This is a genomic window from Aerococcus viridans, assembly GCF_002871935.1.
In the GTDB taxonomy this organism is placed as follows: domain Bacteria; phylum Bacillota; class Bacilli; order Lactobacillales; family Aerococcaceae; genus Aerococcus; species Aerococcus viridans_B.
On the sequence record NZ_PNHQ01000011.1, the window covers coordinates 1 to 57,671 of the forward strand.

General features: G+C 35.2%; 53 protein-coding genes, 2 pseudogenes and 1 riboswitch (1 of these 56 running past the window's edge). Of the genes and pseudogenes, 23 read left to right on the forward strand and 32 right to left on the reverse strand.

Annotated features, from left to right (window positions below; translation table 11 throughout):
- Positions 1 to 315 precede the first annotated feature (315 nt).
- The 5 genes and pseudogenes from CJ191_RS05390 to CJ191_RS05410 form a co-directional block, all read right to left on the reverse strand.
- Positions 316 to 1,638, reverse strand: coding sequence for a nucleotide-binding domain-containing protein (locus tag CJ191_RS05390; RefSeq protein WP_102199211.1), 1,323 nt, complete (start codon positions 1,636 to 1,638; stop codon positions 316 to 318).
- A 16-nt stretch (positions 1,639 to 1,654) separates the two neighbouring features.
- Positions 1,655 to 2,719 (reverse strand): SAVED domain-containing protein, encoded by a 1,065-nt coding sequence (locus CJ191_RS05395; RefSeq protein ID WP_102199212.1) that lies wholly within the window; start codon positions 2,717 to 2,719, stop codon positions 1,655 to 1,657.
- Between the two features lie 140 nt (positions 2,720 to 2,859).
- Positions 2,860 to 3,453: pseudogene (locus CJ191_RS05400) on the reverse strand (type I restriction-modification system subunit M N-terminal domain-containing protein); the annotation flags it as partial.
- Positions 3,454 to 3,927: 474 nt separating this feature from the next.
- Positions 3,928 to 4,851, reverse strand: coding sequence for a cation diffusion facilitator family transporter (locus CJ191_RS05405; RefSeq protein ID WP_070468044.1), 924 nt, complete (start codon positions 4,849 to 4,851; stop codon positions 3,928 to 3,930).
- 23 nt (positions 4,852 to 4,874) lie between these two features.
- Entirely contained in the window at positions 4,875 to 5,189 is a 315-nt protein-coding gene (locus CJ191_RS05410) for an ArsR/SmtB family transcription factor (RefSeq protein ID WP_003143660.1), read from the reverse strand.
- A 405-nt stretch (positions 5,190 to 5,594) separates the two neighbouring features.
- Here CJ191_RS05410 and CJ191_RS05415 point away from each other — a divergent pair, with 405 nt between their 5' ends.
- The 4 genes from CJ191_RS05415 to CJ191_RS05430 all read left to right on the forward strand — a co-directional run bounded on the left by CJ191_RS05415 (position 5,595) and on the right by CJ191_RS05430 (position 10,011).
- Positions 5,595 to 6,410: a ZIP family metal transporter gene (locus tag CJ191_RS05415; RefSeq protein WP_070468041.1), complete on the forward strand. Its 816-nt coding sequence runs from the start codon at positions 5,595 to 5,597 to the stop codon at positions 6,408 to 6,410.
- 65 nt (positions 6,411 to 6,475) lie between these two features.
- Positions 6,476 to 8,401, forward strand: a complete 1,926-nt coding sequence (locus CJ191_RS05420; RefSeq protein ID WP_180960941.1) for a heavy metal translocating P-type ATPase — start codon at positions 6,476 to 6,478, stop codon at positions 8,399 to 8,401.
- Positions 8,402 to 8,657: 256 nt separating this feature from the next.
- Positions 8,658 to 9,221 (forward strand): recombinase family protein, encoded by a 564-nt coding sequence (locus tag CJ191_RS05425; RefSeq protein WP_102199214.1) that lies wholly within the window; start codon positions 8,658 to 8,660, stop codon positions 9,219 to 9,221.
- Between the two features lie 100 nt (positions 9,222 to 9,321).
- Positions 9,322 to 10,011 (forward strand): hypothetical protein, encoded by a 690-nt coding sequence (locus CJ191_RS05430; protein ID WP_102199215.1) that lies wholly within the window; start codon positions 9,322 to 9,324, stop codon positions 10,009 to 10,011.
- Between the two features lie 302 nt (positions 10,012 to 10,313).
- On the opposite strand, the gene CJ191_RS09125 is transcribed toward CJ191_RS05430, so the two are convergent.
- The 9 genes and pseudogenes from CJ191_RS09125 to CJ191_RS09280 all read right to left on the reverse strand — a co-directional run bounded on the left by CJ191_RS09125 (position 10,314) and on the right by CJ191_RS09280 (position 18,339).
- Positions 10,314 to 10,484, reverse strand: a complete 171-nt coding sequence (locus CJ191_RS09125) for a hypothetical protein (RefSeq protein ID WP_180960942.1) — start codon at positions 10,482 to 10,484, stop codon at positions 10,314 to 10,316.
- A 512-nt stretch (positions 10,485 to 10,996) separates the two neighbouring features.
- A pseudogene (locus CJ191_RS05435) lies at positions 10,997 to 12,000 on the reverse strand (IS30 family transposase).
- 247 nt (positions 12,001 to 12,247) lie between these two features.
- Complete coding sequence (locus CJ191_RS05440; RefSeq protein ID WP_102199216.1) at positions 12,248 to 12,970, reverse strand: energy-coupling factor transporter transmembrane component T family protein; 723 nt, start codon at positions 12,968 to 12,970, stop codon at positions 12,248 to 12,250.
- Entirely contained in the window at positions 12,963 to 14,459 is a 1,497-nt protein-coding gene (locus CJ191_RS05445; RefSeq protein WP_180960943.1) for an ABC transporter ATP-binding protein, read from the reverse strand. Before CJ191_RS05445 ends, CJ191_RS05440 begins: the two co-directional genes overlap by 8 nt.
- Positions 14,443 to 15,030 carry an ECF transporter S component gene (locus tag CJ191_RS05450; protein ID WP_003143653.1) on the reverse strand — a complete coding sequence of 196 codons (588 nt, stop codon included), beginning with the start codon at positions 15,028 to 15,030 and terminating at the stop codon, positions 14,443 to 14,445. The genes CJ191_RS05445 and CJ191_RS05450 overlap by 17 nt, the downstream gene beginning before the upstream one ends.
- Positions 15,027 to 15,659 carry a YkoF family thiamine/hydroxymethylpyrimidine-binding protein gene (locus CJ191_RS05455; RefSeq protein ID WP_102199218.1) on the reverse strand — a complete coding sequence of 211 codons (633 nt, stop codon included), beginning with the start codon at positions 15,657 to 15,659 and terminating at the stop codon, positions 15,027 to 15,029. The genes CJ191_RS05450 and CJ191_RS05455 overlap by 4 nt, the downstream gene beginning before the upstream one ends.
- 42 nt (positions 15,660 to 15,701) lie before the next feature.
- Positions 15,702 to 15,805: riboswitch (TPP riboswitch) on the reverse strand.
- A gap of 209 nt (positions 15,806 to 16,014) precedes the next feature.
- On the reverse strand, positions 16,015 to 16,326 hold the full coding sequence (locus CJ191_RS05460; RefSeq protein WP_102199219.1) for a DUF6448 family protein: 312 nt from the start codon (positions 16,324 to 16,326) through the stop codon (positions 16,015 to 16,017).
- Between the two features lie 109 nt (positions 16,327 to 16,435).
- Complete coding sequence (locus CJ191_RS09360) at positions 16,436 to 16,987, reverse strand: CPBP family intramembrane glutamic endopeptidase (RefSeq protein ID WP_102199220.1); 552 nt, start codon at positions 16,985 to 16,987, stop codon at positions 16,436 to 16,438.
- A 1,028-nt stretch (positions 16,988 to 18,015) separates the two neighbouring features.
- A complete protein-coding gene (locus CJ191_RS09280; protein ID WP_246819036.1) occupies positions 18,016 to 18,339 on the reverse strand; it encodes a hypothetical protein in 324 nt (107 codons plus the stop codon).
- A gap of 1,961 nt (positions 18,340 to 20,300) precedes the next feature.
- Between CJ191_RS09280 and CJ191_RS09130 the strand changes: the two genes are divergently transcribed.
- Both CJ191_RS09130 and CJ191_RS05475 read left to right on the forward strand, forming a co-directional pair.
- Entirely contained in the window at positions 20,301 to 20,438 is a 138-nt protein-coding gene (locus CJ191_RS09130) for a hypothetical protein (RefSeq protein ID WP_168125779.1), read from the forward strand.
- Between the two features lie 94 nt (positions 20,439 to 20,532).
- The gene (locus tag CJ191_RS05475) at positions 20,533 to 20,877 is read left to right on the forward strand and encodes a helix-turn-helix domain-containing protein (protein ID WP_070467766.1); all 345 of its coding nucleotides are present in this window, start codon (positions 20,533 to 20,535) and stop codon (positions 20,875 to 20,877) included.
- A 993-nt stretch (positions 20,878 to 21,870) separates the two neighbouring features.
- On the opposite strand, the gene CJ191_RS05480 is transcribed toward CJ191_RS05475, so the two are convergent.
- The 8 genes from CJ191_RS05480 to CJ191_RS09135 all read right to left on the reverse strand — a co-directional run bounded on the left by CJ191_RS05480 (position 21,871) and on the right by CJ191_RS09135 (position 24,740).
- Positions 21,871 to 22,146, reverse strand: coding sequence for a type II toxin-antitoxin system YafQ family toxin (locus tag CJ191_RS05480; protein ID WP_003143327.1), 276 nt, complete (start codon positions 22,144 to 22,146; stop codon positions 21,871 to 21,873).
- A complete protein-coding gene (locus tag CJ191_RS05485) occupies positions 22,136 to 22,453 on the reverse strand; it encodes a type II toxin-antitoxin system RelB/DinJ family antitoxin (RefSeq protein ID WP_050774130.1) in 318 nt (105 codons plus the stop codon). Before CJ191_RS05485 ends, CJ191_RS05480 begins: the two co-directional genes overlap by 11 nt.
- Before the next feature lie 237 nt (positions 22,454 to 22,690).
- Positions 22,691 to 22,969 carry a helix-turn-helix domain-containing protein gene (locus tag CJ191_RS05490; protein WP_070467765.1) on the reverse strand — a complete coding sequence of 93 codons (279 nt, stop codon included), beginning with the start codon at positions 22,967 to 22,969 and terminating at the stop codon, positions 22,691 to 22,693.
- On the reverse strand, positions 22,962 to 23,222 hold the full coding sequence (locus CJ191_RS05495; RefSeq protein WP_371440299.1) for a type II toxin-antitoxin system RelE/ParE family toxin: 261 nt from the start codon (positions 23,220 to 23,222) through the stop codon (positions 22,962 to 22,964). Before CJ191_RS05495 ends, CJ191_RS05490 begins: the two co-directional genes overlap by 8 nt.
- A gap of 159 nt (positions 23,223 to 23,381) precedes the next feature.
- On the reverse strand, positions 23,382 to 23,624 hold the full coding sequence (locus CJ191_RS05500) for a hypothetical protein (protein WP_070467763.1): 243 nt from the start codon (positions 23,622 to 23,624) through the stop codon (positions 23,382 to 23,384).
- Positions 23,625 to 23,880: 256 nt separating this feature from the next.
- A complete protein-coding gene (locus tag CJ191_RS05505) occupies positions 23,881 to 24,312 on the reverse strand; it encodes a DUF6782 family putative metallopeptidase (protein WP_070467762.1) in 432 nt (143 codons plus the stop codon).
- 72 nt (positions 24,313 to 24,384) lie between these two features.
- The gene (locus tag CJ191_RS05510; protein ID WP_070467761.1) at positions 24,385 to 24,570 is read right to left on the reverse strand and encodes a hypothetical protein; all 186 of its coding nucleotides are present in this window, start codon (positions 24,568 to 24,570) and stop codon (positions 24,385 to 24,387) included.
- An 11-nt stretch (positions 24,571 to 24,581) separates the two neighbouring features.
- Entirely contained in the window at positions 24,582 to 24,740 is a 159-nt protein-coding gene (locus CJ191_RS09135; RefSeq protein WP_168125777.1) for a hypothetical protein, read from the reverse strand.
- A 3,840-nt stretch (positions 24,741 to 28,580) separates the two neighbouring features.
- Here CJ191_RS09135 and CJ191_RS09140 point away from each other — a divergent pair.
- The 4 genes from CJ191_RS09140 (at position 28,581) to CJ191_RS05525 (ending at position 31,852) form a co-directional block, all read left to right on the forward strand.
- Positions 28,581 to 28,745: a hypothetical protein gene (locus tag CJ191_RS09140; protein ID WP_180960944.1), complete on the forward strand. Its 165-nt coding sequence runs from the start codon at positions 28,581 to 28,583 to the stop codon at positions 28,743 to 28,745.
- A gap of 406 nt (positions 28,746 to 29,151) precedes the next feature.
- Positions 29,152 to 30,186 (forward strand): branched-chain amino acid aminotransferase, encoded by a 1,035-nt coding sequence (locus CJ191_RS05515; RefSeq protein ID WP_102199221.1) that lies wholly within the window; start codon positions 29,152 to 29,154, stop codon positions 30,184 to 30,186.
- 69 nt (positions 30,187 to 30,255) lie between these two features.
- Positions 30,256 to 31,323 (forward strand): iron-containing alcohol dehydrogenase family protein, encoded by a 1,068-nt coding sequence (locus tag CJ191_RS05520; RefSeq protein ID WP_102199222.1) that lies wholly within the window; start codon positions 30,256 to 30,258, stop codon positions 31,321 to 31,323.
- Positions 31,324 to 31,483: 160 nt separating this feature from the next.
- Positions 31,484 to 31,852 (forward strand): VOC family protein, encoded by a 369-nt coding sequence (locus CJ191_RS05525; RefSeq protein WP_102199223.1) that lies wholly within the window; start codon positions 31,484 to 31,486, stop codon positions 31,850 to 31,852.
- Between the two features lie 47 nt (positions 31,853 to 31,899).
- Here the strand turns inward: CJ191_RS05525 and rpsR are convergent, their stop codons facing one another.
- The 9 genes from rpsR to dnaA form a co-directional block, all read right to left on the reverse strand.
- Positions 31,900 to 32,136 carry a 30S ribosomal protein S18 gene (rpsR, locus tag CJ191_RS05530; RefSeq protein ID WP_003142905.1) on the reverse strand — a complete coding sequence of 79 codons (237 nt, stop codon included), beginning with the start codon at positions 32,134 to 32,136 and terminating at the stop codon, positions 31,900 to 31,902.
- Positions 32,137 to 32,162: 26 nt separating this feature from the next.
- Positions 32,163 to 32,708, reverse strand: coding sequence for a single-stranded DNA-binding protein (gene ssb / locus CJ191_RS05535; RefSeq protein WP_102199224.1), 546 nt, complete (start codon positions 32,706 to 32,708; stop codon positions 32,163 to 32,165).
- A 36-nt stretch (positions 32,709 to 32,744) separates the two neighbouring features.
- Positions 32,745 to 33,047: a 30S ribosomal protein S6 gene (gene rpsF / locus CJ191_RS05540; protein WP_070467755.1), complete on the reverse strand. Its 303-nt coding sequence runs from the start codon at positions 33,045 to 33,047 to the stop codon at positions 32,745 to 32,747.
- Between the two features lie 215 nt (positions 33,048 to 33,262).
- Positions 33,263 to 35,842, reverse strand: coding sequence for a DNA gyrase subunit A (gyrA, locus tag CJ191_RS05545; RefSeq protein ID WP_102199225.1), 2,580 nt, complete (start codon positions 35,840 to 35,842; stop codon positions 33,263 to 33,265).
- A 19-nt stretch (positions 35,843 to 35,861) separates the two neighbouring features.
- Positions 35,862 to 37,841, reverse strand: coding sequence for a DNA topoisomerase (ATP-hydrolyzing) subunit B (gene gyrB, locus CJ191_RS05550; RefSeq protein WP_102199246.1), 1,980 nt, complete (start codon positions 37,839 to 37,841; stop codon positions 35,862 to 35,864).
- 100 nt (positions 37,842 to 37,941) lie between these two features.
- Positions 37,942 to 39,057 carry a DNA replication/repair protein RecF gene (gene recF, locus CJ191_RS05555; protein WP_102199226.1) on the reverse strand — a complete coding sequence of 372 codons (1,116 nt, stop codon included), beginning with the start codon at positions 39,055 to 39,057 and terminating at the stop codon, positions 37,942 to 37,944.
- Entirely contained in the window at positions 39,044 to 39,292 is a 249-nt protein-coding gene (gene yaaA, locus CJ191_RS05560; RefSeq protein WP_070467752.1) for a S4 domain-containing protein YaaA, read from the reverse strand. The genes recF and yaaA overlap by 14 nt, the downstream gene beginning before the upstream one ends.
- Before the next feature lie 315 nt (positions 39,293 to 39,607).
- Positions 39,608 to 40,759 (reverse strand): DNA polymerase III subunit beta, encoded by a 1,152-nt coding sequence (gene dnaN / locus CJ191_RS05565; RefSeq protein WP_102199227.1) that lies wholly within the window; start codon positions 40,757 to 40,759, stop codon positions 39,608 to 39,610.
- Positions 40,760 to 40,990: 231 nt separating this feature from the next.
- Positions 40,991 to 42,325, reverse strand: coding sequence for a chromosomal replication initiator protein DnaA (dnaA, locus tag CJ191_RS05570; protein ID WP_070467750.1), 1,335 nt, complete (start codon positions 42,323 to 42,325; stop codon positions 40,991 to 40,993).
- 723 nt (positions 42,326 to 43,048) lie between these two features.
- Here dnaA and rpmH point away from each other — a divergent pair.
- From rpmH to jag, 4 genes are read left to right on the forward strand one after another with little or no spacing between them, the layout of a single operon-like run.
- Positions 43,049 to 43,183 (forward strand): 50S ribosomal protein L34, encoded by a 135-nt coding sequence (rpmH, locus tag CJ191_RS05575; RefSeq protein ID WP_003142921.1) that lies wholly within the window; start codon positions 43,049 to 43,051, stop codon positions 43,181 to 43,183.
- A 46-nt stretch (positions 43,184 to 43,229) separates the two neighbouring features.
- On the forward strand, positions 43,230 to 43,586 hold the full coding sequence (gene rnpA, locus CJ191_RS05580; protein WP_070467749.1) for a ribonuclease P protein component: 357 nt from the start codon (positions 43,230 to 43,232) through the stop codon (positions 43,584 to 43,586).
- Positions 43,587 to 43,638: 52 nt separating this feature from the next.
- On the forward strand, positions 43,639 to 44,466 hold the full coding sequence (gene yidC / locus CJ191_RS05585; protein WP_374754468.1) for a membrane protein insertase YidC: 828 nt from the start codon (positions 43,639 to 43,641) through the stop codon (positions 44,464 to 44,466).
- A 15-nt stretch (positions 44,467 to 44,481) separates the two neighbouring features.
- Positions 44,482 to 45,465, forward strand: coding sequence for an RNA-binding cell elongation regulator Jag/EloR (jag, locus tag CJ191_RS05590; RefSeq protein ID WP_102199228.1), 984 nt, complete (start codon positions 44,482 to 44,484; stop codon positions 45,463 to 45,465).
- Between the two features lie 56 nt (positions 45,466 to 45,521).
- Here the strand turns inward: jag and ade are convergent, their stop codons facing one another.
- Positions 45,522 to 47,216 carry an adenine deaminase gene (ade, locus tag CJ191_RS05595; RefSeq protein WP_102199229.1) on the reverse strand — a complete coding sequence of 565 codons (1,695 nt, stop codon included), beginning with the start codon at positions 47,214 to 47,216 and terminating at the stop codon, positions 45,522 to 45,524.
- 742 nt (positions 47,217 to 47,958) lie between these two features.
- Between ade and CJ191_RS05600 the strand changes: the two genes are divergently transcribed.
- From CJ191_RS05600 to CJ191_RS05640, 9 genes are all read left to right on the forward strand, one after another.
- Entirely contained in the window at positions 47,959 to 49,188 is a 1,230-nt protein-coding gene (locus CJ191_RS05600) for a mechanosensitive ion channel (RefSeq protein ID WP_180960945.1), read from the forward strand.
- Positions 49,189 to 49,352: 164 nt separating this feature from the next.
- A complete protein-coding gene (locus tag CJ191_RS05605) occupies positions 49,353 to 50,552 on the forward strand; it encodes a GerMN domain-containing protein (RefSeq protein ID WP_102199231.1) in 1,200 nt (399 codons plus the stop codon).
- 298 nt (positions 50,553 to 50,850) lie between these two features.
- Positions 50,851 to 52,242, forward strand: coding sequence for a tRNA uridine-5-carboxymethylaminomethyl(34) synthesis GTPase MnmE (gene mnmE / locus CJ191_RS05610; RefSeq protein ID WP_102199232.1), 1,392 nt, complete (start codon positions 50,851 to 50,853; stop codon positions 52,240 to 52,242).
- A gap of 24 nt (positions 52,243 to 52,266) precedes the next feature.
- Positions 52,267 to 54,165 carry a tRNA uridine-5-carboxymethylaminomethyl(34) synthesis enzyme MnmG gene (gene mnmG, locus CJ191_RS05615; protein ID WP_102199233.1) on the forward strand — a complete coding sequence of 633 codons (1,899 nt, stop codon included), beginning with the start codon at positions 52,267 to 52,269 and terminating at the stop codon, positions 54,163 to 54,165.
- A gap of 330 nt (positions 54,166 to 54,495) precedes the next feature.
- Positions 54,496 to 54,828: a DsrE family protein gene (locus tag CJ191_RS05620; protein ID WP_180960946.1), complete on the forward strand. Its 333-nt coding sequence runs from the start codon at positions 54,496 to 54,498 to the stop codon at positions 54,826 to 54,828.
- 58 nt (positions 54,829 to 54,886) lie between these two features.
- Positions 54,887 to 55,603, forward strand: coding sequence for a 16S rRNA (guanine(527)-N(7))-methyltransferase RsmG (rsmG, locus tag CJ191_RS05625; RefSeq protein ID WP_102199235.1), 717 nt, complete (start codon positions 54,887 to 54,889; stop codon positions 55,601 to 55,603).
- 208 nt (positions 55,604 to 55,811) lie between these two features.
- A complete protein-coding gene (locus tag CJ191_RS05630) occupies positions 55,812 to 56,588 on the forward strand; it encodes a ParA family protein (protein ID WP_070467737.1) in 777 nt (258 codons plus the stop codon).
- Complete coding sequence (locus tag CJ191_RS05635) at positions 56,569 to 57,546, forward strand: ParB/RepB/Spo0J family partition protein (RefSeq protein ID WP_102199236.1); 978 nt, start codon at positions 56,569 to 56,571, stop codon at positions 57,544 to 57,546. Before CJ191_RS05630 ends, CJ191_RS05635 begins: the two co-directional genes overlap by 20 nt.
- A 32-nt stretch (positions 57,547 to 57,578) precedes the next feature.
- A protein-coding gene (locus CJ191_RS05640) for a DUF951 domain-containing protein (protein ID WP_102199248.1) crosses the window boundary here: on the forward strand, positions 57,579 to 57,671 show its 5' portion. 87 nt of this gene lie beyond the right edge of the window; the window shows 93 of its 180 coding nt (coding positions 1-93); its start codon is at positions 57,579 to 57,581; its stop codon lies beyond the right edge, outside the window.

Consider the following 57,671-nt stretch of genomic DNA (forward strand, 5'->3'; position numbering starts at 1 on the left):
ATTTCATCTATAAGAACTAAGCCAAAATCACTGGATAAACGACCACCTGTATGAGAGACATGTAAATCATTATTGAATTTTGCAGCAGTTTCTTGTAAAGTAACCATTGAGAGAACTCCTTTCTATTGGTTGTTTGTCGTGAATTAACCATATCAGAAAGGGGTTCTTTTTTCGTCACCTAATGGGTGATGGACAAGACGGAGTTAAAGTTTGTTAAATCAACATTAGTTAGCGTTAAAAGAAAAACTATGAATTATTCAGGTATATATATAATATTTAATAGTATTTTATAATTTTCTTTAATTGAAAAATGTATCAAATAGGAACATAAATTCGATCTCTAGCTATGCAAACCCCATCTTTTACAATATAACATTCCACAAAATGTTTCCCTCTAAAATCAGAAGTCTCCGTTTGAGTATTGTTATTTGTTTTAAAAATCTGTCCCCTTATTTGATTTCGCTCATATGCTTTTGGGCCAACATTTCTAACTTTCCAGTAAATATCATATGGTTTTGGCACCGCAATTGACTGAATAAAAAATTTAATTTCCTTATTTTTAGGTATAAAGTGTCTCTTTTTTAAAATATTTGACAAAGTACTAGGTCGGAATCCTGATATTTCAATACTTGCATCAATTTCTAGGGGATACTTTAAGAGAACTGGAAATAATTCTTCGATGTACTGTTCTCTATAATTCTCCACTTTTGAGCTATCGTTCACTTTCTGTTCTTCTTCTGAGTATAATTTATCCCAAAAAGTATGATTAAAAAGAGTTTGCCAGGCTTCAATTGCATCCAATCTAGTACAATTAGGATTATTAAGTATCTCTAGCTTTTCTTTATGTGATTTTAATCTTTTTTTTAACGATTCCACTTTTTGTTTATCTTTTTCATTATACAGAATTGATTGGTATGGATATACCGGACTTGTAATATTTCCATCAATATCTAATCTATTGATGATATTTTCAATTGTATAATACAGGATTTTATCCAATGTATTATGTTCAGTGGCTAATGATTCTTCAACTAATATAGTCGTGATTAGTCCTCCTGGCATTTTCCAATGACCTCTTGATCTATTGAAAATTTTAATTAGTTTGATAATTACTGGCAAACTGTTACCTTTATATAATTTTTGTGTATCAAACCAACTTTGGATTGCTTCAGGGCTTCTTTCTCTCCACACACTTCCTGCGTGTTCCACTACATCTATGTCTCTATAAACAGCAAAATCAATTTGATACCCATCATAATATGTAAACCTAATACAGTTGGTATGTTTTTCAGGAGGAGTTTTAAAGTTTAAATTTTGTTGATTAAAAGCACTCAATATAACATTTTTTATTTTATCGCTGCCAATAGAATCTAAGCCATTTCCGTCAACTAAAATTCCAACATCAATATCATAATCTTTCTCTTCATTTTGGGTCACTGTTCCCATCCCCACACTACCTTGAACGTACGACTCTTTAACGACATAAGAAGTATTATTTTTTTCATTATATTTTTCTAATCCTTTTTCCAGTCTAGAGATATTTATGTCTTTTTTTTCAAATAATTCATCTATTCTATCTTGCGGTAGCTTGACATGCTCATTATAAAAATTAATTAGTTCTTCAGATAGATCGTACATAACTAATCCCTCTCTCTTAACCCTTCTTTATTAATTCTTCTTTATTATTTCCATTAACAACTATTCCATACTTATATCTTGAATTATATTGAGCAATATAGTGGTAGAAAATTATCTGCTGTAATTGATTTTCTCTATTTTTAATGCATCTTCCAAGCTCAAGTGATAACATCCCTGGAATAGCAGCTGCAACATGGATACTCGAAAATCTTTTAGAAATATTTATCAGCTCATTTACTATCTCATTTGCGATAGTAACAATTTCTTGCTGACTAGATAGATTGTTTTCAATGATATTATCAAAAGATATCTTTACTTGATTTGTTACATCAAACTTTGATAAATCAGTTTCATGAATATGAAAAGTACCTGAAATAGAAACCAATACCTCGTTTGAACTATTTGTTCTAGATTCGCAAAAGTCTTTTTCCACATTTATATTTAAGCGTTTTCTTTTCTTAATCTCATTAGGTAATAACTCAAATTCAGATTCAAGCCTATTATAATTTATATACTTAATATTACTTCTATTACTTAAGTAGGTGCCAAAAAGTACAGTATAAGGGATCGCAGCCATTGAAGTCAGATAAATGTTATCTTTAACCGGATAATTGTTAATGGTTTCAGTTTCTCTACGAATAATCTTATTAATAAGTTCATTAGTTTTTTCATTCATTTTCTGTGATTCTAATAACAACATAAAATCTATGCTACGTTCGCGTACAATTCCTGTTTTAATATTTTTTACTTTAAAATCATTTTTTATTAATTCTATTTTGTTATTTTCACCTAATAAATTAAAAACATGATATTGCTTCTTTTCACGATAGCTTATAAAGCTTCCTATAACAATTAATGTTAAACCAAAAACGTACTGGATAATATCTGTATATCGGAATCCCTTACTATCTGAATTGACTAAATTTAAAAGAAAATCAATATCAGTGGAAAAAATACTCAATCCACCTGTTATTAATAATGTAGGAATATCCTTCTCTTCTTCTTTCTTAAACATAGTTCTGAAAAAGTAGATTATAATTAGTAACCAAACTATGCCCTGTACCATATTTTCTATATTCATGGCAACCCCCTTTGTTTTTTATTTGATTTAAAAAAACACTCAGCTAATTAGTGAGTGAAACATCATACAGTTTAGTATTTAACAAATTTATTGTTCAGTTTTTCTTTCTAATTTATGAACATTATCTATTTTTATGATATGTAGAACTCCCCGGCTTTCTTACCTGAGTCCTCCGCAAACTGTCCGATAAGGTATTCATAGGCATCACCCAAAGCGTCCCCATCATAATTAGCCAAGTTTAAATTATCTAAAGCTTTCATAACTTGAGAAATCGTATCGTTTTGTTTTTGTGGTGTAGCACCTAATTTTTTAGAGTTTAAATCAATATCTTCGAATAAATCTTCAAACACGTTTGACGATTGTTCAATATCACGTAAACCTTGTTGTAAGTGTTCACGTTGGAATGTATGGTTATTGATTTCTTCCATCAAAGCAGAGAATGTTAATTCTGGTTTAATTCGATAGGACATTTCATAAACCAATGCAGATTGAAACTCTTCGCTAAATTCATCATCCGCATAAGCTTCACGGTACATATCTAAAGCTTCATCTAAGTTTTCTGTCTTTTCTTCCAACATTTCCGATGAATGCACTAGCATCGTATCTGATAAATATTTGTAGAAAATCAATCCAAGTAAATAGTTCTTATACTCACTAGCGTCCATTTTAGAACGTAATACATCTGCCGAATTCCATAATGATTGATATAGTTCTGTTGCTGTTCCCTTAGTCATGTAAAATCCTCCAAATATAATTTAATGTAATCACTTTTATTGTTTAAAATACATAATTAAATACTATGCATCTATTATAACAAATGAGTGAATGTTTATAGCGCCGATTTGTAAATGTTTCCCAGCCTCTTGGCATTTTTATTGACTTCTCTTATTTCAACTTATTTGTGATAATTAATTCGACCAAGAAACTACACAATCTCTGAATTGTTACTCTATTAACTAACTAGAATCTATATTAGATTGTTAAATCAGAAAAAAACTCTATTTTTTCTCTGTGATTTCAGTATCAAAAACAATAAGTTATGAAACCGATAAATTAAGTAAAAAAAGCCAATTAAGTGTAAATTGTAATTTTATTTTGCATTAAATTTAAGGGGTGCTTTGCACTAATAAATCGAGTAGGAGACTAGCCATTAATTGGCTAGTCTCCTACTCGATTTAAAATAGTCCTTTTTTCAATATATAAATACTTTAACTGCCATAAGCATACCCTTTTTCCAGTTCGTCTTTACTTGTAGTTATTTCTATTGTGATATGATCCTTTACACCCGATGTGTGGGCAAGCTCTGCAATTTCTTCTTTGATTTCCCTAGTCTTGTTTATATCGGAAGAGTCTATAAGAACCGTAACGATAAGGGCATTTTCTTCTCCGTCCAGTGACCAAATGTGAAAATGAGAGAGATCCTTTACAGCAGGAATATTGTTAATGGAGTTCGCCAGGTTCTCTACGTTTACATTTTCAGGCGAACCGTTCAATAAAATTTTCATTGTACTGAAAAATTCAGGTACAGTTTTATAGAGGATATAGAGTGCTATCAAAATCGATAAGATTGGATCCAATCGATAAGCCTCGGTAAAGTTCATTACGATACTCACAACCAAGACCCCAATCCACCCTAATACGTCTTCCAGCATATGCAGGTTCAACATGCCTTCGTTTTTAGATGACCCTTTGCTTAGAATCCAAGCCGCATATCCATTCAATCCAATAGCCACGAGTGAAAGCCAAAACATGCCACTGTAATTAACCGGTTGCGGATCAATCAAACGTGGGATACTTCGGTAAATCATAAAAAATGAGCCGCCGATCAGTACTACTCCAGTTATCAACGCCCCTAATAATGAAAAGCGGTTATAACCAAAAGTGAACTGTTCATCTTGCTGCTTTTCTGAGTACCCCTGGAAAAACCAAGCGAATCCAATAGAAATGGAATCTCCTAAATCATGAACGGTGTCGGACATAATTGACACACTATTGAAAAGAGCCCCAAAGAAAAATTCAATCATGGAAAAAATAAAGTTGGTGAAAAAAGCAATTTTAATATTCTTATTCGGTTGATTTTGGTGCGAGTGATTTTCTTGTTTCTCTGACTTTGAAATTTTAAAAACCTCCATTTAGTTTTATACCTTATTAGCTTTTATTGTTCTTGTTCATTGATATGAGTTAAGACTTGTTCGAGAATACTGAAAACATGAAGATCATCAAGACTGTAAACCATGCTTTTCCCTTCTCTTCTTGCCTTCACTAAACGTGAATCTTTCAATATTTTTAGTTGGTGTGAAATCGCGGACTGTTCCTTATCCAATGCAAGCACAATGTTTCCAACACTGAGCTCTTCTTTCTGTAAAAGAAAGAGAATTGACAAGCGTGTAGGGTCACTAATCACTTTGAATACTTTGCTTATTGATTGGATCTTCTCTTTATTGATTGGCGAAGTTGTTGATGTATCCATATGCTCTTATTCCTCTCACATGATTTTTCATTCATATATATAATACCACATGAGTAAAACGATGCAAGTTTTTAGTTTATAGACTAAATTAAGACTTTTGTATTCATAATAGTAGTCCATTTGAACAAGAAGCATCTTGTCTTGACAAAGCTCATACAGTGAGTTATTATGATTTCGTAAACATATGAACGAAACTTCATATGTAAATCATAATCATTCCGATTTACATATGAAAGGAGATGGATACTGGATAAGCCCAAAATATATGAATCCTTGCCTTACTTCGGCAAGCATGCGAGTTCAGAAGTTGCAAAACACAAAAAAGTCGGTGTATAGTTATACTATTTCTATTAGTCTAACTCAAGTTGAAAAATATTTTACGGCAGTTAAAGGATGTGTATTTTAATGGTTGATTGGTTTTTGAGTTTAAACCCAATCTGGCAAGCAACATTAGCGGGTGTATTTACTTGGCTAATGACCGCCCTAGGTTCGAGTTTAGTATTTTTATTTCATGAAGTGAATGATAAACTTCTTGTCATTATGAATGGTTTTGCTGCCGGGGTTATGTTTGCAGCAAGTTACTGGTCTTTGTTAGCGCCATCCATTGATTTTGCAGAGCAAAATGGTTATGGTATTTGGTCATTTGTGCCTGCTTTGGTTGGTTTTTTAGTAGGAGGCCTCTTTTTAAGAGTTGTGGATGGCGTGGTCCCTCATTTGCATAATAGAACAAGCGGTGTTGAGGAAACTGAGGGTGTTGCTTCATCTTTATCGTCTACAACCCTTTTGTTTCTAGCGGTAACCATTCATAATATACCAGAAGGGTTGGCAATTGGTGTGGCTTTTGGAGCTGCTGGACAAGGAGTTTCTGCTATTACAAGTGCATTGGTGCTTGCACTGGGTATTGGGCTGCAAAACTTTCCCGAAGGTGCTGCGCTTTCAATGCCTATTCGAGCAGAAGGCAGTACAAAGGGACATGCATTTAATATGGGGCAATCCAGTGCACTTTTTGAAATTATATCAGCAACTATTGGCGCTTGGCTGGTCACACAGATAACTGTTATCTTACCTTATGCATTAGCTTTTGCAGCAGGAGCCATGGTATTTGTCTGTGTTGAAGAATTGATTCCTAATTCTCAAACGAATGGACATAGCGAAGTAGCGACAATGGCATTTATGATTGGTTTTGCTATCATGATGACATTGGACGTTGCTCTTGGTTAAACAATAAACAAAGGACACAAAAAAGTCTACAAAAATCAAATAAATTATATAGAAAGGTGATAAAAATGGAAAATATCCAAGAACAACAATCTCAAGAAAAACATAATCACAACCACGACCATGACCATGAACACGGAAAAATGCCAATCGTTTTATACTTTATTGGTTTAGCCTTAGCGGTGATCGCTTTATTTTTGAATGAAGATTATCAGTTAATGCGAAATATTTTATTCTCAATCGCTACAATCAGTGCAGGATATCATGTCATTGTTCTGGAAGGTCTTGGAGAGACAATTGAGAATACAAAAGCAAATAATAAGTTTACGCCTAATTCTCATATTTTAATGGGATTAGCGGCTATAGGAGCTTCAGCGATAGGGAATTTTTGGGAAGGAACGTTGTTGATTCTCATTTTTTCAGGCGCACATTTCCTGGAAGATTACGCTGAAGGAAGAAGTAAACGAGAAATCACGAAATTACTCGAAATGAATCCAACGACTGCCCGGTTAATCCAGCCTGATGGCAGTACAAAAAATGTTGACATCAGTGAATTAAAAGTGGGAGATCAACTTCAAGTATTGAATGGCGATCAAGTCCCCATTGATGGCGTCATTTTGTCAGGCTCTACGTCCATTGATGAGTCGTCTATTAATGGAGAAAGTATCCCAAAAGAGAAGTCCAAAGGAGACGACGTTTTCGGAAGTACAATCAATGGAACAGGTACTTTCACAATGGAAGTCACTAAAGAAAATAAAGATACAGTATTTTCAAAAATTTTACAGTTAGTAAACCAGAACCAAGACAACCAAACAAAAGCTGCGAGTATAATCCAAAAATTTGAACCGAAATACGTTACAGTTGTTTTAATTGCCATTCCGTTATTCATGTTATTGGCTCCTTTTCTCCTAGACTGGACATGGTCACAAAGTATCTATAGAGGATTGGTCCTTTTAGTGGCAGCTTCACCCTGTGCTTTAGCAGCAGCTACCGTATCGGTAACTTTATCAACGACCTCTAACCTGGCCAAAAAAGGCGTCCTTTCAAAAGGTAGTTCTTACCTGTCTCAATTAGCCGATACTCAAGCAATTGCGTTTGATAAGACCGGAACTTTGACCAAAGGAAAACCTGAAGTAACCAATTATTATTTTGCTGATTCCGTGAACGAAGAAAATATGATTGATATCGTGGTAGCTCTTGAAAAAGAATCCAATCACCCCTTAGCAGATGCCATTCTAAGAAAGTTTGAACAAAAAAATCAACTGACTATTGAAGTAGAAAATCAGATTGGTAAAGGGTTGACAGGAGATTACAACGGCAAAAATTATCGGATCGGAAAACCAACTTCATTTGACGAGGTTGCAAATGAATATATTCGTTTAAATAATGAGTGGGCATCAGAAGGTAAGACAGTCGTATATGTAGCAGAAGATGAGAATGTCATTGGACTTATAGCTCTCATGGACGTTCCAAGTGAACATGCAAAAGAAACTATTAAATACTTTAAAGAACAAGGCATACACACCACTCTAATCACTGGCGACTCAGAAATGACAGGAAAAGCAGTTGCTGAACAATTAGGAATAGATGAAGTAATCGCGAATGTCATGCCAGAAGATAAATCTCGAATTATAGACGAGCAAAAAGAGAAATACGGCGTAACAGCAATGGTGGGTGATGGTGTAAATGATGCCCCAGCCCTTGTGAATGCAAATGTAGGGATTGCCATGGGAGACGGAACCGATGTAGCAGTAGAGGTGTCTGATTTAGTTTTAATGCAGGATGACTTATCTAAATTGGTTAAAGCTCATGGAATTTCTTCTAAAATGAATCGTGTCATATGGCAAAACATCCTTTTTTCAATGGCAGTCGTAGCCTTTTTAGTTGTAGTGAGTTTATTAGGTCTAACAGATATAGCAATCAGTGTCATTATTCATGAAGGAAGTACGTTGGTCGTTATTCTGAATGGACTTCGTTTATTAAAATCTAATTAATTCTATCAAAACCCATAAATCTAGGGTATAGTAATAACTGTCTGAAGTTAATATGCCTTTAACGTTCTAAAAACGTTAGAGGCATATTTTTTATAAATTACTTTGTCTCAAAAACAATCGATTATGAGACTGTTTTGAGAAGCAACTCTTTTTTCTCTAAAAGCGCTCTTTTTTAGTCTCAAAAGTTGTATCAAAATCTATGTATCTTTAATCACCCTTTGTGATACAATGAGAGTTAAAAGGGGGGGTTAGAACTGTGAGTGGATATATCTACGGATACGCGCGCGTCAGCACGCAACACCAGGATCTGAACCGGCAGCTAGACTTGCTAGCGGAACAAAATTGCAACGAAATCTTGACGGAGAAAATGACAGGGACTAAGAGCAATCGTCCTGAGTTGAACCGTCTAAAGGATAAATTGCGACCTGGGGACACGGTGGTGGTGGAGAGCTTCTCCCGCTTGGGACGAAGCACCAAGGATCTGATTGACCTGGTCACCTACTTCGAGGAGCAGGACGTGAAGCTGGTCAGCCTGAAGGAGAACTTCGATACAACCACCCCGCAGGGGAGGCTCATGATGACCGTCTTCCAGGCCTTCAGCCAGTTCGAGCGTGATTTGATTGTGGAGCGGACGAAAGAGGGGCTCCAGAGTGCCCGTGCCCGAGGTCGGATAGGCGGAAGACCACGTGTAAACCCGCGTGATATTGAACGAGCCGTGAAACTATATGAGAGCAAAGCGTATAGTGGCAAAGAAATTACTGAAATGACCGGGATTAGTAAAGCTACTCTCTATCGATATTTAAAGAGTAAGCAAAAATAACGATTGCAACATGTACCGAACGTTGCTGCAATCGAAATGCATTCAGCCTAAAATAAATTATGATTTCAAGAATTAAACTTACTAAGGAAGGACTGCTGATATGGTCAAAATAACAAAGGAAGTCTATGAACAAATAAAGATTGATCTTCCAAAAATAGAGGAGAGTCTATCTTCACGGAATGGATCTGAGAAGTTATGGAGAAACTTAAGAAGTAAATATTCTATTCTATTACCTGGACTAACAAAACATGTTAGGGAATCAGGAAAAATGACTTCCGCTGGAACGGAATTTGATTACCGGCCAGAACTTGAACAATTAAAAGAAGCTATATTAGCATATATGATTGTTAATCCAGTGGAGCAACAATCTAACGAGGAAATTGAGAATGAAGGGAATGAACAATTAAATCAAACTACACCTCGGTCGATAGATGAAATAATTAATGAAAAAATAGAAGAATCGAAGATATATATAAGATCTAAGGAATCTAAACAGAAGCAAATTGCATTAGAGAAAATTTGGGATACTTTCGAAAGATTAAAGACTATTTATGGTGAAAATAAAAAGAAGTCTGTAACAAGACTAATTGATATAGTTAGTAAAGAATCACCAGTAACAAAAGAGTTGATAAGCAGAGAATTTCAGGAATTAACACAGATAGGCAATACTTACCATATTAGACATTTCGAAAACGGAAAAGAGCCTATTTATTCGGATGATTTTAGAGAGTATTTGTATTTTAGAATTTTAAGCTTAATAAGCTACTGTATAAATGAAATGAATCAGTAATCAAGAGAAAATAACGCATTTTAAGCCAGTTTCAGATTTGAAAGTGGATCACTATCCACGAAACCGGACTAAAATGCGTTTTTTAAATCCATATCTTTCGTTAAGATTGATTTTACACCTTATGATTATAAGAAATGAGTATAACCAAACCTTATTAGGTAACACTTGTTAATTCATGTTCATTAGTCTTAAGTTATGAAACGGCCTAAAATAGAGTGAATAAGATAAATTCCATCTTATTCACTCTATTTTAGTCAATCCAAGTTATTATGGCTGTATTGTACTTTACTTATCCTCAAATTTTAATTATCAGAATCCCAATGCTCATCTCCGATAGATTGATCAGCAAATTCTCGGATAGCATCGTCTACTTCATCACGATCATAGATATCTAACTCATTATAAATCATATCAAATTCTTCCTCGTTTAATTCATCTAAATGGGCTATCAAATAATCTTTATCTTTTTTCATGATATAACCTCCTAATTATTTTACTTATTATTTTCTTTACTGTTATAACCGGAAAAACGTATTTTCACTTAGACATTGAAAAGTCCGCTGTAACTCTCTCCATTCTGTCATGCTTTTCCCAGATAATTACTTTTCAAACTCTAATCAACACTTATAAGCTATATAAAAAGATTGTATCCTCTTTTTATATCTAATCCATAGTTCTTAACTCATTTAAATCATCAAAGAACAGCCACCCATTAGTAGACTGGCCTGATATTAATTCAGTAACTCGAGAAGGACTATCGAAAGACATATTGATTACTGTTCTTAAAACCTCGTTTTCTTCAATTACTTTTCCATCCTCGATATAATTATCAATCATATTGTTGTACCGAGTAAAAAAGTTGCCAGTTTTCCAGTTCTTACTGGAATCTACAGGTCTACGTAACTCGCTATTTTTTGCTAAAACAAATTGCCCGTCTTTTACGAAAATGCACGATCGATAATTTTTATTTTCAGGGCTTAAATTGTCAAATTAAGTGCAACACAGTTTTATAAAAGATTTCATAAGGTGTTTTCCAATTCAAACATTTTTGGGATGTGTATTTAATTTCGTTGCCCAACCTTGTATCTCTTCATCAGTTGCATCTGTCAAATCAACACCTTTCGGTGAGTACTCCCTAAGGAGTCCATTTGTATTCTCATTAAATCCTCTTTGCCAAGATGCATGAGGATCTGGAAAATAAATTTGCGTATTATTTAATTCCTCAGTCAATCGGGCGTGTTGACTGAATTCTTTACCACGGTCAGGTGTAATGGTTTTACAAAAATTAGAATCAATACCTTGTAGTAATTTAATCATTTGGTCAACTACCGGCTTAGAAGCTTTCTTCTCAGATTTACCAATTAGTAATAACCTAGATTTTCTATCAACTAGCGTTACTAAGCACGCTTTACCAGTTTGACCTGCAACTGTATCTGCTTCCCAATGACCAATCTCAGTTCGTTCATTAGCGCTATCTAGTCGTTCATGAATCGTATTGGAGATAGGAATCTTTCCTCCTCTTCTCTCTACGTGATTTTTAGAATGGCGTGTTTTACCTCTGTGTCTTAATTTACGGATAGCGCCTCGATTACCAGTTGATAAACCAGGCTCATCGAAGTCACCACGATAAATTGCACGATAGATAGTATTATAACTGATCTTATTTTTGGAATTTTCAAGGTTCAAACGACCAGAAATTTTTTCTGTAGACCATTGTTCGTTGAGAAATAGTCGTTTGACCAACTGGAAAAGAGAGTCTTTATCTAGCGTGCGATGTCTGCCACATAGTTGTTTTCTACGTTTATACTCTCCATGAGCAGTTGACGGTGAATAACTGCCATCCTTGTTCGAATTACGATGTAATTCTCTTGAGACAGTCGATTTAGAACGGTCCAGGGTCTCGGATATATGCCCGATAGTTTCGCCTTGTTCATATATTAGGAATATTGTTTTTCGCTCATTCATGGTAAGATGTGTGTATGGATTCATAGCTTTCTCCTTCTAATAGTTGGTTGGTACATCTATTTTATAGGAAAACTATGGATCTTTTTTATTTTATTATTGTTGTTGCACTTAAATTGCAATTCGTCGATAAAAAAATAGTAGTGTAAATCCACCGTCGTGTATATTACACTACTAATCTTAGTATGTTTGACATAGAACCATTTTTATTCCCTAACGTCAAATATTGTACAACCGAAATACGTTTCTAATGTAAAAATATTTTTTAATTAAATTAGAGGAGTCTGAGATATACCAATCCGATTAACGTCATGAGGGGAAGCGTAATGAGAAAAACAACATCATACCACTTCACTTTAGTTTGAATGTAATGGGTCCGTTCTTCAGAAAAACCTTTTGCATGCATTGCCATTGCCAATGCATCAGCCCAACGTATAGACCGAATGAGGAGTCCGATCATGGGTCTATAATCAAATTTCCCCAATTTAATTTGTCTAACTTGATAAGCTAGTTTTGCTTGTGAATAATTTTTCCTCATTGAAGGGATTAGATAAACAGATGCCAAAACACCATAAGATAGACTATTCGATAACTTTCCTTGCTGAACCATACTAGCAATTAACTCATTTGGATAGATAGTCAATGCTGTTAATAAACCGAGTACTGCGAAAGAAAAGATACGTGTCCCTAATTGTAGCCCATTTAAAAATGTAGCATCTTTCATAACAAAACGTGTTGATTGCGCAGATAGACTAATGTCAGTACCGCCAGTATGACTAAACTGCCATCCAGTAATGAAGAAAGCACATGATAAGATAAGAGCTGGAAGAATGATTTTTAATGCTTTCCTCAATTTAACTCTTTTACTAGTAAATAGAAGTAAGAGAACAATCACAATTATAAAAGTATTGAGGCGCCAGTCTGGTGAGAACATTAAGAGTAAACTGGTGACTAAAACAGTTACTAGTTTTATAAATGGGTTAATGCGATCAATCATAGGACACCTCAATTAACTCTTGGTTTTCTAGTAAATAACCACGATCAGCATAGTGCTTTACTAATTCCTGATCGTGACTGGTGAAGATGATGGACGTTCCATTTTGCCTGAGTTCATTTAAATTATTCATAATTTCGAGTGCATTTTGTTTATCTTGACCGTAGGTTGGTTCATCAACTAGTAGCAGTCTCTGTCCTTTAATTAACATACAAAGTACTGCTAATCGGCGTTGTTGACCCTGACTTAAAAGCCATGGTGAAGTAGAAGCTTGATCTTCTAAGTTATGTCGCTTCAAGAGATTAGTGATTAATTTTGTAGTTTCTTCTTCATTCTTTTCAGGATAAACAGCTTGCACTCCAATATTCAATTCTTCAAAACATGAAGTTGTTAAAAATTGAAGAGAAGGATCTTGAAAAACAACTCCAATTTGAGAAAGCCAATCTTTCCTATTCTTAGAATCAAACTTTAAATCTTTCATATGCATAGTCCCGTCAAAAGGATATTCCCCCAGAATCGTCTGAAAAATAGTTGATTTACCGGATCCACTTTTTCCTTGTAATGCAATTAATTCTCCTGGGTAAATCTTCATGTTGCAGTTTTTTAATAAAATGCGGTAAGGATGCCACATTTTTTTCAGCCACTTTGTTTTATATTCTCCTAGTTTAATCGTAATATTTTCGATTTGAAAAATAGGCTCCAAGTTATTTGATACTTCTGCTCGTTGCAGAGGTTTTTCTAGTTCTAATAATAACCCTTCTTGTTCAAGTAGGGATTGATCGTTAGTAGAAAGTGGATCAAGTGAGATATTTGTGTCTAGAAGTTGCCCCACTCGACTTAATACCATCATTCGGTCAACGAATTGCCACCTATCAAGACGGTGATCGATGACTAGAATGATTTTATTTTGTTTTTTTAGTTCTAAAATTGTTTCTTGAAGTTCGTTTGCTTTTTGATCATCCAAGTTAGAAAATGGTTCATCTAATATATAGACGAGTGGATCAATGATTTCCAAACATGAAAAGTTTGCTCGCTGTAATTCTCCGCCAGACATGGCATCAAAAGAACGTTCAAGCAATTCGGTAACTCCTGTTTTATTTGCGTGTTCTTTAACCATTTCATCCATTAATGAAGGATCAAAACCTTTGTTCTCTAAGCAAAAAATTAATTCTTGATAGAGATTTTCCATAGCAAATGCTAGTCGGGCATTCTGAAATGATGCAGATATATACTCCATAGATTCCTGATTGTCCATAGATAAGATGTCTTGTCCCGAAACAGAAATTGTGCCGGAATTTAATGTCCCGCCATTTTCAGGATAGTATCCTGTTAGAACACCTGCTAGTGTGCTTTTTCCTGATCCACTTGCACCCGCTAGGAGCACAATTTCTCCAGGATTGATTGAAAAACTCATATTTGAAAATTGTACGCTATTTTCTAGATAGAATTCTAATTGTTCAACAACAAGTCCGTGATTATTTATCTTTTTCATGACTGACACCATAAGATTTCAATAGTCCAGTGTTGTCTAAAGCAATACAAAGTTTATGTGCAATAAATCCAGTAAAAATAAGTGAACTTATTAAACGAATAACAAAGATAGCTATAACAATAGAAATTTCAAGTGAAGCATAATCGTTTCTGAATGCAGTCCAGATAAAACTGAAAATTGTAGCCAAAACGGCACCTACCATTGAATTTCTCATGTTATAGCGACGATACTTCGTAAACATATAAGGCAATTCAACACCTAAACCTTGGATAAAGGCACTTACTATAACAATTGGACCAAAAACATTTCCTAAAACAACTTCTATGACAGCGGCAAATATTTCAGTAATAATACCAACGCTTGGCCGTCTAAGAACATAAAGAGCAACAACAGGTGCCATAAACCAAATACCATAAAAAGGTTCATATCCTAAAATACCAATACCTACTGGAGTAAGGGCAGTTGTTAAAGCAGCTCCTAAATATAATGCAATTAAATAAACAATTCCAAATGCGACAGAGATTAATCCGATAAAAATAAAGTCTCTTAATTTCAGTGGTTCTTTATTCATAATGATTCACCTTCCGGTAAGTTACAGAATAAAGAAGCTTCTATGATATAATGACTAACATCTTTGCCAGCCCTTTCTGCAACATATTCTAAATAATCAAAGACATCATGTACATCACCTTGTAAGTAAGTCGTGTAATGTCCACTTCCAGCAAAAACACCTCGGTCAATCCCATTGTTAACAACCTCTTCAATAAGTGACATATAGTTATCAGAGCCCATTGGATACAGCGAAAACTTACCAACAACGGGGAATGATATTTCGCGGCTGTTGCGGTTATTTATACGCTTATCATCATAATCAAGTGTGTAGTCTGCATCGTGATCTCCTGGGCAACCTTTCGAGATAGTCATATGAATACTCATATGTACATCATCATGATATGCTTGAGAAAATACTGCTCGAACGCTGTCAAATACAGCCGATTCTCTACCACGATAAACCGTTGAAGTGGGATCAGTTTCACTCCACACCATTGAAGTGTCTACATTTTCAAGTGAAGATAGGATAATATCCACAAAGTCATCAGACATTGGTGCTAAGTTGAATCTAATTCCGGCAATTCCTTCTTTTGAACCAGGAACGCCTACTGCACAACTACCATACGAGACATATTCTTTTTTTGACAAAATAAAAACTCCTTTTCCAGTTAATAATCCAGAAAAAGAGTATAGTAAAAATTACAATCTTCCTACGCAACAATAAAGTTGATCAGGTTCACGAATCTGCTTCTAGCACTCTCAGCCTCCTTTAAAAGGCTCTCCGGATTAAATAACTATTTAATTTTGTTAATTCAGTATACTTGAAAAGAAAATCGATAGCAAACTAAACATTTTTTATTATTTTAGAATTGAAAAACGAGGGGGAGTGTCAATAATTCTGTGTAACTGGACTTCCTGACTGCAGAACATTCTTTAGCCAATAGCCATGGCATGCAACATTTCTTCCAGCTTGCCTTCGGCCAGTTGGAACCCTCGGTGGCTGCTAGATAAAAATTTCTGAATGGATACGGACCAGATTCTCGAAGAGATACTGATCGGCTAATTTCTGAGCCTCAGGGCTATCATCTCTCACTTCCATCACCTGAGCAAAGATACCCTCAATGTCTTCTTCCCGTTCAGGCAATACCCATTTCGCGATGTAGCTAGAGTTTTCCTCCGCGAGCGCTTTTTGCGCATCGCCAATCACTGGTCCGTCCATCGTATCGCAGTGGGCGCTGGCCGTCAGGGGATTTAGGAACAGTGCCCCTGTGGCTGCCAAGACGGCTCCTGTTGTCATCATTATGTTCTTTCTCATATTCAATTCCTCTTTCTTTTTTTAATCATCAATTGATGGTTCTATCATAAGAAAAGAAGGAGGAAAAAAAATTGAAGAATATCAAGTTATTGCTTTTATAGTAGTTTTTCTAATCCGAAAGGCTATACTTTCGGCCATTCGCCGAGATGGTGGCCGGTTTGTAGATAAGGAGCAGGAGGGCGGCGATTACGATGCTCGCAGTAGCAGTGGACCAGCCCGCGAAACCTCCCAAAGTATTAGACAAGGCATGGTAAAGAACCAAGAGAAAGACGCTCCCCTTTGTGGAATTGTAGAGCCAAACATAAATAACTGAGTCCATCATCGCGTCGACAAACCAAGGCAGCAGCGGATACGTGGACATGACATTGTCCAAATTAAACAGGAGCGGAGCATGCCAGACTGCCCAGAGGACACCGATGATCATGCTCGCGACAAAGGCGCTATAGCGCTTCTGCAGGTGCGGGAGCGCGAACCCCCGCCTGGCTACTTCCTCCACCGGGATAGCCGCAACGACGTAGGTGGCAAAGGAAAGCAGCCAGCTCCTCCTATTGGTCGAGAGCTCAATGCTTGGGCTAGGCCCCCGTCTTGACGGATAGAGGGAAATGCCAGCAAAAGCACAAGAAAGAGGCTGGCAACATACCACTTGAGTGGAAGCTGCCACTTCAAGAGCGGCTGGAAGATCTGACTATAGGCCTCGTCTGTTCCATGCAATGTCAGCAAAAAAACATTCACTCGCTCCCCCCCTAACCCTTCCCCTTGTTTTACTTTCTATCTCCCCTTACTCAAGACCAACCTATTCAAAAATTATCCAACACCCTACCACCTATTTTTAAAATCTAACCCATTCTAAGACGCAAGGGCTGACTGCCTAACCTTCCTTTTTCTGCTCAATCATATTGCCACCCCTTTCAAACTTCTCCTTTAATTTGCGCCCATGACCTTTGAAGCATCCCCTATATAAAGGTGCCTTTTTATCCGTTTGACCTTGCTAGGCTTTACTAGGTAAGCTAGGCATACTTTGTGAATGGTTAAAAGTACTGGAAGAGCATAAGGGAAAATGGTGCATTTTTATCATTTTCTTGTTACAAGTTGATGCGCTAATGCACCACTTTTTGCAGTTACTTGATGCACTTTTAACCTTGATATAATAGGCTTTTGAAGCTTGTTGCATCAAGAAAAAGTTTGTGAAAAACGCCTTTTTTTCTTTAGGGCTTACACTTTAGTTAAGTAGATTTTTGAAAAAGCCTACCCATGCCTTTGGAAATTTTTTGAAGAAATTTACCTGAAGCCTAGCCTACCCTCTTTGGAGTGAATGCAAGATTTTTTCTCAAAACCTTGCCTAAGCTATTGGTATGAATATAAGATTTTTTTACAATTCCTTGGCTAAGCTTCTAATATAAATAGAAGTTTTTTTGATAAAGCTTCGCCTATCATTTTGGCTTGAACAGGAGATTTTTGGATGAAGCCTTGCCTATTCTTTTGGTTTGAATAGGAGATTTTTGGATGGAGCCTTGCCTACACTTATATAATGAACAGTAATATTTTTGATGAAGCACTCGAAATATTTTTGACCTAACCCAAGCGAATGAACTAGACGAAGTGGAAGATAGTTTAGCTAAGACGGAGAATAAATGAAGTAAGGATATCATGCTGACACCCACTAGTAGTTCTGACCTTCCCACCGTATACTTAAATTGAAAAGCAAAAAATACCAGAAAGGCATTGGCCATCTGGTATCAAAAACATTATATAAAATTGTTTTACTACTGAATTGCTTGACGTTGTTCTGGATTCTGGATTGTTTGCGACTGGTTCTTCGTTCTCCGCTTCAACTTCTGAAGAAAAATCTAACGTATTCAATAGACCTTTTTCTAATGCCATAGATAAAACTAACTCACGTAGTTCGTTATCAGACATCGCAGCATCAATTGCATCCTTACGTTTAAAATTAACGTAGTGATCAAACTCTTTATCTAGTTGATCAGGAGTTCCTAGCCCCTCTTTAACTGACATCGTTAACTATGTTAGGAGATTTTGTCGGAATCGCTTGTCTGAATATCAATATAAACGAACTCTTCACCATACAAAGCAATTTGATAATTCAAATCGATGATTGTACCACGTAATCTTTTTTAGCAACTACAGTTGAAGCATTCTAAGTGATACTTAGTGACTCTTCATTTGCTTCAGTAATCAATATTTTTTTCTTTTTTTTATCTATTATCGTTTCAATTATTTCTTATAAAGTTAACATGAATAATTCTACGGGATTCATATAGAATTTCAACAATTCATCATTATACACCCTCTTAAGGTCATCCCTCTAATTGTTGATTTCTATAATTCATTAAGGCATACAGACATAATTTAAATAAATTGTTTATATAAATTATTATATGGATTTAAAAATTAATGTTGTTATATCAAGGTTAAAGGGAGGATGAACACCTAAATTGTCGGCTAGCAACGGCAAAAGTTGGCATTTATAACGATATAATGATTGGAAATTTTTAAAGCAAAAGATTTTAAAAAACTTGTTTCAAATTGCCATTTTATTGGTTTCAAATCCTGTTTGAAACCTATTTTTTTAAATTACTGGTTTCAAACTGCCATTCTATTTGTCATGCAAATGGCAACCCCCCTGTTATATCAAGCTTTATTTTTACGCAAAGTACTTAAATCTTTAAATTAAACGTTATTTAACGAATAGAAATAAGGTTAAGTTACTAATTCACCGTTAAACAAATCGAACGTAAATTGGTAATTCAAACCTTTAATAGTTTATTGATCACCTTTAAATAAACCACAATAGGTAAAAAAAGTGGTTATAAATAAATAATTTCAAAACAGCTATAACAAAAGTGATAAAATGTGGTTTTTACTACGTAAAATGTTGTAATAAACACAAAACCACTTATTTAAGTTATTGTGGTGATTGATTACGTAAAATGTGGTTTTTTAACGTGCAAAAACCTTGATACATACGGCTTTTGAATTGCGTAAAGTCTTTAAATATAAATATATATATCGTTCATTGACCTGATCAGAGTGAAACAAATACTTTCAACAAGCAGTAGCTATAAATCTTGCTTTATGTCACCAAATATTTTCGTCATTTAACCCAATAAGGACGAAAATATATGTAAAAATTTGTTAACACCACCATTATTTTTCGTCATTCCCTTTATTAAGACGAAAAATATAAATATATTCGTTTTGAATGCCAATTTCTTTCGTCATTAGAATGTAAATGACGAAAGAAAATAAAAGAATCGTCATTAACGCCCACTTTTGTCGTTATATGCAGCAATAAATAAGAAATCTCCTTTTAAATAACGACAACTTTAGACTTTTGTCGTTATCAACACCAACTTTTGTCGTCAATAATGATAAACTACAACGACAAATTTCAGATTTGTCGTCAAGGAAGACACTTTGTATATTGAGAAATCACGAGAAATTTACGTATCATATATTAAATTTTTTAGTGAAATAATGAACCTTTTATATATCGTAAATACTTTATCTTTTATACCTTTTGGATAAAAATAAACCCAATGATATCAAGGGATACAGCGATTAAATGACGAGAAAATACTATGTTTATATGTGGATAAGACGAGAAAAAACTGTGTATTAAACGAATTGCATTAATTTTTTTCGTCCTTTGATGTATACCAAAAAATAGAGAAATCTTCCCTCCGTCCGAATACCCATTTTAGTATAAGGGTCCCTATCTCAAAAAAAATTGATGCTCATCAAGAAAATCATTTCTTAATAGACGCTAGGCTTCTCTATTAAATTCAACTGAAATAATTAAAGGAATGAAGTCATTCCCTCCAAACAAAAATTTCATTAAAGTAGGGCCTAAAAAAAGAATAGCAACTATACTTTGTCAAAAGACCTAATTGCTATTTTTTTGCTTGTTATTCTTCAATTACCAAACGTCTTGCCTTGCAGGATATTTAGGAGATATGATTCAAAAAACGGGTGGCGCAATAAAGTTAAGATTTAATCCAGAGTCTTCAAAAAAAGGCAAAAGCGGTTCTTATCGAATCATTTATTTCATTGCGATGGAAGCTATTTATGCCTTTTTAGATGTATACCCTTAAAGTAAAAAAGAGTCTTTGACAGATAAAGACAAAAAAGAAAACAAACAATTTATCACTGATTTTAAAAAATAGTTAAAAATAGGAGCTAATTAATATGCGTGATACACTAAAAGACAGTATGAGTGAATTAATAAAGTTCGCTCATAACAAACCAAATAAAGTTATGGTTAGAAAGTACACATTAAATAATCTACCGGAATACAATCCATCGGCTGTCAAAACAGTCCGTAACAAAACACAAATGACACAAAAAGTTTTTTCCAATCTTTTAGGAGTATCGGTTAGAACGGTTGAAGCTTGGGAAACTGGAAAATCACATCCAAACGGTAGTGCTAGAAGATTACTACAATTAATCGAACAAAATCCTGAATGGTTGAAGAAATCGAATATGCTTCCGCAAAAGGATAATTATTTTGGCAGCGATATATATACAGATTAGAATATCTTTTTTGTTTAGCGAGCTCTACTTTGTTCGACACAAACGACGAAAAAACTGATTGATCTTGCCTAAAAATGAGACCGAAACGGCCACATTTCAGGTCTCTTTTTTTGCTCAAAACAGCTACGTTTTGAACGGGTTTATCAAGGGTATTAGTGGGGCAGAGTGTTCCCCAACAAGGTCGTTTGCGGCACGAAGTGGCTAGTAAACATAGAATTTGCCAAACCTACAAGCCTCTTGTCCTATTAGGACAAGTTAGAAAAATTGGTGTGCTATATTGAATTTAAATACACCTAGGGGCTGATAAAATGACCACAGCAAATGCACATATTGGGGAAGGTATGAGCTACGGAGGTTTGTCTAAAAGCCATTACGAATTAGACTCTCAAGCTTCAGCAATCAGAGACCAAAAACAAATATAGCTTTCAAATTCATGAACATGTAATTTTGAACAAAACTGCGTACACAGAATTACAAGCTAAGCAGAATCAGATGATCGAGAAGAGAAACCAAAAATATATAGAACGTGGCGAACATAAGAAAGTAGACGGCAATATTGATAATTTTTTACCAAAAAGAACAAGAACACCAGAATCAATCACTTTCAATCAAATAATTTTCCGTTAGTAATTACTGCATCAAATTATGACGATTACGAAAATTTCGCTCAAGCACTAAGGGATAGTGGTGTAACTGAAAACGACTTGAGACATGCATACGTAAAGACTTTGAAGAAGTCTGTTGAAGATATCAACGGGTTAAGTATTGTTGGTTTGGAAATTGATGAGTATTACATACATGCAAACCAAAAAGGCGTACCACATTGATAATGTATATAAAAAACACAATGGAGCGATTTTGAACAAGTGCATATGCCTCCGAATAAAATAAAAAATAATCATTTACAATCACAGCAACATTTATAATAGCTGTGCTTGCACAAGCAATAATCAGCGTAAAAAAAAGAACCCCACCATATTGGTAGGGCCGTTTTTAGAATAAATCATCATGCGTGCCAGTTCTAATTAAAGTCAGGATCAATTGATCGTTATCTACTTTATAGACCAGCAACCAGTCTTTCTCAATATGTAATTCACGAAAACCAGCATATTGACCTTTTAACATATGGTCATGGTATTGTGTACGCAAAGTTTCTTTTTCACCATTGATAATGAGTTTGATAACTTGAGCAAGCTTATCCATATCATAGTGTTTTTTCTTAAACTTTTTGTAATCCCGTTTGAAATTTGAAGTCCTACTAATCTTCATTTAAATCTTCCCAAAATTCATCAAAATTTTCAAAGGTTTCTAAATGACCTTCTTTAACTTCTCGTAGGGCATTTTCAGTTTCAATATTTCTTTTAATTTCAAATGGGACTTTATTTTCACGGACACTTTGTCTTAAAAATGTATTAATAGCTGTAGACGTGTTCATACCTAAATCTTCAAATAATTCGGCAGCTTCTTCTTTAAGGTCTTTATCCACTCTTATGGTAATTGTAGAAGATTCAGATTTGTTGCTTTTTCCTTTAGTCACTCTTTTAGGTGAAGTACGTGTTTTACGAGCTTTTTCCATATCATATACCACCTTTCTTATATAAAACATTGTAACACATTAGTGTTACAATGTTAATACAATAACCTACAATCGAAACGCCCAAGTATTCAAACTAAAGGTTGCCTAGATTTGAATTGACTTTTTTTTAAATGAGATTAACTCTACGAAAGTATGGAAACGCAAAAAAAACACAGGATATCAAAGGACTCTTGTGCTTTTTTCAAAATCTAAAAAAATTTAGAATGAATGATGTAACTACACTAACTCAACTATTAGTTTTTTATTCGTTGCATTTGCAATAGATACAATAGTATCCAAAGAAGCATTCACTTCACGAGATTCAATTCTACCTATAGTGGACTGCGGTTTACCAACCAATTCAGCAAATTCACGTTGGCTTAAACCTAGATTTTTGCGAATATTGTAGATTTGATCTGCAATCCGATTCTGTACTTTTTCATTTTCCCATTCTTCAGCGAATCCTGGCTCTTTTAATTCTCTTTCTGCAGCATATTCTTCTAATACTCTATTCATCTGATTTCCTCCTAACAAAGTATAATTTACGCCGATTTTTCCCACGTTCAATTTCACGTTTTGGCGTTTTCTGATCTTTCTTAGTGAAGAAGTGCGTAATAATATATCGTGAATCCTTTACATGGAAGTAAATCCCACGTTGTATATTATTACTAGATTTCGACCTAATTTCGAATAAGTTATCATCCAATTTCTTAACCCATTGGTTTTCGATGGATGATTGAATGCCTCTAATTTCAATATTATCAATCATAGACATCACTTTAATTGCATCTTTTGAGGGCAATTTATCTAAGAATTTTTTAAACTCTTCTTCATCAAAAAATTCAAATTCATTTTTTTGTTAACCATATTTATATGATAGCACAGATGCTATCAATTGTCACTCCATTCATTATTAAGAGATAGCACATTAATCAACCACTTCCAAATCACTGTCTGAAGCTTTTGCTACTGCTTGTTTGATAATTTTTGAATCATCTTTAATTTCACGAAGCGATATTCGTCTGTTGCCTACTTTGAATTCTGAATCATAAGTTTGTTCTAGTTCATTCCAGTAGGCAAAATCAATATTATCAGCTGAAATTTCATCTGTATCTACAACTGTTGTGACTGAAAAAGAAGAGAAATTTGAACGTGTAGAGAAAAAGTCCAACGAAAAATGGCCAACAATAAACGCTAAAATTGAAGCTGCTAACTTACATTTTCGGAAAGTAAAAAAGCGTTAGAAGATGAAAAAATGCTAAAAAATAAGCTGAAATGGCATTGAGAAAAGAACGTCATAAATTAAGAACAGAGCGACTAGACAGTCAGCTTGATTTGTTAGATAGTGTTGAAGAATCATTGAGTATTTATGATCCAACTGGTAATTAGTATTTAAGTTATGCGGAACATCATGATTTAACTAAAGATTATCTTGTCCATTGTGCCGTGTAGTGCAAGGAATGAGCTTTCGTATCTAAGCTAAACGCATGTGCCACCACATAGGCCGTCATTTCAACTTGGTATTCTAATACTGGTGTCTCCTGCAGCGCTGTTTCTTTTTGCGCCATTTTTTTCGGATAGTGCATTGCTACATGCGCCAGCTCATGTATAAGCGTATGAATGGATTCGCTTTCATTATTACGATCACTTAATACAATCGTATGCATATCAGGCCGGTAGTATCCTTTAGCAGGACTGTTACTGATTTTCGCTGCTTGAACCCCTATCTGTTCTTCCTTGGCATAACACAATAACATTTTCTTCAAAATCACCATCTGTTTCCCCGCATACTGAAAGTCTTTTTTTCGATTTGGAAACAAATCGGGATGATCTTCTGGCTGCGCATTTGTTTGCGTCACATCAAAGACCGTCCCCAACTTAAAGCTGACCCGTTTTCGTGTCTCAACTGTTGTTTTATGGGCTGGAAAATCCTATTTTTCTTCTTTTGTGGCAACACTCAGGTTTTTCCAGGTTCCCTGTTTCGTCTTGAATTGCTTGATTTCAACCGGTACAAAAATCTTGATGCCTTTTTCCCCTTTTAAGACAGATAATCCCCAATCTTTAAACGTCTTAAAAGACGCAACGCCAAACGCACCTTTAAATTGAGAATGAATCAATAACTGATTCTTCAACGAATAATCATAAACTGACTCATAAAAACGAGAAAAGCTTCTAACTCTTTCGGATCTGTCGCATAGTTGCGTAAGTTGACATCCATCTCATCGGTTAGGCCATCAATTTCTAATTTCCGTTCTTCTGCTGTTTTCTTTTTATAGTTGTAGGCCATGACGTTTCCCCTTTCGGATTACTCAGACAACCTGCTTCAATACCGTATCAAGCGTGACAAAATAGCTTTCTTCTTCTCCAAGAGCCGCTTCAAATTCCGCTATTAAATCATCTATTACAGTCACCTGTATGTCTTTTCTTTTCTTCCAAGAGATAAAACGTCACTGTATTTTCTTCTTCAATATTTACAAGCATCACTAAGGCCTTCGGCATCCCGATACCCCCCTCTCACATGTTTATTCCTGTGTTATTTTCTTGATTATTATATCTATATTTAACTTAAAATAACGGTATAAAGTAAGAAAAGCTATTGACTTAAGATCTCACTTAACCTAGCAGAGGAGAGGGAAAGGAGCAAGTGAGCATAGTTGTACCCTAGCCATGCAGAATTAAAAAAATAAGTCTGCAAACTAGGGTACAACATGTTTTATATTTGTTTGAATCTCTAGCGTCGGATCGGTCAGTCGCTGCTTCACATCTGTATGCATCGGTGTTGTTTGTCAACACACCTAAAACCCTCTTAAAATCCTCCCTAAGAGCATTGTTTTAGGTTACCGGGCTTTCGGCCCAGGATTACCACCCCCACCGTTCAATCGGCCGTAGTCGCCATTCAGGGAAAGAGTGCATACAGTGACCTCTTTTGATCCCCTATCGCTAGTTATTGAAGTGGCTAGCGCCTAACCTGTCCCCTTAGTCCCAGTTTTTCATGGCTGCAGCTTGTCCCCTACAGTTTTAAAAAAGAGGATGCGACAAGTTACTGTTGGATTAATATATGCTAAACTAAGCGAAGGAATCCTCACTTTCGATTTTTGGTTTGCGCTTAAATTGACAATTGAAGATTCAATTTTCCAAGAGTAATTTTACGCTAACCATTATTAATGCACGAACAAACATACGTTCTATTTATAATGTTTCACGTGAAACATTATAAATACTTTTAAATATCCTAATTAATATCAAGGAGTATTTATTAATATACTTATATCTATTTATTAAAAAAAACAATCTTTCTTTCTACTATTATTTCCTATACCAGATAAATAATCTGCTTAAATATTTCAGCATTAGAATTAATATTACGCTGACTTAAATAATTTAAGTTATACACCTCAAGAATTTTTTATAATACGCATCTCTTATATAGGTATAGTGGAAGTACAAAATACTTAGACTAACATAATACTTTAAGGAAGAAGTATAACTTTCTTTTGATACTAGCTGTCCATTTTGTGTATACTCTTCTCAAAAATGAAATCAGTAAATAATGTTTCACGTGAAACATTAGTATTATGAATGATTATTTTCATGTTTTAAAAAAAGTCATCCATAATAGTCTGTAATTTGATTTTACATATGTAGTGAAAATTTTTAAAGATATACTTCAGATAACGTTAACAGGAAATAGTGAGGTAAGGTGGGTCTCACGTTGCACTTAATTTTACAATTGAAGATACAAAAAAATTAACGTTTCCCCTCTTCTATCTAAACCTCATTCAATATATAACAATATGATTATTAATTTATTTCTGATAAGAATTATGTTCATTTTTATAGATAGCTTTTAGATACTTTTCACATCTGAATCGCAGCACTATATACATTAAAATTAAATCTACCATTATTACATTATTTAGCAATTCAATTAGTCGTCAATATTAATTAGTTTTATACAATTGTTTACTTTAATCATTAAATTCCTAAACTCTAGTATAAATCATCTGAGTATAGACAAGTGAAGTTTTAGCGAATATATTATTTGGACCATAAAATATTAATAATAATGTAGACACGTGTAACAACACCACCATACCTAGTATCTATACTATACATTCAGATGACGAAATCAATATTATAGCGAATAATGATAATGCAGCTTGTTCATTGTCCTACTTTATATTACTAGTGGATACATTGTCTAGTTACAAATTTTTTAACTAAATAAATTAGATAATGAATGATTGAAGATCTATCTAATAATAGAAGTAAAATATAGTGAGTTCTCATCTTATATATATATAATAATAATGTTTCACGTGAAACATTATAGATGATATGAATTGATCTTATTATACTTACTACTTGCACGCACAGACCGACTTGGTAACTAGCATGAGTGTAGAGTATTTGATAGTAATTAAGCTACGAGAATAGGCTATAAATTAAAATTGTGTCGTATATTAGTGTTTAATCTAATTAGAGATAAGGATAGTGGATAGTAGCTGAGCTGGTGTGTATTTGTTTTATTTTATAGTTAAGGATAAAACTAGTGTCTAGTTAGGCTTGAACTTGCTATAAGTAAAGGGAACCATGAAATCCTTATTCATCCTTCTAGTAGAGAAAATCCCCACACCTTTATTTACTTTATACCAATTCAACAATAATACCTTCCACTATAAATGATTTTCTATGATAATAAAGTTAGATGAGTCAAAATTTGTTAGACTATTAGAAAATTACTATTTTTAAGTCTTAATCAGAACTAAAAAGGGAGATAATCATGATTCTAGGGCAATATATAGTTTTTAATAAAAAGAGTAATGTTTCACGTGAAACATTACTCTTTTTTACTTCTATACAAATCTTAAAGATAGAAATAGTAGGTTATCTCTATCCAGTAAATAGGCATGTATTTCTGCTCATTTGAAGACAAATCTCAATAGATCCCCAAAAATGAAATATTACGCTGTGATTTGAGGAAGAATAGAAACTAGTTATATATGCAACAATATTAAAAATATAGTGACTAATATATTATATATTACCTAGATAAAAGGAGGAAGTGCAGATAATTAATGTCTTGATAGTCGATTAAATACTACTTATACTCACATGAAATGCTATAGTTTAACAAATTACTTTCCCATTACTAGTTTATACAGAGATAAACTACTATAAAGTACGGAATAGCAATAATTCTGGAAAGTCATTTAAAATTTCTATATGACTTATTTTATCGATTAGCATCTCAAAATATTTTTATATATTACTGAACAGTAGATATATATTTGATAAACAAAGCGCCATATGACCTCATATCCCATGTTTCCATATATTTCTTTCTTCTTTTCTTTATCATCAAAATCCCTTTTATTATTAATATCCTTCTTTATAATAGAATACTTCTTTATCTTTTTTTCCAAATTTGTTTGTGAAATTTCACATCCAGTTTATTGAGTAGGGTACTATTTATTAATTATCTTCTTCTATATTTTGATTTCTTCACTTATTTACCTTTAGCTTCCCAATTATTCATCTATTTACTTTCATCCAAATTTTTATATTTTAGTTTCCATATCAAAATCATCTTTCAATTCATTTTATTCTTCTCAAAAATTACATTTTTTTCAGCTTATATTTACGCTCTGTACTACAACAATTAATAAATATTTATGTTAGAAATCCTTACATCAATAATCATTATATTTCATTTTCCTTTGTATATAGAATTATTCAATAGCAGTAGCTGCTCCTTTTATACTCTCTACAAATTACCTTATATGTTTCATGTGAAATATCATTTTAAATAATCTAGGTATTATAGCTAGTCATTTCCACATGTGAATAACTTTTTAATTTATAAAATTCTTTCAAAAACATTTTTATCCACAGCTGTTTTCCTTATTCATTATCCTTTACCGAACGTAGTTTCGCCTTAATAACAAGTTTATCCACAGATGTTTGTTTCCTTTCTGCCTTTATTTCTATCTATTACTGGATGAATGATAAGGTCTCGTATAAAATAATTATTGAAATTTTTTAAGGAGCTAAAACTACCTGTTCTATTCAATCCTTACTAAATAGGAATCTTTTTACATACAGTTTTTTAAAGATGAGCATTTTAATGCTAATGACGATAGTAGAAACACCAATTATTCCGATACTGTTCCGTCAAGAAGTTATGCCAGTAAATAACCGTATAAAATACTACGACTATGCACATAATCCAGCAGATAACTTTGGATGGTATACAGTTGAAGTAACGGCTGACACACCTGTTTCAGAATAAGTAAGCAGTTAAATATTATTCAACTTTCAGTAGTTAAAAATTAGGGCGTATATGGACAATGTTCATATACGCTCATTTTATGAGTATTTTTTAATTTAAAATGTCTTTTATTAGATTTTTTTCATTTTACCTCTTGCAATCCATTTTATTTTACGTTATATTAAATTCACATTAGAAAACGAAAGAGGTAGTCTCATGAAAAAGACAGCACAAGTGGTCATTATTATTAATAAACAGGACTTTACGAATTAGTGGTTTTCACTAATAAAAAATCGTAAGTCCTATTCGTGCTTGTTAAATGCTGAATGGGACTTAGGCCTCCCATCAGCGTGTGGGAGGCCTTTTCTTTTGCTAATAAATTGCTGACATTATTACTTTAGATTTAAACTTAAAGGAGTTGCTCATTATGACTGACAAATTAAACTGGGATGAATTAGATTTTTCTTATACAGAAGTACCATATCGTTGGCGTGCATATTGGAAGAACGGCGAATGGTATAAAGCAGGATTAGAAACTGATCCACAATTACCAATTCATGAAGCTTCGCCTATTGTAAACTACGGTCAAGGGGTATTTGAAGGTAACAAAGCTTATGGTACAAAAGACGGTAAAATCGTTTTATTCCGTCCAGATGAATTTGGTGAACGTTTAAACCGTGGTGCTCGTCGTATGGCGATGCCAGAAGTACCAGTTGAAGAATTTGTCCGTGCTTGTAAGGAAGTTGTTAAAGCAAATCGTGATTATGTGCCACCGTATGGTCATAATGGTGCGGCTATGTTTATTCGTCCTATGTTATTAGGTATTGGTGACCACGTACAAGTATCAGCAGCTGAAGAATATTTATTTACGATTTATGTAACTCCAGTTGGTCCTTTATACAAAGGTGGTCTAGCACCTCATCATTACATTATCGATCACGAGCATGACCGTGTAGCAGCTGATGGTACGGGTAATATCAAAGCAACAGCTAACTATGCTTCAACATTAGCTACTGCAAAACGTATTCAAGAAGCAGGTTACGATGATGTATTATACTTAGATCCAGCAACACATACTAAAGTAGATGAATTCTCATCAGCAAACTTCTTTGCAATCGAAAAAGATACAAATAAATTTGTAACACCTAAATCAGATACAGTATTACCTTCAATTACTAAAAAATCATTACTTTGGTTAGCTGAACATCGTTTAGGCTTAGAAGTTGAAGAGGGTGATATTAAAGTAGATGATTTTGATAGATATGCTGAAGCTGGTGCTATGGGGAATGCGGCAGTTATCTCTCCAGCTGGTTCTGTAACATACAAAGAAAACCGTCATGTATTCTACTCTGAAACAGAAGTTGGTCCAGTATCACAAAAATTATACAAAGAATTAACGGGTATCCAATTTGGTGAATTAGAAGCACCTGAAGGATGGATTGTAGACGTTGATGAAGATTAATCATTTCACCAAATGCCTTTCAATCTAATGATTTGAAAGGATGACTATAAAGAAAGAAGGAAAACAAGTATGTCTCTATCAGTAAATCTACCGAATTTAACAATTGGTGTTGATGCTTTTGATGCAATCGATGAATATTGTAGTCAATATGGTAAAACTGTTGCGATTTTAGGTGGTGAAAAAGCCTTAGCAGCTAGCAAAGAACGTTTAGGAGCTGCCTTAGAAAAATCATCATTAGAAGTAGTCATTGAACAAGTTTACGGTAAAGAAGCGTCTTATACCAACGTTGAGAAAATGAAAGCCATCAAAGAAGTACAAGATGCAGATATGATTTTTGCAGTTGGTGGGGGACGTGCAATCGATGCAATTAAGGTAGTAGCACGTGACTTAGACAAACCTTTATTCACTATTCCAACCATAGCCTCTGTATCTGCACCAACATCAGCTGTTTGTGTCATGTATCATGATAATCATGAAATGGCCGGTTTAGCTTATCGTAAAGCACCAGCTAATCATACCTTCATCGATACACAAATTATTGCTGAAGCACCTGTAGAGTACTTATGGGCAGGTATTGGTGACTGTATGTCTAAAGAAGTAGAGACAAGTTTTTCTTCTCGTGGTCGAGACCTAAGCTTTGAGAACCGTTTAGGGGTTAATATTGTTAAAGGTACAAATGACAAATTAATGGCTGTCGGTGCCGAAGCTTTAGAAGCTGTTCGTAACAAAGAAACAAACCAAGCCTTAGAAGATGTTGTACTTGAAATTATCGGGGCTTCAGCATATGCGTCAGTATTAGTGGAAAATGATATCAACTCAAACATGGCACATGCTTACTACTATGGCTATACCGTCTTACCACAAGCCCATGAACATTTACATGGTGAAGTAGTTTCTTATGGTATCTTACTGTTACTAACAATGGACCAGCAATTTGAATATCGTGATCGCATGAAAGCTTTCATGGAATCAATAAAATTACCAACTAAGTTAGCTGATCAAGGCGTAACAACCCAAGAAGATATTGACAAATTAGTTGATAAAGCAATGACTATGGATGACTTAACCTACTCTCCGTATACAATTACCCGTGAGAAGTTCGAACAAGCTATTAGAGATGTTGAAGCCTTAGCTTAATCCAATTTTCCTCCTTAGAACATACGATTAAAATAAATAACCAACATCCTAATATGAGATTAATTATTTTGATAACGAGTTGTGACTAGTATCACAGCTCGTTTTGTTTTATCATAAAGTTGGAAGCGCATTCTATAAACCATATTAAAGGAGGCTACATATGAAAATTGAACATATTGCATTATGGGTTGAAGACCTGGAACTTATTAAAAGTTTTTATGAGAAATATTTTGAAGCCAAAGCTGGAGACCTGTACCACAATCCAAAAACTCGTTTTTCATCATATTTTTTAACTTTTGATGAAGGTAGTCGACTAGAATTGACCAATAAGAAGCATTTAAGCCCTCATATTGCCGATGCTTTAGGTTATGGCCACCTAGCGGACAAAGAGGCTGTAGACGCTAAAACCGCTCAATTAGTTGCCGATGGTTTCCCACTATTATCTGGCCCAAGAACAACTGGAGATGGCTATTATGAGTCCGTCATACAAGATCCAGAAGGAAATCTCATTGAAATTACAACCAATTAAATAAAAAAACCATTTCACCAAAAAGCGAAATGGTTTTTTTATTAGCATTAGTCTGCTGTAGTAAATGGAATTAAAGCCATAATACGAGCGCGTTTAATTCCAGCTGTTAAAGTACGTTGGTGTTTTGCACATGTACCAGTTACACGACGAGGTAAGATTTTACCTTTTTCAGAAATATAACGTTTTAATAAATCTGTGTCTTTGTAATCTACATGATCAATGTGGTTAGCGCAGAAGAAACATACTTTTTTACGTCTACGACCACCGCGGCGTTGTGCTGCCATATTTTTTACCTCCCTTACTTATACCATTAGAATGGTAAGTCATCATCGGTAACATTGATTGAACCAGAACCATCGTTAGCTGACGGGAATGGATTATCGTTACCATTGTTAAATGAAGAGGAGTTTTGATTAAAGCTGTTTCCACCAAACGGATCAGCATTTTGATTGTTATAACTGTTATTGTTTGCGTTATTGTTATTAATTCCGCCAAAACCGCTATTATTATCAGAGGTAGGGCGACTTTCAGTAACTGATTTTGGTTCTAATAAACTAAAGTTATCTACCAAAATCTCAGTAACGTATACACGTTGTCCTTGGTTATTCTCGTAATTTCGAGTTTGAATGCTACCTTCAACACCTACTAATGAACCTTTACGGGTAAATCGTGCAAAATTCTCTGCAGCTTTACGCCATATAACACAGTTAATAAAATCTGTCTCACGTTCACCTTGGGCATTTTTAAAGTTTCTTTCAACAGCAATGCTAAAAGAACCAACAGCAACACCACTTTGCGTATAACGCACATCGACGTCACGAGTTAAACGGCCGACCAGTACAACATTATTAATCATGAAATAACTCCTCTCTCACGAAATATGTATTGTTTATTAGTCTTCGATTTTAGTAATCATATGACGTAAGATATTGTCATTGATTTTAGCAAGACGGTCGAATTCATTGATTCCTTCCGCATCGTCAGCTTCTATATCAACTAAGTGGTAGATACCTTCTTTATAATCATTGATTTCATATGCAAGACGACGTTTTGCCCAGTCTTTAGATTCATTAATTGTTACACCGTTTGAAGTTAAGATTTGATCGAATTGTTCAACCAAAGCTTTTTTAGACGCTTCTTCCATATCAGGACGAATAATGTATAAAACTTCGTATTTAGTAGTGTTTTCACTCATCAGACTTTTGCACCTCCTTTTGGTCTATTGGCTCTCAACATTCTTGAGAACAAGGAGAGTATATTCATACTCACAATAAGATATATTATCAAATCATTCAATATAAATCAAGTAATACCTATAATTTGAAATGGTTATTTTTATCCTACCTCAAGTAAAAAAGGATTTGTAGCGTCTCTACTACAAATCCTTTTTCTATATGGTTTATTACTATATTATTCTTCTGATTCTTCATGATCTGGTAATGCATCATCAGCAAATTCTTGCATACGAGCAATCATTTCGTCAGATGGATCAGCTAATGATTGCTCATTCATTGTAGTTTCATTTTCTACTGGTGTTACGCCTAATGCTTCTTCAACTGCTTCCACTTTAGCAATTGCTGAAACATGTGAATCTTCAGCTAAACGTATTAAACGCACACCTTGTGTTGCACGACCTGTTTGCGAAATATTTTTCGCATGGAAACGAATAGCTACACCTTGATTGGTCATTAACATGATATCTTCATCACCTGATACAGTCGTTAAACCAACTAAGACGCCATTTTTCTCAGTTACATTAATGGTCTTAACGCCTTTACCACCACGATTCTTAATACCATATTCACTAGCTGGTGTTTGTTTACCATAACCTTTTTCAGTAACGACTAAAACATTATCATCTGGTCCAAGTACAGACATACCAACCACTTGGTCGTCGTCATTTAAACGAATACCGCGGACACCTGTGGCTGTACGTCCCATACTACGTACATTTGTTTCTTGGAAACTAACAGCATAACCATCTTGTGAAGCGATAATAATGTTGTCATCTCCACTTGTTAAGACTACTTTAACTAGTTCATCACCTTCAGCTAATTTCAAGGCAATTAAACCGTTGTTTCGAATATTGAAGTAATCACTAGCATTGGTACGTTTAACGGTACCATTTTTCGTAACGAATAATAAGTGTTCTTTCACTTCTTCTTCTTCAATAGGGGTTACATTAATCATCGCTTGGACAGTTTCATCTTGTTGTAGATTTAGTAGGTTTACAACTGGAATTCCTTTGGCAGCACGACCAAACTCTGGAATTTCATATCCTTTAGATTGGAACACACGTCCAGTATTGGTGAAGAATAATACAGAATCATGGGTTGAGGTTGATAGCATGGTTTCAACGAAATCATCGTCATTCATACTCATTCCTTTAACACCTGTCCCCCCACGATTTTGTGCTCTAAATTCTACATCATCAATACGTTTGATATAACCATTTTGAGTTAGGGTGACAATCACATTACTTTCTTCAATTAGGTCTTCATCATCAATATTGTGGATTTCTCCAACCATCAATTCGGTACGACGTTCATCACCAAATTTATTTTCTATTTCTACTAATTCATCATAAATAATTTGATAACGCATCGTTTCTGATGCTAGTACCTGATTTAAGTAATCAATTTGTGCCATTAATTCAGCATGCTCTTTATCAATTTTCTCACGTTCTAAACCAGTTAGACGAACTAAACGCATGTCTAAAATAGCTTGTGATTGTTTATCTGATAATTTGTAATCTTCAATAAAGCGTGCTTTCGCTTCATCACCTGAACGTGATGTACGTAATATATTCACGATTTCGTCGATATGGTCTAAGGCAATTTGTAAACCTTCTAGGATATGGGCACGCGCTTCAGCTTTGTTTTTCTCAAAGATCGAACGACGACGAATGATTTCTTCTTGATGTAGTAGATAATTCTGCAAGATTTCTTTCAAGCTTAATGTGTGGGGGACACCATTTACGATGGCCACCATGTTAATCCCGAAGTTAGTTTGTAATTGTGTGTATTTATATAAATTATTAACGATTACAGATGCACTTGCATCTTTTCGACATTCAATTACGACACGCATACCTTCACGGCCTGATTCATCTCGGACAGCAGTAATACCTTCAACACGCTTATCTCGGGCTAATTCAGCAATACGTTCAACCAATTTGGCCTTATTTACCATATATGGAATTTCATGGACGATAATACGTTCTTTACCAGAAGACAAGGTTTCAATATCTAATTTAGCACGGACAATGATTGACCCTTTCCCTGTCTCATAAGCCTTACGGATACCTGATTTTCCAATTACAATACCACCAGTTGGGAAGTCTGGACCTGGTAAAGCTTCCATTAACTCATTGGTTGTAGCATCAGCATTCTGCATTAAGATTTTAATAGCACTGATAACTTCACTTAGATTATGCGTTGGAATATTTGTTGTCATCCCAACAGCAATACCAGTTGTTCCATTAACCAAAAGGTTAGGGAAGCGAGATGGTAATACCTCTGGTTCCCTTTCTTCACCATCGTAGTTAGGAATAAAATCAACGGTATCTTTATTCATATCCCGAACCATTTCGTGGGCAATCTTACTCATTCTTGCCTCTGTATAACGCATGGCTGCTGCTTGGTCACCATCGACTGAACCGAAGTTTCCATGGCCATCAACTAGCATATAGCGATAAGAGAAGTCTTGAGCCATACGAACCATTGATTCATAGATAGCCGAATCCCCATGTGGATGGTATTTACCCATTACATCTCCGACAATACGGGCTGATTTTTTAAAGGGTTTATCTGATGTTACCCCTAATTCATTCATCCCATAAAGGATACGACGGTGAACAGGTTTTAAACCATCACGGACATCCGGAAGGGCACGAGCCACAATAACAGACATGGCATAATCAAGAAATGACGTACGCATCTCTTGAGATATCTCACGTTGTGGAAATTGTTCTTTTATTTCTTCACTCATGAAACATTTCCCTCCTTAATTATAAATCGATGTTAGCGTAGGTAGCATTCTCTTCGATGAAGTCACGTCTTGGTTCAACGTGGTCACCCATCAACATATTAATGATTTTGTCTGCTTCTACTGCATCCTCTACGTTTACTTGTAATAATGTTCTGTTTCTTGGGTCCATTGTTGTTTCCCAAAGCTGTTCAGCATCCATCTCACCTAAACCTTTATAGCGTTGAATAGCTGGTTTTGGTGTAGCTGGAATTGTTTGTAGGTAGTCTTCTAATTGTTTATCCGTATCTAGATAGACAACTTTCTTCCCTTGACGGACTTGGTATAAAGGTGGCACCGCAATATAAACATAGCCTGCATCCAATATTGGACGCATATAGCGGTAAATCAAAGTTAATAGTAGGGCACGAATATGCGCACCATCGACATCAGCATCGGTCATGATAACCAATTTATGATATCGTGCTTTGGTAATATCAAACTCATTTTGCCAACCTGTACCCATTGCAGTAAATAGTGAACGAATTTCCTCGTTAGCTAAAATTCTGTCCATCGAAGCTTTCTCTACGTTCAATATTTTACCTCGAATTGGCAGAATTGCTTGGAAATGACGAGAACGACCTTGCTTAGCAGAGCCTCCGGCAGAGTTCCCTTCAACAATAAATAATTCAGATTCTTCTGGATTACGACTTGAGCAGTCTGCTAGTTTACCTGGTAAGTTAGAAATCTCTAAACCTGATTTCTTACGGGTCATTTCACGCGCACGTTTAGCCGCTAGACGTGCCTTAGATGCGACAGTTCCTTTATCGACAATACGACGAGCAATTTGCGGATTTTCCAGTAAGAACGTTTCAAAAAGCGTCGCAAATAAATTATCGGTAATCGTCCGAACTTCAGAGTTACCTAATTTCATTTTAGTTTGACCTTCAAATTGAGGATCTGGGTGGCGGATAGATACTATTAATGTAATCCCTTCACGTACATCTTCACCAGTTAAATTATCTTCATTTTCTTTAATGAGTTTTTGTGAACGAGCGTAGTTATTAATTACACGTGTAAGAGCAGTCTTAGCGCCTGATTCATGCGTACCACCTTCAAAAGTGTGGATATTATTCGCAAAACTTAAGATATTTGAGTGGAAGCCATCTGTATATTGTAAAGCTACCTCAACTTCAATCCCATCTTGTTCATCTTCAAAATAAATCGGTTCTTCAAACAAAACATCTTTATCTTGATTCATATATTCAATATACTCTTTAATACCACCTTCATAGTGGTAAGAAACTGTTTCTGCTTCCTCTGATCTGGCATCTGTTAATGAAATACGTAGACCTTTATTCAAGAATGCCAACTCACGAACGCGACGATTTAAGACATCAAATTCAAATACTGTTGAATCTGTAAAAATCTCTGCATCTGGTTTAAAATGTACAACTGTACCGTGGGTATCTGTTTCACCTGTTTGTTCAACATCTGATACAATAGCCCCTTGACGAAATTCTTGGTGGTATATAAGACCATTTTTATGGACATAAACATGTAGCCATTCGGAAAGGGCGTTTACGACAGATGCCCCAACCCCATGAAGACCACCGGATACTTTATAACCGCCTCCACCGAATTTACCTCCGGCATGTAGGACGGTAAAAACAGTTTCTACCGCTGGACGTCCAGTATTCGCTTGAATATCAACAGGAATCCCACGTCCATCATCTACTACTGTAATGGAATTATCTTTTTCAATCGTTACTTGTATGTGACCTGCAAATCCGGCCAAGGCCTCATCAATTGAGTTATCTACAATTTCCCATACTAAATGGTGTAAACCACTTGCAGATGTAGAACCAACATACATTCCTGGTCGCTTACGTACAGCTTCAAGTCCTTCTAATACTTGAATTTGACTAGCATCATAATCTTTTGCTAGTTCATTTTTCTTAGCAATTTTTTCTTCCTCAGAAACAAGATCTGTTGGATGAAGCACTTCTTCATTCGTAAACATTTCGTTTTCTTCGTTTGCCATTTTCCCACTCCTATTTCGTGAATTATTCCATCTCAATAGCGCCATGGGACTTTAGGCTACGCCTCACCCGCATGTTCACTTATTCCGCTATCGCACCTGCATCAATATTGAAAACGCTTGGTTCTTCAATGAATTCTCTTTGAATACCATCTAAACTTGTTGTTGTTAAAAAGGTTTGGACTTTTGACTGTATAGATTTTAGTAAATGCGTTTGGCGTTCATTATCTAATTCACTCAGGACATCATCCAATAATAAGATAGGATATTCGCCTAGTACTTCATGCATACATTCAATTTCTGCTAATTTCATACTCAATACAGTCGTTCGCTGTTGGCCCTGCGAACCAAATTTTTGTACATCTCGTCCATTCACCTTAAAGGTTAAATCATCTCTATGTGGACCAACTAAAGTAACGCCTCTAGCTAATTCATGGTCTTTTTTCTCTTTATATTTAAGCATTAATTGTTGGTAGATGACATCTTCAGTCATGTCTAAGGTCAGTTCAATTGGCCCTCTGTAAGCTAGGGTGAGTTCTTCAAGTCCATGCGAAATGGTTGAATGAATTGGTTTAGCCCACGATTCCAATTGATTTACAAAACGTAAACGTTGATAAATGACATGAGTGGCTGATGTTGCTAACTGTTCAGTTAAAATATCTAAATATATTTGGTCTTGGGTTTCTTTATATAATAGTTGTTTAAGATAAGCATTTCGCTGCTTCAATAATCGATTATATTGGACTGATTCATACAAATATTTAGGACTCATTTGTCCAAGCTCCATATCAATAAACTTTCGTCTAAACTGTGGGGCTCCTTTAATCAGTTCTAAATCCTCTGGCGCAAAAAGAACAACATTCAATTTGCCTATATAATCGCTCATTCGGTTTTGGTTCAAGTGGTTTACTTTTGCATGTTTTCCAGATTTGGTAATGGTCAACGTCAATGGTAATTCTGGATTCGTTTTTGTTGATATACTACCTTCAATCCGTGCAAATTCTTGTTGCCAACGAATCGTATCTTTTTCATTGGCTGTACGATGACTTCTTGCAAGTGACATCATGTAGATGGCTTCCAATAGAGAGGTTTTCCCCTGAGCGTTCTCGCCTATAAAAACGTTCACCCCTGGAGAAAAACTAACAGCTAAATCAGCATAATTCCTAAAGTCTTTTAATTTGATGTCATTCAGCTGCATGACCATCACCATGCGTTTCATGGCTTTTGATGATAAATTCACCTTCATCAGGTATCAAAACTACCATATCTGGATATAGTTTCCGTCCGCGACGATTTTCTATTTCACCATCTACAACAACATCATTTTCCTGTAGATACCATTTCGCTTCACCACCAGTACCTATAGCACCAGAAATTTTCAATAATTGACTCAATGTAATGTATGCTGTTTCAATATTTACGATTTCAGCCATCATTTCACCCCGCATTCATGCCCTAGATTCAGTCTTCACATAAAATAAATCGTCTCTTCTTGCCTTTTTAGGACTCAGCTAGTGATCCTTAGCAGATTCAACGATTTCACTTTTATTAATACAGTTTAATTATACGCTAATTTGCCGTATTAAGCAAATAAACGCCCTGTATTAAAAATTAACATTTTAGATAGGGAAATACCTACAATCTTATTTAAAGGGCTTAAAAGTCAAAAATTGGCACATTTATATATATAGATAGAAAAAAAGGACCAAAACCAATAAATGATTTTGATCCTTTTATCAATCAAGAAATTAACCTCTTGGTGTACGAATAGGTGTAATCAGTTGGACAAAATTGAAATTATCAGTTTGATCACTTGGTAATAGGGTAAATGGATGTGAAGATGATTGGAAACCAATTTGAACATTTTGTTGACCAAATGATTTTAATGCTTCACGCAAGTAATCTGGGTTAAAAGAAATTTCTAAAGCTTCACCTTCTGCTTTAACTACATTAATTTCTTCTTCTACATTCCCCACCTCAGCAGATTGACTTGAAAGTATAATATCTTGGTCTGAGATGTTTAATCGTACAACATTATTTTTACCTTCATGGCTTAAAATTAAAGCACGTTCAACAGCATTCACTAATTCACTTGCAGATACCTCAATAATTGTAGCGTGGTCATTTGGTAATAAGCGATCAGTATTTGGATAATTCCCTTCTAGTAAGCGAGAGTATAAGTAAATATTACGCGCTTTGAATAATACTTGATTATCAGTCACCATCATTTCAATATCTTCATTACTATCTACAATACGAATCAACTCTTGTAGTGAGCGACCTGGAATATTGATATCTAATACCGTATCACCAGCTGATTCAGGCATGGTTAATGGCATGATACGTTGACTTAAACGATGTGAGTCAGTAGCTACAGCTTTTAGTTCACCATTACCAATTTCAAAATGAATCCCTGTAAAAATAGGGCGTATTTCTTGGTTAGATACAGAAATAATTGTTTGGTTCACGACTTGTTTGAAAGTATCTGTTGGTAAAATATAAGTTTGTTTTGCATCAATCTCAGGTAAGCGCGGATATTCGCTACCGTTAATCCCATTTAATGTAAATGATGCTCGGTCAGATGTAATTTCTGTTTGGAAATTATCTACTACTTCTAAATTCATCATATCAGAAGGTAATTTTTTAACAATTTCACCTAAGAAACGAGAAGGTAAGACAATATCACCTGTTGATTCAATTTTTAATTTATTATCATCGTCTTTCGCATCAATAAATGCTTCAATTGAAATTGTTGCATCAGAACCAGTTAAATAAAGACCTTCTTCTTTAACTGAGATTTTAACACCTGTTAAAACAGGGATAGTTGTTCTTGAACTAATAGCTCTTTGAACATCGGTCAAATTATGAATAAAAACGGAACGATTAATAGAGAATTTCATCTGGACACTCCTTGTATATATATTAATTATGTATAAAAAATAGTAATAGTAATAGGTCTTGTTAATCCTGTTGATAACTTAAAAGAAGCTTGTTAAAATGTATTTTTCCACATGTGTATAACCTGTGGAAAAAACAGAGAGGTTATGAACAATTATCCACAACCTCTTTTTCTTATCTATATTTTAGCATAAGTCTTTTCATTAATAGACTAAGATGATGTAGATAAGCTATTATTTTTCTAATAAACGACGAATACTGTCAACATCACGTTCTAATTCACTTTTTTCGTCAATATCTTTTTTTATCTTATCGTAAGCATGAAGTACTGTTGTATGGTCTTTCCCACCAAATTCTTGACCAATTTTTGGCAAGGAAGCATCAGTTAATTCTCTACTTAGATACATGGCAATTTGTCGTGGTATAACAATTTGTCGTACTCTTTTCTTACCTTTAAGATCAGAAACTTGTAAGTTAAAGTATTGTGCCACTGTCTCCAAGATATTTGGAATGGTTGGAGAATTACTTTTCACATTACTCTTATAATTTCTCAAGGCTTTAGCAGCTGTATTAGGCGTTAAGTCTTCCTGATTCATGACTGCAAAGGCTTGTACACTAGTTAGAGCACCTTCTAATTCACGAATATTGGAATCAATTTGTCCAGCAATGTATGAAAGTGTATCATCTGGAATTTGTAAGCCATTGACATTCGCCTTATTACGTAAAATAGCAATTCTTGTTTCTAAATCGGGTGGTGTGATGTCCGTTGATAAGCCTTGCTTAAACCGAGAAACTAATCGATCTTCTAACTCAGGAATCTGACTAGCATCACGGTCACTGGTTAGGACGATGTGTTTATTATTGTTATAAAGCACGTTAAAAGTATGGAAGAATTCTTCCTGAGTAGATTGTTTGTTCCCAATAAACTGAATATCATCCACTAATAACATATCAACTGTTCGATATTCTTGGTGGAATGCGTCTGTAGTGTTCTTTCTAATGGCATTGATAAAGTCATTTGTAAAGGTTTCACTAGAGACGTATTTTATTTTAGCGTTAGGATTTGTCCGTAACACCTCATGACCAATTGCTTGCATCAAGTGGGTTTTACCTAACCCTACGCCACCGAAGAAGAATAGGGGATTATAGTCGCGTCCAGGGCCTTCAGCTACTGCTAATGCAGCTGCGTGAGCCATCTTATTCCCTTCACCGACGACGAAGTTATCAAAGGTATATTTTGGATTTAATAAATCTGAACCGTTGTCTTCAATATTGTCATTATAACCATTTACTTGAATTTGATTCGCAGATTGCGGGCGATCATCTTTTAAACTCACTACTAAGTTGACGTCATGGTTTAAGTATTCAAATAAAACTTGTCGAATTTGTATCGAATAATGTTTTTCAATATGGTCCTTGTGCAGCACTGAAATAGCTTTTAAATACAAGGTATCATTCTCAAAGGCAACTGGATCTAGGTCTTTAATCCAAGTATCAAAACTTGTTTTAGGTAATTCTTCTTTGAAGTATTGGGTGACGTAATCCCATAATTGGTTTAATTCACTCATATATTTCCTAGCTCCTTAGTATACAAAATTTTTACATCAGATATATATATACATATATTCAATTAAAACGAATATATACATTTTGGTAAGCTCATTCATAATATCATGAAAAAAAACAGTTTTCCACAGGAAAATGAGGATGTGTATAAAAATAATCCCAATTTTTGATAATTGTTATCCACACACTGTGAATAAACTTGTTGGTAGTTTATTTTTTTAAAGGACTTGTGTATAATTTAGAAAGAGAAAAAGGCATGAGGCTAGGATTTATTTATAGTTATTAACAATTGTGGAAAAGTTTTGCAAAACTGTGGATTTGTTGAAAAGTCTTTTAAAAAGTTTGGGGATTATTTTATACAAACAAACAATAGTCACAGGATTGTGCAAATTTCGTACACACTTTGTGAATAAAAGTTTACCACTTTTTATTTCACATAGTTTGTGAAAAATCAAAAAGGTGTTTGTGAAAAAAGAGGCGTTTTTTATATTTTTTTAGCAGGGATATTTGTTGTAGTGTAAATGCGTCTTGATAGTCGAAACTTTGAAAAAACCAATATTTGTACAAAAAGTATTGTGATATGGGTTATATTATGTTAAAATTTTGATTACGAGTGTGAATTTCATACCTGAAATTGAATTTCGACTTTTTATTGTATATAATATTACAGTCGTTTTATATTAATGAAAAAACGAAAGACTTAATCGCAACAGGAGGTGCAATGAATGAAAAGAACATACCAACCTAAAAAACGTCATCGCCAAAAAGTTCACGGTTTCCGTAAACGTATGAGCACTAAAAACGGTCGTCACGTTTTAGCAGCTCGTCGTAGAAAAGGAAGAAAAGTTATTTCTGCATAAGATCACATAATTATGTGGTCTTTTTTTATTAAGGAGGCGAACTTACGTGCGGAAATCTTATAGAGTGAAGTCTGAAAAAGATTTTGGCAAGGTATTTCATAACGGTCACAGCACTGCAAATCGCCAGTTTGTCATTTATCGATTAGAAAAAGACCAACCGCATTTTCGGATAGGTATCTCTGTTGGTAAGAAAATTGGAAACGCTGTTACTCGTAATGCAGTGAAGCGAAAAATTCGACAAAGCATTACTGAACTCAAGGCAGGTATTGATCCGTCTAATGATTTTATCGTCATTGCTCGTAAGCCAGCTGCAGATATGACAACAGCAGAAGTGAAAAAAAGTTTGATTCATGTGCTATCTTTGGCGAAAATTTATCATCCAATAAACGAACATACTAAATAAAGCCATTACCACATGAATAATAGAATTCGTGGAGGATTTGTAAAAATTGAATATTCGAAGTAAAAAAATGTGGAAGATTTTAGCAATCACCATGATGGCTGTTATCTTTCTAGCGGCTTGTGGGACAAGTCCAATCGATGAAAATTCGACTGGTTTATGGGACCGCTACATCGTCTATAACTTTTCACGTATTATTGTGTGGTTATCAGACATTTTTGGTAACTATGGTGTAGGGATTATTGCTTTTACCTTGATCATTCGTATCATTTTAATTCCTTTAACCAAGTATCAAATGCAAAGTACTGAAAAGATGCAAATGATGCAACCTGAGCTAAAAGCTTTGCAAGAAAAATATGCATCTAAGGATCCAGAAACACAGCAAAAATTACAGGAAGAAACAGCCAAGTTAAATGAAAAATATGACTATAATATGTGGTCTGGTTGTTTACCAATGTTGATTCAATTGCCAATTTTAATGGCTTTATACCAGTCAATTTCTAGAACTGAAGTATTAAGTCAAGGGCACTTCTTATGGTTAGAATTAGGTACTCCTGATCAACTATTTATTTTACCAATTATTGCTGCTGTATTAACTTGGTATAATACACGTTTAACAACGATCGGTACACCAAACAGCAATCCATCAATGGCTATGATGCAATGGACAATGCCAGTAATGATTTTATTCATGGGTATAACTTTACCATCAGCAATTTCACTTTATTGGGTAGCTTCAACTGGATTTACAATTCTACAAACACTATTAATGAATAATCCATATAAGAAACGCGATGCTCGTGAAGAACAAATTCGTAAAGAGAAAGAACTAGAACGTCGTTTGGAAAAAGCAAAACGTAATCCAAAAGGTAAGAAGAAATAACAGGAGGTTCTTGTATTGAAAACTGAAAGATTTGAAGCGACTTCAGTCGATGCTGCTGTTGCCAAAGGCTTGCAACAACTTCGGTTGTCGCGAGAAGATGTTGAAGTTCAAGTAATTCAAGAAGCCAAAAAAGGATTTCTCGGTTTAGGCGCTAAGGATGCCATTGTTGCTATCCACTATTCTGAACCAGAAGTGGTAGCAATGGATGCAGCAACAGATGATGTATTTTCTAGCTTAACCAAAGAAAATTCATCTCAAGTAGCAACATCTCAACCAATTCAAGCTGAAAATGACCAATCAGTTGTTGAAGATGAACCAGTAAGGTCTGAAACACCAACAGTAGAAGTTGAAAATAAAGCAAAGGTTGAAGAGGAAGTCATAGAGGATATAGATGCTGATGAAATATCTGAACCTGCTACTACTGAAAATTTATCTGTTGAGGAAGAAAACAACGTTGAAATAACTGAGGTTATACCGGAAACATCGTTAAATGAAGCATCTGAAGAAACGATTCATGAGGATGAAAGTCTAGAATTCGTTGATGATAACTTCAAAGATGTCGAATTCGTTGCAGAATATCTAATAGACGTGTTGGCTTCTTACTTAGTAGATGCCACTATTGAGGTTGAGGACCGAGGTCGTACTGTTGTTTACAATATTCAAACTGAGAAAAAAGGATTGGTAATAGGTAAACATGGTAAAATTATTAATTCATTAGAAACCCTTGCGCAAGTCATGACGCATCAACATGTTCGTCCGCACGTAAAAGTAATTGTGAATGTGGGCAATTATCGGGAGCGACGACAAGAAACCTTAGCTAGATTAGCACAAAAAACAGCTGATCAAGTATCCAAATCAAAACAACCTGTTTTCTTGGATCCACTACCAGCTGCCGAACGTAAAATTATTCACGCACAACTTGCTAGATATTCATCTATTTCGACACATTCTGAAGGGAAAGAGCCACATAGATATTTAGTTGTGTCATATAAAGACTAAAAGAACCGGACATCATTATTGTTGAATAGTGATGTTCGGTTTTTTTAAAATTTGCATTAAATAAATTGACCATGGTCTACATCGTAAAGTCCATTGTCTGTTAAACGAAGTTCAGGGATAACTGTTAAAGAAATAAAGGATAAGGTCATGAATGGATCAACTGATTCAGGGACACCTAGCGCTCTAGCATGTGCCACCATTTTGTTCAACTGTTCTTGAACGAATTTTGCTGATTGAATACTAATAATGCCAGCTAATTCTAGAGGTAATGTCGCTACAATTTTACCTTTAGAAGCAATGACGTACCCTCCTTGAATGCGGTCAAGTTCTGCTACAGCTAATAAAATATCCTCATCATTATCTCCTACAACCGTAATATTATGCGCGTCATGTGAAACGCTCGTTGCAATCGCACCATTTTCAATATTATACCCCTTAATGGCACTAACACCGATACCACCAGCATGTCCGTGACGTTCAATCACACAAGCTTTATTAAAAATTTTATTAGCTTGGAAAAATTGATCTTTGACAGGTAATATTTCTTCAGACTCTCTTGTTAAAATAGAATGCGCTACTAAATTGATTACTTTGACGGGATGATGATCCACTTGTAATGCTATTTTATCTTGATTGATAAATGGTAGTTTTACAGAATGTAGAAGGTTAGTATCTGTAATGGGTGTATTATTTTTTTGATCTAGCGTATCAAAATCAATGATTTCACCATTTTTGATGACTTGTTCAATTGTTACTTGTTCAACATCATCAATAATAAGTAAATCGGCTAAATAGCCCGCTGCAACCGCACCAAGATCATACAATTGATAAGCTCGAGCAGCATTATAAGAAGCCATTTTATAGGCTGTCGCAACAGGTACACCTAATGCAATGGCTTTTTTTACGCAAAGATCAATATGACCTTCTTTTTCAATATCTTCAAGATGTTTATCGTCGGTACAAAACATACAATTATCTAGCGCAATATTATTTGCAATAAAGCCTTTGATGATTGCATCAAGATTTCTGGCTGCACTTCCCTCACGAATCAGCAATTTGAAGCCAGCTCTTAATTTTTCAATTGCTTCTTCATAATTTTCACATTCGTGTTCTGTATGGATCCCAGCAGCACGATAAGCTTGTAATGCTTTGCCAGTTAAACCAGGTGCATGACCATCAATGATTCGATCTTTAAAAAGAGCCAGTTTATCTAATACTTTTTCTTCAGCATTTACAACATCATCAAAACGCATCATTTCAGCTAGCCCAAAAACCTGATTAGTATTTACATAAGATGTCATATCATTGGCAAGTATTTCACCTACACCATTATTATCGATATCTGTTGCTGGTACACAAGAAGGCATCATGATATGCGTTGTCATAGGGGTTTCTTGGATACTTTCAAGCATAAAGTCTAATCCTTTTTGTCCAACTACATTGACCAGTTCATGTGGGTCAGCAAAAATAGTCGTCGTACCTTTTGCTAGAGCGTACTTTGAAAATTCGAGTGGTGTAACCATAGCTGATTCAATATGCATGTGGGCATCAATTAGACCGGGAGCAATATACTTACCTGTGCAATCAATAGTATGTTTCCCTTCATAAGCACCTACACCAGCAATACGATTGCCAGTAATTGCTACATCGGTTTGAATGATTTCTTCTGTAAAGACATTAATAACATAGCCATTTTTTAAGACAATATCGGGTAATATTTTACCATTAGCGACGTGAATTAAATCTTCCATACTTTTCCCCTTTTATTGCGAATATATTTCTAGAACTACTGAACTGTAAATCTAATAAATGTTTAATTGTTATAAAACGATTCTTAATAGGTTTTACGAACATTACGGATGATTATAAAGTGAAAGTCATCGGATTTGAAAATTTGAATAGTATTATAACAACAAATCTCCCTAAAAGTATATAAAGAATTATTAAAAATACGAATTATAAACTAAAAGCAATATGAAAGTGTTCGTGTAAAAGAGAAGTGATGTTTGGTTATTAGGTTTTATGATAAAAATATTGACAGTTCATATACTATACTTAAATAAAATATTGAGGCTGGGATAAAAATATCTCAGCCTCTCTCTTTACTATAGAAGAACGTTTATAATCGGGTTCCAAAAGCCAGCATTGTCCAATACTTCCCAAAATGCGCTAATAACGTTTCGTTATTGTTCGGATTTTGGTCCAGTACGTCAATGCTAAATAGCTTTTGTCACACCTTCTTTTTGATGTTAGAGGATATATCATAACCATTTTTAAAGAATTAAAATACAATAATGTCTAATTTTGTATTTATAATGTATGTTTTATAAAAATAAAAAAACCAAAATCCCATTATGATAAAGATTATAAAATAACCTAAAGTATATCGCGTGAATATCACTTACGAGTATAGTAAACTAGAATTAGTCTTAAGGAATTCTTTATTTTTGAAGCATTCCAAAAATGAAGTTTCAATAAAAGGAGATGGAAAAAATGGATTTAGCAGGTTTATGGGCTAGTTTAGCTGCTAGCATACCAGCTGTTATTGGTGGTATTTTATTAATTATTGTTGCGTGGATCGTGGCGGTTTTAGTTAAAAAAGCTGTTGCAAAAGGTTTACGAGCAGCAGGTTTAGCAAGTCGCTTCGTAAAATGGCGTATCGCAGAAACTGAGGATCAAGCGGAAACAACGTTTGATACTATTGCACAAATTTTATACTACATTGTATGGGTGTTATTCTTACCGGGCATTTTCGATATGTTTGGTTTAACCTCAATTGCGACACCAATTCGTGATATGACGGCAAATGCTTTGGCGTTCATCCCATCTATCGTAGGTGCAATCATCATTATGGTTGTAGCAGTAGTGGTAGCACGTTTAGTGAAACAATTAGTTTATTCATTAGTAAAAACAGTGAATATCGATAAATATGTAGCTAAATTTACTGGGAATAAAACACAAGATGGACAAACAGCAGATACGATTGCAAATGTACTTTCTTATGTAGCGTATATTGTTGTCTTTATTCCAATTGCGGTTGTAGCGCTTGAAACATTAGGCATTTCTTCAATTGCGACACCAATTATTGGCGTATTAAACAGTGTTGCTGCTGCAATTCCAAATATTTTAGTAGCTGTTATTTTACTAGGTGTTGGATTTGCAATTGCTAAAGTGATTGGTGACTTAGTACAAAACTTACTTGAAGGTACTGGTTTAAACAACTTATTTAACCGTGAAACTAGTGCAAGTACAAAAAATATCAATGTGTCAGAAATCATTGGTCAAGTAGTTGCGGTAGTGATTGGTTTATTCTTTACAGTTGAAGCTTTAAATGTATTAAACTTAGCGATCTTAAACACTGTTGGTGCAGCAATCATTGCTTACCTACCTAACGTACTAATTGCTTTAATTATCTTAGGTCTTGGTATCTTTGGTGGTCGTTTCGTTGGTGACTTAGTGAATAAAGCCACTCAAAGTAAATGGGTTGGTGAAATCATTAAAGGCGTATTCGTGGTATTCTCAGTATTTATGGCATTAGATCAATTGAACTTTGCGAATAATATTGTGAACATGGCCTTCCTATTCATTATCGGTGGCTTATCAGTTGCCTTTGCCCTATCATTTGGTTTAGGTGGACGCGACTTTGCGAATAAACAATTAGAAAAATTAGATAAAAAAATTGAAGAAGAATCTGGTCAAACGGATAATAAAGATCAATTCTAATCACAATGAAGACTGTACCCCTGGCTATAAAGCTGGGGGTTTTTATTTGTTTCTGAACTATTAAGCCTTCTATAAGCTTTAGCGTATACCTTTATTTATTTTATGAAAACGTATACAATATAAGTAATAAAAGAATTCGTGGATGATTGTGGGAGGTGTCAAAAATGAAACAGAAAGTAACATGGTTTTTGTTATTGAGTACGTCATTAGTGTTAGGTTCATGTTCTTGGTTTAATAATGCAGCGGACGTTTATGATGAAAGCAAAGTGTCTTCGTCTGAACAAGTGTCTTCAACAAATAATGAAAGTTCGTCAGTAGATGCTTCATCTAGTCAATCTAGTTCAGTAGCAGAAAGTGAAGCTAGTGATGATACGAGTGAATCTAGTTCCTCTGAAGTGGCACCAGCTTTAGCGGTGACTGACTATTTTCCAATGAAAGAAGGTTACCAGGCGGTATTTGCTGGTGACGGGAATGAATTTGCGGGATTTACGCGGACCTATGATTTTATCCGTGATGATTTCCTAACGATGCGGACTGCAACTGGTGGCACCACAACCTTAGAAGTAGTAGCCATTACACCAGACAGGGCTGAAGTGTTGGTGACTAAGCCCGAAACTTACAGTCATGAAGAGCTTACTTACGATATGATTACGCAAACTGGTGAACCCACTAAGACTTTAATTGAAGGGCCAATCGAAGTCGGTCATACTTGGGATAGTGACGGTCGTCAAAGGGAGATTACTGGAATAGATGTCCCCGTTGAAACGACGACGGGTAGCTATGAAGCGCTAGAAGTGACGGAATATGGCGATGATAATGAAAGAAGAGAGTATTATGCGCCGGATGTAGGGTTAATTTATGTGGAAGATGAAAGTATGGACCCGGATGCGACATATCTTGTGACTCAAATGTTAGATCAATTGTCTTTTGAAGGCTGGGATGAAGCGATTACCTTCTACTATCCAAATGGTGAAAATAGTTTTGAACAAGTAACTGATACCATTCAGATGACTACCAATGATACGATGGCTTTGAAATTCACACAGCTGTTTCAGGGTGGCAATAGTGCTGACCAACAATTGATAAGTAAAAGTGTTGAAATAAATACCATTGATGTGAATGGACAGGGTCCTGGTCAAGGTAAGACCGTCTACATTGACTTTAATGAATATATCCGTGAATTGGCAGATGATCCGCATGGTAAGGCCAAGTTAGATGCCATGATGGCCAGTACTCAACAATATTATAATGCTGATGATATCCAACCAACTATTGAAGGTGAATATATGGTTATTGATGGGCTTGTGACTTTAACAGCTGAAAACCCCTTATACTTAGTGCCCGAAGATGTCTATCCTTATTAAGGCAAAATGAACGCTCATCCTTTATTTGGATGGGCGTTTTTTCATGCTAGTCCAAAAAACTTATTTCGTCCTTTTCAAGGGAATTATCGGTGGGGTGAAAAAGTCGCAATTTCTGAGTAGAATTAGTTTACTTTTAAATATAGATTGCGTATAATACCGAATGTATAAAAAAAGTAGTTTGACAGTCAAAGTGTCTTTCTAGTCCAACCAGGTAAATGGGAGGGGTAGATTGGGCGCTTTTTTATTTGCACAAATATGAACAATAGTAGATAAATTTAGTTAGAAAGGAATAGATTTTATGATTACTCGTGGTTTTGATACGATCGCAGCGATTTCTTCTGCCCCAGGTGAGGGTGCTATTGGGATTGTACGTCTTTCAGGTGATGATGCCTTAGCAATTGCGGATAAGGTTTATAAATTAGGTAGTAAAAAATTGAGTACGCAAGACAGCCATACGATTCACTACGGCCATATTGTAGATCCAAAAGATGGTCAAGAGATTGATGAAGTGATGGTTTCAGTTATGCGGGAACCTAAAACTTTTACTCGTGAAGATATTGTTGAAATTAATACCCATGGTGGAATTGTAGCGACAAATCGCGTGTTAGAGCTTGTTTTGCGTGAAGGCGCTAGCTTAGCGGAGCCAGGTGAATTTACTAAACGGGCCTTTATTAATGGGCGGATTGATCTAACGCAGGCAGAAGCTGTGATGGATTTAATCCGTGCCAAAACAGACCGGTCAATGGATTTAGCTGTAAAGCAATTAGACGGAAAGTTATCTCATTTAATTGAAAATCTGCGTCAAGATATCTTAAATACGTTGGCGCAAGTTGAAGTGAATATTGATTATCCTGAATATGATGATGTGGAAGAAATGACACTTAAATTGTTGGGTGAGAAAACCCAAATCATAAAAGAGCGGATTGATGGTTTATTATCTACTGCTAAACAAGGGAAAATCTTGCGTGATGGGATATCAACTGCTATTGTAGGACGACCAAATGTAGGAAAATCTTCTTTATTAAATGCCTTATTAAGAGAAGAAAAAGCGATTGTAACAGATATCGAAGGGACAACCCGCGATACGGTTGAAGAATATATTAATATTCGCGGTGTTCCTTTGAAATTAGTGGATACAGCAGGTATTCGTGATACAGAAGATGTTGTGGAACAAATCGGTGTGGAGCGGTCGAAGAAAGCTTTAGCTGAAGCAGAATTAGTCTTACTATTATTAAACCAGTCTGAACCTTTAACAGATGGTGACCGTGAACTTTTAAACTTAACTCAAGGGCACAAGCGTATTATTGTCATGAATAAAATGGACTTACCTAACCAACTTCTAAAGGAATCTTTATTAGAGTGGGTTGACGAGGATGAGGTGATTGCAACATCAATGATGACTCAAGAAGGTATCGATGCTTTAGAGGAAAAAATAGCGGATTACTTCTTTACCGGTCAATCTGGTGAAAAAGATGCGACTTATGTGTCTAATGCACGTCATATTGACCTTTTACAAAAGGCGAGTCAATCACTAGATGAAGTAAAAAATGGGATTGATATGGGTATGCCGGTTGATTTGATTCAAATCGACTTCACCCGTGCTTGGGAAATCTTAGGTGAAATTATTGGTGAAAATGCACCGGATGAACTATTGACACAACTATTCAGTCAATTCTGTTTAGGTAAATAAAAGAAAGTTAGAAAGGATGAGACGATGCAAACTTATGAAGCAGGGAAATATGATGTCATTGTAGTTGGTGCTGGGCATGCCGGTAGTGAAGCAGCCTTAGCCGCAGCTCGTATGGGTGCAGACACAATGTTAATTACTATTAATATTGATATGGTAGCCTTTATGCCTTGTAACCCGTCTATTGGAGGACCAGCAAAAGGGGTAGTGGTTAGAGAAATTGATGCCCTTGGTGGTGAAATGGGTCGTAATATCGATAAGACCTATATTCAAATGCGTATGCTAAATACAGGTAAAGGGCCAGCTGTCCGTGCCTTACGTGCGCAAGCAGATAAAGATGCATACGCTAAAGAAATGCGTAAAACGATTGAAAATCAAGAGGGGCTAACCTTGCGTCAAGGATTAGTTGATGACTTAATCATTGAAGATGATACAGTTAAAGGAATTGTTACCAATACTGGTGCAATTTACCGAGCTGATGCAGTCATTTTAACCACTGGTACAGCAGCCCGTGGTGAAATTATTATTGGCGAATTAAAATACTCTTCAGGTCCAAATAATTCACAACCTGCTGAGAAGTTAACTGGTAATTTGGCTGAAAAATATGGTTTTGATATTGCTCGATTCAAAACGGGGACACCACCACGTGTTGATAAACGTACGATTAATTATGAAGAAACAGAAATTCAACCTGGTGATGACGCGCCTAATCATTTTTCATTTATGTCTAAGGATGAAGATTATTTACCATTAGCAGACCAAGTACCTTGTTTCTTAACTTATACAAACGAAGCCACCCATGAAACAATTCGAGAAAACTTACATCGTGCTCCGATGTTTACAGGTATTGTTGAGGGTGTTGGTGCCCGTTACTGCCCGTCAATTGAAGATAAAGTTGTACGTTTTGCAGATAAACCAAAACATCAAATCTTCTTAGAACCTGAAGGGTTAGATAATGAAGAGATTTACGTTCAAGGACTATCTACTTCACTTCCAGAAGATGTTCAAAATGATATGATTCACTCCGTTAAAGGATTGGAAAATGCTCGTATTATGCGTAGTGGCTATGCAATTGAGTATGATGTCGTGAAACCAAATCAATTAAAGGTAAATTTAGAAACTAAACAAATTGCTAATTTATTTACTGCTGGACAAACGAATGGGACTTCTGGTTATGAAGAGGCTGCTGGTCAAGGTTTGTATGCGGGGATTAATGCTGTATTGAAAATCCGTGGTGAAGAACCGTTTGTAATTGGTCGTGATCAAGGCTATATTGGCGTAATGATTGATGATTTAGTCACTAAAGGTACTACTGAACCTTATCGTTTACTCACATCTCGCGCTGAATACCGTTTATTATTACGCCATGACAATGCAGATACACGTTTAACAGAGAAAGGTTATGAATTTGGCTTAGTTTCTGAAGAACAATATCACCTATATAAGTCAAACCAAGCAGAAGTAGCTGAAGAATTAGACCGTCTAATGAATGTTCGTTTGAAACCAACACAAGCATTACAAGACTTTTTAGCAGAAAAAAATTCAGCTGCCTTAAAAGATGGGATTATGGCGAGTGATTTATTACGTCGTCCAGAGCTAAAAATTGATGATATTTTAAAATTTGCGCCAAGTGATAAAGCATTATCACGTCAAGTAAGAGAGCAAGTTGAAATTCAAATTAAATATGCTGGCTATATTGTAAAAGAACAACGTAAAGTAGAGAAATTACATCGTTTAGAACAAAAAGAAATTCCTGCTGACATCGATTGGGATGCTATTGACAGCTTGGCTACTGAAGCACGCCAACGCTTGAAAGAGATCGGTCCACGTACCTTAGCTCAAGCTAGCCGTGTATCAGGAGTAAATCCTTCAGATGTATCCATTATCATGGTTTACCTACAAGGTGGTCACGTAGCACGTATTTAAGTCAAATGATATCAAAAGAAGATGAGACAAAAGTCGTTTAGAATTGGCGCATTGTGGGCAATATCGGACAATGCTGACTTTTGAAACCCGATTATCAATATCTTTTATATCGCAAAGAGAGGTTGAGATATTTTTGTCCCAGCCTCTTTTAACGTATGAGGAATCTAATCGTTAACGCCTATATTAGACTTCAGGCATATGCTATAATTTAAGAGAATAAATGATTGATGATAAAATCGTTTAAAGCAAGTGCATAGCTATATGCGCCCAATAAATTTGTAAGCTATACGAAAATAAATGCCTAGGTAAATGAAAAAAAGGAGTAATCTAATGCTAAAACGTGCTATTTTTCATGTACATGAGATGAAAGAATGGGAGAATATCTTACCAACTATTCAAAATGCGCTAAATGATGTGGAAGATTTACAAGTAATCGTCCTGGCTAATGGTCGTGCTGTTCGAATTGCTTTGCGTGAAGCGCATTATCAAGACTTAGAAAAACTCGTGAAACAAGGTGTGACGATTGAGTTATGCCAACATGCACTACAAGCTCAAGGAATTGATCTAGAAATGCTGAATAATCACTTATTTACCCCGGTTACATCAGGTATTGCCGAATTAATTAACCGTCAACATGATGGTTATGCCTATATTCGTGCTTAATGAATGAGCAGCTTATTTTATCGGACCATCTAGAATTCAATATAGAAAGTAGACAATCATGAATCCAGAATTATTTAAAAGTAGTTTAGCGGATGCAGGTATCCACTTAAATGACCAACAAATGACACAATTCAACCGTTATTTCGAATTATTGGTTGAATGGAATGAAAAAATGAATTTGACAGCCATTACAGAACTAGAAGAAGTGTATTTGAAACATTTCTATGATTCACTGACTGTTGCTATGCACGTTGAAATGGCTGATCAAGCGTACCGTTTAGTAGACGTCGGTTCAGGCGCTGGGTTCCCCAGTATTCCACTAAAAATTGCCTTACCAAACTTAGAAGTCACGATTGTTGACTCATTGAATAAACGCATCAATTTTATCAATGAAGTGATCAATGCGTTAGGTTTAGAAGGCGTTCATGCTTATCATGATAGAGCCGAAACTTTTGGTCAAAACCCACAATTCCGTGGTCAATTTGATTTTGCAACTGCTAGAGCGGTGGCTAGATTAAACTTATTAGCAGAATTTTGTTTACCCCTAGTGAAAAAAAATGGTCAATTCTTAGCCATGAAAGCGCAACAATCTGATGATGAAATTGAAGAAGCAAAACATGCCATTGCTGTCCTAGGAGGTAAATTTGCTGAAGATATTCAATTTGATTTACCAGCTGAAGCTGGAGAGCGTCATATTTTACGGATTGAAAAACCTAAAGAAACACCAAAAAAATATCCACGTAAACCAGGGAAACCAGCGAAAAGTCCGCTATAAGTAAGGGATTAAAAGTATTTTACTTGATAATGGAATTCCTTGAACAATCTAGACGCTTTTTTGGTACAATGGTAAAGAATAAATGACATGACAAGCATAATATTGCGAAAAATAGTCTAAAAACTATTTTGAATGAATGCGAAGGAACGGAAACGCATTCCGTTCCTTTTTTATTAAAATCAATGGATATAACGCAGGGGGTTAGAAAATGGGTAAAGTAATCGCAGTCGCCAATCAAAAAGGTGGTGTCGGGAAGACAACAACAACTGTCAACTTAGCATCCGCACTTGCCTACCAAGGTAAGAAAATTTTATTAATTGATAGTGATGCGCAAGGAAATGCTACTAGCGGACTAGGCATTGCTAAGGGTTCTGTTGAAAACAGTATCTATGACGTGTTGATTAACGAAGTTGCGATTAAAGATGCTGTAGTATCATCTTCACGTGAAAACTTATCTGTTGTACCGGCAACGATTTCCTTAGCTGGGGCTGAGGTTGAACTTACCAGTATCTCTCACCGTGAGCAAAAGATGAAAGCAGCGATTCAACCGATTCGAAATGACTATGACTACATTTTTATCGATTGTCCACCATCACTAGGACATTTAACGATTAATGCCTTTACCAGTGCAGATTCAGTATTGATTCCTGTACAAAGTGAATACTATGCCTTAGAAGGGTTAAGTCAGTTGCTAAATACTATCCAACTAGTGCAAAAACACTTTAATGCAGGGTTAAAAATTGAAGGTGTTTTAATGACAATGTATGATGCAAGAACAAACTTATCGAATGAAGTCGTAGAAGAAGTTCGGAAGTACTTTGGTCAAGCAGTATATACGACCTTAATTCCAAGAAATGTGCGTTTGTCTGAAGCACCATCATATGGACAATCTATTATTGACTACGATATTCGTTCTCGCGGCGCTGAAGTGTATCTAGAATTGGCAAAGGAAGTGCTAGAAAATAATGGGCAAACAAACAAATAAACATAATAGGGGACTTGGCCGTGGAATTGATGCATTCTTCGGCAACGATGCCCTTTTTACCCAAGATGAGACAGATCAACAACAAGTAAAAGATTCACAAGAAGCCACTAAAGAAGAAATTAGTGAGGGGACTGTTGAAGCCAACACTACTGATAAAATGGTACAAGAAATCAACGTAGACGATATTCGACCAAACCCTTATCAACCGCGTCACCAATTTGATGAAGATGCGTTAAATGATTTAGCAAAATCTATTCAAGAGCAAGGCATTTTCCAACCAATTACCTTACGACAGTCAGCGGTAAAAGGTTATGAAATAATCGCTGGTGAACGTCGTTTTCGTGCGAGTAAAATTGCTGGTTTAACAAAGATTCCAGCTATTGTACGTGAGTTTTCTGATGAGCAAATGATTGAAGCATCTATTATTGAAAACTTACAACGGGAAGATTTAACAGCCTTAGAAGAGGCAATGGCTTATCAACAACTGATTGATGTCTTAGCGATTACACAAGATGAAGCTGCTAAGCGTTTAGGGAAATCAAGAACCTATATCACTAACCACTTACGTCTTCTTGGTTTAAGTGATGATATTAAAGCATTAGTACAGTCAGGCGCTTTATCAGCCGGACAAGCTCGGACAATTTTAGGTTTGAAATCGAAAAAAGATCAGTCAAGTCTAGCTAAGAAAGTTGTTGCAGAAGGGATTACTGTCCGTCAGCTAGAGAAAATAGTTCAAGCTTTAAATGAACCAGCTGATAAGGATATTAAAAAAGACCATACGAAGAAAGAAGTTGTCCCACCTTATATCCGTGAAAGTGAAGATCGGTTAATGGATAAATTTGGTACTAACGTCCAAATTAATAGTCGTGGTAAACGCGGTAAAATTGAAATTGAATACCTTTCTGAAGATGATTTAACCCGTATTCTAGATATTTTAGATATTAAATTTGAAGATTAGAGGTGTGTGTCTTGGGAGAAAAAGAATATGGCATGCATGATATCGTGCAAATGAAAAAACAGCATCCATGTGGTGAAAATGCTTGGAAAATTATTCGTTTAGGTGCGGATATCCGCATTAAATGT

Coding starts and splice junctions, on each gene's coding strand:
- CJ191_RS05390 (WP_102199211.1), bottom strand. CDS start 1,638: ATGTACGATCTATCTGAAGAACTAATTAATTTTTATAATGAGCATGTC.
- CJ191_RS05395 (WP_102199212.1), bottom strand. CDS start 2,719: ATGAATATAGAAAATATGGTACAGGGCATAGTTTGGTTACTAATTATA.
- CJ191_RS05405 (WP_070468044.1), bottom strand. CDS start 4,851: ATGGAGGTTTTTAAAATTTCAAAGTCAGAGAAACAAGAAAATCACTCG.
- CJ191_RS05410 (WP_003143660.1), bottom strand. CDS start 5,189: ATGGATACATCAACAACTTCGCCAATCAATAAAGAGAAGATCCAATCA.
- CJ191_RS05415 (WP_070468041.1), top strand. CDS start 5,595: ATGGTTGATTGGTTTTTGAGTTTAAACCCAATCTGGCAAGCAACATTA.
- CJ191_RS05420 (WP_180960941.1), top strand. CDS start 6,476: ATGGAAAATATCCAAGAACAACAATCTCAAGAAAAACATAATCACAAC.
- CJ191_RS05430 (WP_102199215.1), top strand. CDS start 9,322: ATGGTCAAAATAACAAAGGAAGTCTATGAACAAATAAAGATTGATCTT.
- CJ191_RS09125 (WP_180960942.1), bottom strand. CDS start 10,484: ATGAAAAAAGATAAAGATTATTTGATAGCCCATTTAGATGAATTAAAC.
- CJ191_RS05440 (WP_102199216.1), bottom strand. CDS start 12,970: ATGATTGATCGCATTAACCCATTTATAAAACTAGTAACTGTTTTAGTC.
- CJ191_RS05445 (WP_180960943.1), bottom strand. CDS start 14,459: ATGAAAAAGATAAATAATCACGGACTTGTTGTTGAACAATTAGAATTC.
- CJ191_RS05450 (WP_003143653.1), bottom strand. CDS start 15,030: ATGAATAAAGAACCACTGAAATTAAGAGACTTTATTTTTATCGGATTA.
- CJ191_RS05460 (WP_102199219.1), bottom strand. CDS start 16,326: ATGAGAAAGAACATAATGATGACAACAGGAGCCGTCTTGGCAGCCACA.
- CJ191_RS09280 (WP_246819036.1), bottom strand. CDS start 18,339: ATGTCAGTTAAAGAGGGGCTAGGAACTCCTGATCAACTAGATAAAGAG.
- CJ191_RS09130 (WP_168125779.1), top strand. CDS start 20,301: ATGATTCAAAAAACGGGTGGCGCAATAAAGTTAAGATTTAATCCAGAG.
- CJ191_RS05475 (WP_070467766.1), top strand. CDS start 20,533: ATGCGTGATACACTAAAAGACAGTATGAGTGAATTAATAAAGTTCGCT.
- CJ191_RS05480 (WP_003143327.1), bottom strand. CDS start 22,146: ATGAAGATTAGTAGGACTTCAAATTTCAAACGGGATTACAAAAAGTTT.
- CJ191_RS05485 (WP_050774130.1), bottom strand. CDS start 22,453: ATGGAAAAAGCTCGTAAAACACGTACTTCACCTAAAAGAGTGACTAAA.
- CJ191_RS05490 (WP_070467765.1), bottom strand. CDS start 22,969: ATGAATAGAGTATTAGAAGAATATGCTGCAGAAAGAGAATTAAAAGAG.
- CJ191_RS05495 (WP_371440299.1), bottom strand. CDS start 23,222: ATGATTGATAATATTGAAATTAGAGGCATTCAATCATCCATCGAAAAC.
- CJ191_RS09135 (WP_168125777.1), bottom strand. CDS start 24,740: ATGGCCTACAACTATAAAAAGAAAACAGCAGAAGAACGGAAATTAGAA.
- CJ191_RS09140 (WP_180960944.1), top strand. CDS start 28,581: ATGCTAATGACGATAGTAGAAACACCAATTATTCCGATACTGTTCCGT.
- CJ191_RS05515 (WP_102199221.1), top strand. CDS start 29,152: ATGACTGACAAATTAAACTGGGATGAATTAGATTTTTCTTATACAGAA.
- CJ191_RS05520 (WP_102199222.1), top strand. CDS start 30,256: ATGTCTCTATCAGTAAATCTACCGAATTTAACAATTGGTGTTGATGCT.
- CJ191_RS05525 (WP_102199223.1), top strand. CDS start 31,484: ATGAAAATTGAACATATTGCATTATGGGTTGAAGACCTGGAACTTATT.
- rpsR (WP_003142905.1), bottom strand. CDS start 32,136: ATGGCAGCACAACGCCGCGGTGGTCGTAGACGTAAAAAAGTATGTTTC.
- ssb (WP_102199224.1), bottom strand. CDS start 32,708: ATGATTAATAATGTTGTACTGGTCGGCCGTTTAACTCGTGACGTCGAT.
- rpsF (WP_070467755.1), bottom strand. CDS start 33,047: ATGAGTGAAAACACTACTAAATACGAAGTTTTATACATTATTCGTCCT.
- gyrA (WP_102199225.1), bottom strand. CDS start 35,842: ATGAGTGAAGAAATAAAAGAACAATTTCCACAACGTGAGATATCTCAA.
- gyrB (WP_102199246.1), bottom strand. CDS start 37,841: ATGTTTACGAATGAAGAAGTGCTTCATCCAACAGATCTTGTTTCTGAG.
- recF (WP_102199226.1), bottom strand. CDS start 39,057: ATGCAGCTGAATGACATCAAATTAAAAGACTTTAGGAATTATGCTGAT.
- yaaA (WP_070467752.1), bottom strand. CDS start 39,292: ATGGCTGAAATCGTAAATATTGAAACAGCATACATTACATTGAGTCAA.
- dnaN (WP_102199227.1), bottom strand. CDS start 40,759: ATGAAATTCTCTATTAATCGTTCCGTTTTTATTCATAATTTGACCGAT.
- dnaA (WP_070467750.1), bottom strand. CDS start 42,325: ATGAGTGAATTAAACCAATTATGGGATTACGTCACCCAATACTTCAAA.
- rpmH (WP_003142921.1), top strand. CDS start 43,049: ATGAAAAGAACATACCAACCTAAAAAACGTCATCGCCAAAAAGTTCAC.
- ade (WP_102199229.1), bottom strand. CDS start 47,216: ATGGAAGATTTAATTCACGTCGCTAATGGTAAAATATTACCCGATATT.
- CJ191_RS05600 (WP_180960945.1), top strand. CDS start 47,959: ATGGATTTAGCAGGTTTATGGGCTAGTTTAGCTGCTAGCATACCAGCT.
- CJ191_RS05605 (WP_102199231.1), top strand. CDS start 49,353: ATGAAACAGAAAGTAACATGGTTTTTGTTATTGAGTACGTCATTAGTG.
- mnmE (WP_102199232.1), top strand. CDS start 50,851: ATGATTACTCGTGGTTTTGATACGATCGCAGCGATTTCTTCTGCCCCA.
- mnmG (WP_102199233.1), top strand. CDS start 52,267: ATGCAAACTTATGAAGCAGGGAAATATGATGTCATTGTAGTTGGTGCT.
- CJ191_RS05620 (WP_180960946.1), top strand. CDS start 54,496: ATGCTAAAACGTGCTATTTTTCATGTACATGAGATGAAAGAATGGGAG.
- rsmG (WP_102199235.1), top strand. CDS start 54,887: ATGAATCCAGAATTATTTAAAAGTAGTTTAGCGGATGCAGGTATCCAC.
- CJ191_RS05630 (WP_070467737.1), top strand. CDS start 55,812: ATGGGTAAAGTAATCGCAGTCGCCAATCAAAAAGGTGGTGTCGGGAAG.
- CJ191_RS05635 (WP_102199236.1), top strand. CDS start 56,569: ATGGGCAAACAAACAAATAAACATAATAGGGGACTTGGCCGTGGAATT.